The sequence below is a fragment of the Nocardia sp. NBC_00403 genome (assembly GCF_036046055.1).
Classification (GTDB): domain Bacteria; phylum Actinomycetota; class Actinomycetes; order Mycobacteriales; family Mycobacteriaceae; genus Nocardia.
Map to the genome: position 1 here is coordinate 3616046 of NZ_CP107939.1, position 57671 is coordinate 3673716.

At 67.5% G+C, this 57671-nt stretch carries 52 protein-coding genes (2 of these 52 running past the window's edge); 15 read left to right on the forward strand and 37 right to left on the reverse strand.

Annotation, left to right across the window (positions count from 1 at the left end):
* The 3 genes from cobT to OHQ90_RS15925 all read right to left on the reverse strand — a co-directional run.
* A protein-coding gene (cobT, locus tag OHQ90_RS15915; protein WP_328411289.1) for a nicotinate-nucleotide--dimethylbenzimidazole phosphoribosyltransferase crosses the window boundary here: on the reverse strand, nt 1-928 show its 5' portion. 272 nt of this gene lie to the left of the window's left edge; 928 of the gene's 1200 nt are visible here — the first part of the coding sequence; the start codon lies at nt 926-928; its stop codon lies off the left edge, out of view.
* A gap of 90 nt (nt 929-1018) precedes the next feature.
* Nucleotides 1019-1591, reverse strand: a complete 573-nt coding sequence (locus OHQ90_RS15920) for a bifunctional adenosylcobinamide kinase/adenosylcobinamide-phosphate guanylyltransferase (protein WP_328411291.1) — start codon at nt 1589-1591, stop codon at nt 1019-1021.
* A 112-nt stretch (nt 1592-1703) separates the two neighbouring features.
* Complete coding sequence (locus tag OHQ90_RS15925; protein WP_328411292.1) at nt 1704-2690, reverse strand: helix-turn-helix domain-containing protein; 987 nt, start codon at nt 2688-2690, stop codon at nt 1704-1706.
* Between the two features lie 86 nt (nt 2691-2776).
* Between OHQ90_RS15925 and OHQ90_RS15930 the strand changes: the two genes are divergently transcribed.
* Nucleotides 2777-2938, forward strand: a complete 162-nt coding sequence (locus OHQ90_RS15930; RefSeq protein ID WP_328411294.1) for a hypothetical protein — start codon at nt 2777-2779, stop codon at nt 2936-2938.
* A gap of 103 nt (nt 2939-3041) precedes the next feature.
* Here OHQ90_RS15930 and OHQ90_RS15935 read toward each other — a convergent pair whose 3' ends face one another.
* Nucleotides 3042-3713 (reverse strand): DUF3043 domain-containing protein, encoded by a 672-nt coding sequence (locus OHQ90_RS15935; RefSeq protein WP_328411296.1) that lies wholly within the window; start codon nt 3711-3713, stop codon nt 3042-3044.
* Between the two features lie 218 nt (nt 3714-3931).
* Between OHQ90_RS15935 and OHQ90_RS15940 the strand changes: the two genes are divergently transcribed.
* Complete coding sequence (locus tag OHQ90_RS15940) at nt 3932-4282, forward strand: HesB/IscA family protein (protein ID WP_328411298.1); 351 nt, start codon at nt 3932-3934, stop codon at nt 4280-4282.
* A 252-nt stretch (nt 4283-4534) separates the two neighbouring features.
* Entirely contained in the window at nt 4535-5503 is a 969-nt protein-coding gene (locus OHQ90_RS15945; protein ID WP_328411300.1) for a carbohydrate kinase family protein, read from the forward strand.
* Nucleotides 5504-5605: 102 nt separating this feature from the next.
* Here the strand turns inward: OHQ90_RS15945 and OHQ90_RS15950 are convergent, their stop codons facing one another.
* Entirely contained in the window at nt 5606-6022 is a 417-nt protein-coding gene (locus tag OHQ90_RS15950; protein ID WP_328411302.1) for a CBS domain-containing protein, read from the reverse strand.
* Nucleotides 6023-6146: 124 nt separating this feature from the next.
* Nucleotides 6147-8090, reverse strand: a complete 1944-nt coding sequence (gene asnB / locus OHQ90_RS15955) for an asparagine synthase (glutamine-hydrolyzing) (protein WP_328412866.1) — start codon at nt 8088-8090, stop codon at nt 6147-6149.
* A 470-nt stretch (nt 8091-8560) separates the two neighbouring features.
* Between asnB and ctaC the strand changes: the two genes are divergently transcribed.
* Both ctaC and OHQ90_RS15965 read left to right on the forward strand, forming a co-directional pair.
* Nucleotides 8561-9547, forward strand: a complete 987-nt coding sequence (gene ctaC / locus OHQ90_RS15960) for an aa3-type cytochrome oxidase subunit II (RefSeq protein ID WP_328412868.1) — start codon at nt 8561-8563, stop codon at nt 9545-9547.
* Between the two features lie 13 nt (nt 9548-9560).
* Entirely contained in the window at nt 9561-9977 is a 417-nt protein-coding gene (locus OHQ90_RS15965; protein ID WP_328411303.1) for a cytochrome c oxidase subunit 4, read from the forward strand.
* A 236-nt stretch (nt 9978-10213) separates the two neighbouring features.
* Here the strand turns inward: OHQ90_RS15965 and OHQ90_RS15970 are convergent, their stop codons facing one another.
* From OHQ90_RS15970 to OHQ90_RS15980, 3 genes are all read right to left on the reverse strand, one after another.
* Nucleotides 10214-10585 carry a hypothetical protein gene (locus OHQ90_RS15970; RefSeq protein ID WP_328411305.1) on the reverse strand — a complete coding sequence of 124 codons (372 nt, stop codon included), beginning with the start codon at nt 10583-10585 and terminating at the stop codon, nt 10214-10216.
* A gap of 196 nt (nt 10586-10781) precedes the next feature.
* Nucleotides 10782-12059, reverse strand: a complete 1278-nt coding sequence (locus OHQ90_RS15975) for an FAD-binding oxidoreductase (RefSeq protein ID WP_328411306.1) — start codon at nt 12057-12059, stop codon at nt 10782-10784.
* Between the two features lie 52 nt (nt 12060-12111).
* Nucleotides 12112-13686 carry an alkaline phosphatase D family protein gene (locus OHQ90_RS15980; RefSeq protein WP_328411308.1) on the reverse strand — a complete coding sequence of 525 codons (1575 nt, stop codon included), beginning with the start codon at nt 13684-13686 and terminating at the stop codon, nt 12112-12114.
* 2557 nt (nt 13687-16243) lie between these two features.
* Between OHQ90_RS15980 and OHQ90_RS15985 the strand changes: the two genes are divergently transcribed.
* The gene (locus tag OHQ90_RS15985; protein ID WP_328411310.1) at nt 16244-16747 is read left to right on the forward strand and encodes a DUF4189 domain-containing protein; all 504 of its coding nucleotides are present in this window, start codon (nt 16244-16246) and stop codon (nt 16745-16747) included.
* Nucleotides 16748-16754: 7 nt separating this feature from the next.
* Here OHQ90_RS15985 and OHQ90_RS15990 read toward each other — a convergent pair whose 3' ends face one another.
* From OHQ90_RS15990 to OHQ90_RS16040, 11 genes are all read right to left on the reverse strand, one after another.
* Nucleotides 16755-17423, reverse strand: a complete 669-nt coding sequence (locus OHQ90_RS15990) for a phosphoribosylanthranilate isomerase (RefSeq protein WP_328411312.1) — start codon at nt 17421-17423, stop codon at nt 16755-16757.
* Between the two features lie 58 nt (nt 17424-17481).
* Nucleotides 17482-18204, reverse strand: a complete 723-nt coding sequence (locus OHQ90_RS15995) for a lysophospholipid acyltransferase family protein (protein ID WP_328411314.1) — start codon at nt 18202-18204, stop codon at nt 17482-17484.
* Between the two features lie 134 nt (nt 18205-18338).
* Nucleotides 18339-19352: an ROK family glucokinase gene (locus OHQ90_RS16000; RefSeq protein WP_328411316.1), complete on the reverse strand. Its 1014-nt coding sequence runs from the start codon at nt 19350-19352 to the stop codon at nt 18339-18341.
* A complete protein-coding gene (locus OHQ90_RS16005; RefSeq protein ID WP_328411318.1) occupies nt 19349-19909 on the reverse strand; it encodes a hypothetical protein in 561 nt (186 codons plus the stop codon). Before OHQ90_RS16005 ends, OHQ90_RS16000 begins: the two co-directional genes overlap by 4 nt.
* Entirely contained in the window at nt 19906-21156 is a 1251-nt protein-coding gene (locus OHQ90_RS16010) for an ArsA family ATPase (RefSeq protein ID WP_328411320.1), read from the reverse strand. Before OHQ90_RS16010 ends, OHQ90_RS16005 begins: the two co-directional genes overlap by 4 nt.
* A gap of 14 nt (nt 21157-21170) precedes the next feature.
* A complete protein-coding gene (locus OHQ90_RS16015; RefSeq protein ID WP_328411322.1) occupies nt 21171-21608 on the reverse strand; it encodes an SRPBCC family protein in 438 nt (145 codons plus the stop codon).
* Between the two features lie 85 nt (nt 21609-21693).
* Nucleotides 21694-22083, reverse strand: coding sequence for a polyketide cyclase / dehydrase and lipid transport (locus OHQ90_RS16020; RefSeq protein ID WP_328411324.1), 390 nt, complete (start codon nt 22081-22083; stop codon nt 21694-21696).
* Nucleotides 22084-22186: 103 nt separating this feature from the next.
* A complete protein-coding gene (locus OHQ90_RS16025; protein WP_328411326.1) occupies nt 22187-23314 on the reverse strand; it encodes a glycosyltransferase family 4 protein in 1128 nt (375 codons plus the stop codon).
* Nucleotides 23315-24121: 807 nt separating this feature from the next.
* Nucleotides 24122-25138, reverse strand: coding sequence for a hypothetical protein (locus OHQ90_RS16030; protein ID WP_328411328.1), 1017 nt, complete (start codon nt 25136-25138; stop codon nt 24122-24124).
* Between the two features lie 6 nt (nt 25139-25144).
* Nucleotides 25145-26170 carry an NlpC/P60 family protein gene (locus OHQ90_RS16035; protein WP_328411329.1) on the reverse strand — a complete coding sequence of 342 codons (1026 nt, stop codon included), beginning with the start codon at nt 26168-26170 and terminating at the stop codon, nt 25145-25147.
* Nucleotides 26171-26424: 254 nt separating this feature from the next.
* Nucleotides 26425-26997 carry a C40 family peptidase gene (locus OHQ90_RS16040; RefSeq protein WP_328411331.1) on the reverse strand — a complete coding sequence of 191 codons (573 nt, stop codon included), beginning with the start codon at nt 26995-26997 and terminating at the stop codon, nt 26425-26427.
* Nucleotides 26998-27587: 590 nt separating this feature from the next.
* Here OHQ90_RS16040 and OHQ90_RS16045 point away from each other — a divergent pair.
* Together OHQ90_RS16045 and OHQ90_RS16050 are read left to right on the forward strand one after the other, a co-directional pair.
* Nucleotides 27588-29588 (forward strand): DEDD exonuclease domain-containing protein, encoded by a 2001-nt coding sequence (locus OHQ90_RS16045; RefSeq protein ID WP_328411332.1) that lies wholly within the window; start codon nt 27588-27590, stop codon nt 29586-29588.
* A 74-nt stretch (nt 29589-29662) separates the two neighbouring features.
* A complete protein-coding gene (locus OHQ90_RS16050; protein ID WP_328411334.1) occupies nt 29663-29938 on the forward strand; it encodes an Lrp/AsnC family transcriptional regulator in 276 nt (91 codons plus the stop codon).
* A 17-nt stretch (nt 29939-29955) separates the two neighbouring features.
* Here OHQ90_RS16050 and OHQ90_RS16055 read toward each other — a convergent pair whose 3' ends face one another.
* From OHQ90_RS16055 to OHQ90_RS16065, 3 genes are all read right to left on the reverse strand, one after another.
* Nucleotides 29956-30246, reverse strand: a complete 291-nt coding sequence (locus tag OHQ90_RS16055; protein WP_328411335.1) for a hypothetical protein — start codon at nt 30244-30246, stop codon at nt 29956-29958.
* Between the two features lie 172 nt (nt 30247-30418).
* A complete protein-coding gene (gene trpD / locus OHQ90_RS16060) occupies nt 30419-31480 on the reverse strand; it encodes an anthranilate phosphoribosyltransferase (protein WP_328411336.1) in 1062 nt (353 codons plus the stop codon).
* A 152-nt stretch (nt 31481-31632) separates the two neighbouring features.
* A complete protein-coding gene (locus tag OHQ90_RS16065; RefSeq protein WP_328411338.1) occupies nt 31633-32064 on the reverse strand; it encodes a ribonuclease E inhibitor RraB in 432 nt (143 codons plus the stop codon).
* Between the two features lie 311 nt (nt 32065-32375).
* On the opposite strand from OHQ90_RS16065, the gene ctaE reads away from it, so the two are divergent.
* The 4 genes from ctaE (at nt 32376) to qcrB (ending at nt 36783) form a co-directional block, all read left to right on the forward strand.
* On the forward strand, nt 32376-32987 hold the full coding sequence (gene ctaE / locus OHQ90_RS16070) for an aa3-type cytochrome oxidase subunit III (RefSeq protein ID WP_328411340.1): 612 nt from the start codon (nt 32376-32378) through the stop codon (nt 32985-32987).
* Nucleotides 32988-33047: 60 nt separating this feature from the next.
* Nucleotides 33048-33911 carry a cytochrome bc1 complex diheme cytochrome c subunit gene (gene qcrC, locus OHQ90_RS16075; RefSeq protein WP_328411342.1) on the forward strand — a complete coding sequence of 288 codons (864 nt, stop codon included), beginning with the start codon at nt 33048-33050 and terminating at the stop codon, nt 33909-33911.
* A 122-nt stretch (nt 33912-34033) separates the two neighbouring features.
* A complete protein-coding gene (gene qcrA, locus OHQ90_RS16080; RefSeq protein WP_328412870.1) occupies nt 34034-35149 on the forward strand; it encodes a cytochrome bc1 complex Rieske iron-sulfur subunit in 1116 nt (371 codons plus the stop codon).
* Entirely contained in the window at nt 35146-36783 is a 1638-nt protein-coding gene (gene qcrB / locus OHQ90_RS16085; protein ID WP_328411344.1) for a cytochrome bc1 complex cytochrome b subunit, read from the forward strand. Before qcrA ends, qcrB begins: the two co-directional genes overlap by 4 nt.
* Nucleotides 36784-36849: 66 nt before the next feature.
* Here the strand turns inward: qcrB and OHQ90_RS16090 are convergent, their stop codons facing one another.
* Nucleotides 36850-37350, reverse strand: coding sequence for a polyadenylate-specific 3'-exoribonuclease AS (locus OHQ90_RS16090; RefSeq protein ID WP_328412872.1), 501 nt, complete (start codon nt 37348-37350; stop codon nt 36850-36852).
* A 182-nt stretch (nt 37351-37532) separates the two neighbouring features.
* On the opposite strand from OHQ90_RS16090, the gene OHQ90_RS16095 reads away from it, so the two are divergent.
* On the forward strand, nt 37533-38918 hold the full coding sequence (locus tag OHQ90_RS16095; protein WP_328411346.1) for a class II 3-deoxy-7-phosphoheptulonate synthase: 1386 nt from the start codon (nt 37533-37535) through the stop codon (nt 38916-38918).
* A gap of 59 nt (nt 38919-38977) precedes the next feature.
* On the opposite strand, the gene pknB is transcribed toward OHQ90_RS16095, so the two are convergent.
* The gene (gene pknB, locus OHQ90_RS16100) at nt 38978-40930 is read right to left on the reverse strand and encodes a Stk1 family PASTA domain-containing Ser/Thr kinase (RefSeq protein WP_328411348.1); all 1953 of its coding nucleotides are present in this window, start codon (nt 40928-40930) and stop codon (nt 38978-38980) included.
* A gap of 148 nt (nt 40931-41078) precedes the next feature.
* Between pknB and OHQ90_RS16105 the strand changes: the two genes are divergently transcribed.
* Nucleotides 41079-41447 (forward strand): Rv2175c family DNA-binding protein, encoded by a 369-nt coding sequence (locus OHQ90_RS16105; RefSeq protein ID WP_328411350.1) that lies wholly within the window; start codon nt 41079-41081, stop codon nt 41445-41447.
* 43 nt (nt 41448-41490) lie between these two features.
* Here the strand turns inward: OHQ90_RS16105 and OHQ90_RS16110 are convergent, their stop codons facing one another.
* The 4 genes from OHQ90_RS16110 to OHQ90_RS16125 all read right to left on the reverse strand — a co-directional run bounded on the left by OHQ90_RS16110 (nt 41491) and on the right by OHQ90_RS16125 (nt 47100).
* The gene (locus OHQ90_RS16110; protein WP_328411352.1) at nt 41491-42513 is read right to left on the reverse strand and encodes a phytoene/squalene synthase family protein; all 1023 of its coding nucleotides are present in this window, start codon (nt 42511-42513) and stop codon (nt 41491-41493) included.
* The gene (locus OHQ90_RS16115; RefSeq protein ID WP_328411354.1) at nt 42510-44261 is read right to left on the reverse strand and encodes an alpha-(1->6)-mannopyranosyltransferase A; all 1752 of its coding nucleotides are present in this window, start codon (nt 44259-44261) and stop codon (nt 42510-42512) included. Before OHQ90_RS16115 ends, OHQ90_RS16110 begins: the two co-directional genes overlap by 4 nt.
* A gap of 65 nt (nt 44262-44326) precedes the next feature.
* The gene (crtI, locus tag OHQ90_RS16120; RefSeq protein WP_328411355.1) at nt 44327-45910 is read right to left on the reverse strand and encodes a phytoene desaturase family protein; all 1584 of its coding nucleotides are present in this window, start codon (nt 45908-45910) and stop codon (nt 44327-44329) included.
* Nucleotides 45907-47100 carry a polyprenyl synthetase family protein gene (locus OHQ90_RS16125; RefSeq protein ID WP_442941408.1) on the reverse strand — a complete coding sequence of 398 codons (1194 nt, stop codon included), beginning with the start codon at nt 47098-47100 and terminating at the stop codon, nt 45907-45909. Before OHQ90_RS16125 ends, crtI begins: the two co-directional genes overlap by 4 nt.
* A 191-nt stretch (nt 47101-47291) precedes the next feature.
* Here OHQ90_RS16125 and OHQ90_RS16130 point away from each other — a divergent pair, with 191 nt between their 5' ends.
* Nucleotides 47292-48293 carry a methylenetetrahydrofolate reductase gene (locus OHQ90_RS16130; RefSeq protein ID WP_328411357.1) on the forward strand — a complete coding sequence of 334 codons (1002 nt, stop codon included), beginning with the start codon at nt 47292-47294 and terminating at the stop codon, nt 48291-48293.
* A gap of 202 nt (nt 48294-48495) precedes the next feature.
* On the opposite strand, the gene OHQ90_RS16135 is transcribed toward OHQ90_RS16130, so the two are convergent.
* The 8 genes from OHQ90_RS16135 to OHQ90_RS16170 all read right to left on the reverse strand — a co-directional run.
* Nucleotides 48496-49647: an LLM class flavin-dependent oxidoreductase gene (locus tag OHQ90_RS16135; protein WP_328411359.1), complete on the reverse strand. Its 1152-nt coding sequence runs from the start codon at nt 49645-49647 to the stop codon at nt 48496-48498.
* A complete protein-coding gene (locus OHQ90_RS16140; protein ID WP_328411361.1) occupies nt 49644-50450 on the reverse strand; it encodes a DUF1684 domain-containing protein in 807 nt (268 codons plus the stop codon). The genes OHQ90_RS16135 and OHQ90_RS16140 overlap by 4 nt, the downstream gene beginning before the upstream one ends.
* On the reverse strand, nt 50447-51823 hold the full coding sequence (locus OHQ90_RS16145; RefSeq protein WP_328411363.1) for an NtaA/DmoA family FMN-dependent monooxygenase: 1377 nt from the start codon (nt 51821-51823) through the stop codon (nt 50447-50449). The genes OHQ90_RS16140 and OHQ90_RS16145 overlap by 4 nt, the downstream gene beginning before the upstream one ends.
* Nucleotides 51823-53031, reverse strand: coding sequence for an LLM class flavin-dependent oxidoreductase (locus tag OHQ90_RS16150; RefSeq protein WP_328411365.1), 1209 nt, complete (start codon nt 53029-53031; stop codon nt 51823-51825). The genes OHQ90_RS16145 and OHQ90_RS16150 overlap by 1 nt, the downstream gene beginning before the upstream one ends.
* A gap of 93 nt (nt 53032-53124) precedes the next feature.
* A complete protein-coding gene (locus tag OHQ90_RS16155) occupies nt 53125-54912 on the reverse strand; it encodes an ABC transporter ATP-binding protein (protein ID WP_328411367.1) in 1788 nt (595 codons plus the stop codon).
* Complete coding sequence (locus OHQ90_RS16160) at nt 54909-55781, reverse strand: ABC transporter permease (protein ID WP_328411369.1); 873 nt, start codon at nt 55779-55781, stop codon at nt 54909-54911. Before OHQ90_RS16160 ends, OHQ90_RS16155 begins: the two co-directional genes overlap by 4 nt.
* A 227-nt stretch (nt 55782-56008) precedes the next feature.
* The gene (locus tag OHQ90_RS16165) at nt 56009-57010 is read right to left on the reverse strand and encodes an ABC transporter permease (protein WP_328411371.1); all 1002 of its coding nucleotides are present in this window, start codon (nt 57008-57010) and stop codon (nt 56009-56011) included.
* A 2-nt stretch (nt 57011-57012) separates the two neighbouring features.
* Nucleotides 57013-57671, reverse strand: partial view of an ABC transporter substrate-binding protein gene (locus OHQ90_RS16170; RefSeq protein ID WP_328411373.1) — the 3' end only. The gene runs 961 nt beyond the window's last position; only the last 659 of its 1620 coding nucleotides appear in the window; its start codon lies off the right edge, out of view; its stop codon occupies nt 57013-57015.

Here is a 57671-nt window from a genome sequence, read left to right on the forward strand (position 1 = left end):
TGTTCAGGTCGAGTAGTGGTTCGAGGCGCAATCGGGTGAGAGCCAGGGTGTGGGCGGGTTCGGTGGAGCGATGGCCTGCAAGCCACCAGGCGCTGGCGCCCGCGGCCAGGTCTTCGGCGACCAGTGCGGCGGCGGTGACGACCACGCCGTCGAGGATGACGGGAGTGCGGCGGGCGGCCGCCTGGGCCAGAAAGCCCGCCATGGCGGCGAAATCGGCGCCTGCGGCAACGCGCAGCAGCTCGACGGGATCTTTGGCTATGGGGCGGGCGCGGCGCATGGCATCACGAATCGCGGCGACCTTGCGCGCCCAGCCGTCATCGTCGACGCCGGTGCCGCGCCCGACCGCGGCAACCGGTTCGGTGTCGGTGAGGGTCGCGATGAGCACGGTCGCGGGCGTGGTATTGCCGATTCCCATGTCGCCGGCGATGAGCAGGTCTGCGCCCGCGTCGATTTCCTCGTCGGCGATCGCGATGCCTGCCGAGAGCGCCGCCTGTACTTCCTCGGTGCTGAGCGCGTCCTCGCGGTCGATGGCCCCGCCGGATCGGCGCACCTTGTGCTTGCCGATCTGCGGATCGGTGTCGGTGTCGACGGAGATATCGGCCACCCGGACGGTCGCGCCCGCCACCGCGGCCAGCGCGTTCACCGCGGCGCCGCCGCCCAGGAAATTGGCGACCATCTGCGCGGTCACCTCGCTCGGATACGCCGACACCCCGTGCCGCGCGACACCGTGATCGCCCGCGAACACCACAACGCGGGCCCGCTCGAACTGCTTCGGCGGGCACACGCCCTGACATGCCGCCACCCAGTTGCCCAGTTCCTCGAGCCGTCCCAGCGCACCACCGGGTTTGGTCAGCTGCGCCTGCCGCTGCTGCGCTGCCGCCCGAATCTGCGCGTCGGGCGCCGCAACCGGTCCGAATCCGTGTGTCACTGTCGAGCCTTTCGGGGTCAGAGCAGTTCGTTCCTACGCCGCCTCATACTGCCCGCCCCGGATACCGCCGCGCACATCGCCCGGTTCCCACTATTTGAGGTGGATGGGCAGGCCCGCGACGACCAAGAAGGCTTCGTCGCAGATGGCGGCGAGGCGCTGGTTGAGGGTCCCGATTTCGTCGCGGAACAGGCGACCGGATCGGGTGGCGGGGATGACGCCCATCCCGACCTCGGGGCTGACGATCACCAGTCGGTGCGTATAGGCCTCGACCGCTCCGACGAATGCGTCGGTGTCAGGGGCGATGGTGCCGCGTGGGGATTCCCAGGCGGCACGGGCGTCGATGCGTGCGGTGAGCCACGTGCCGACGTCGTCGATCAAGGTCGCGCCGGCCGCGGCGGCGCTCGCCGAATCGGTGAGAACCGCTGTGGGATCGGCACTTTCGACAACCGTCCAGTCGGCCGGCCTGCGGTCGCGATGCCGAGCGATGCGTTCGGCGAAGTCGAGATCGGCGGGATCGAGGACCGCGGTGGCGAGATAACGCACCGGCCCCGGGTCGGCCGCCAGCGCTTCCGCGAACGCGGATTTGCCGGACCGGGCACCGCCCAGGACCAATGTCCTGCGGGTGCGGCGCACGCGCCTGGGAGTGGGTGAGCTGTCCGACACGTGCGCAACCGTATCAACGCCGACCGCATCGGGCCTGGTCTGCCCGGCTGATCGGTCGGGCGCTGCGACCGGTGCGCCCGATAACGGACCGACGTCGAGCGTGGAAGGGCGATTACGCGCTGTCTGCTTCAGCAGTCGGATGTCCACCGAAGCGGCGGCGGTACTCGGTGGGGGCGATGCCGACGATGCGTTGGAAGTGGTGACGTAGGAGGGCGCCGGAGCCGAAGCCGGCTTGGGCGGCGATGTGTTCCAGGCCGTCGTCGGTGTCTTCCAGGAGGTGCTTGGCGTAGAGGACACGCTGGTTGGTCAGCCATTTCACCGGGGTGGTTCCGGTCTCGGCGGCGAAGCGGCGGGCGAAGGTTCTCGTCGACATCACCGAGCGACCGGCGAGATCGTCGATGGTGTGCTGGAGTTCGAGGTTCTCGCTCATCCATTGCAGCGTGGCGCTGAGGCTGTCGGAAGTGCACGCGGCAACGGGGCGCTCGATGAACTGGCGTTGCCCTCCGTCGCGTTGCGGCGGCACCACCATGCGCCGCGCGATGCCGTTGGCGGCGGCGCTGCCGATCTCTCTGCGCACCAGGTGCAGGCAAGCGTCGATGCCCGCGGCGGTGCCCGCGCTGGTGATCAGGTTGCCCTCGTCGACGAACAGGACGTCCGGGTCGACGGTGGTCTCGGGGAACATTTCGGCGAGTTGGTCCACATAGCGCCAGTGCGTGGTGCACTTGCGGCCGTCGAGGAGTCCGGCCGCACCGGCGAGGAACACGCCCGAGCAGACCGTGAGAATGATCGCCCCCGCGTCGGCGGCCGCCCGGACGCTTTCGACGATGCGCGGATCGAGTCCGGGGCCGAGCAGGGAGGCGTGGAATGCGGGAATCGCCACGAGGTCGGCTCCGCCCAGTTCCGCCAATCCGTACTCCGGGGTGACGGTGACGCCGGGCGTGGTGGAGTGCAAAGGCTTGCCCGGTTCGGCGCCGCACACGCGGAAGTCGAAGGCAGGCAGTCCGTCGGCGGTTCGGTCCAGGCCGAAAACCTCACAGACGACCCCGAATTCGAACATGGCGAGGGGGCCGGTGGTGACAACGGCGACCTTGGACAACATGGATTCAGTGTAACTGGCTGAATCTTTACGAACAATGTCAGTACAGCCACTTTCGGCTGAAAGTGGGCGAGCGCAAAATTACTGCCATGATTACTTTCCTCGTTCTCCTCGCCCTCATCGTCGGTTTCGCAGTCGTCATCGCGCAAGGTTGCGGCCACTTCGGATCGTCGAACATCGTCGACCGTGACGTTCAGCGTCAACAGGCCGAATTGTCGGCGATGTTCGGTCGGATGCCGCACCACCGATGAAACCGGGCGAAAACCCGAAGCCGGCGCCCGAGCTATCGACAGCAGAAAGCAGACCGGCCCGACGCGTACAGCGTCGGGCCGGTCTGCTGTGTGCTGTCTGGATCTACACAGCGTCGCCCGGGGTGACCCGGGGCTTCGGCGCTCGCATTTTGCGGATCTGGGACGCGCGCACGAAGGCGTACCAGCCGAGCCGGTAGCCGGTGTCGGTGCTGTCGGGGAACCGCTCGCGGACCCGGTTGTTCACGATCCGGCCGAGCAGGAAGCCCTCGGCGATCATGAATGCCATCATGACCAGCATCGCCAGGGTGACGATGGTCTGCAGCGCGGGCGCGACGAACATCGACAGAATCAGCACCAATGCCATCGGCATGAACAGGCCGACGAGGTTGCGCCTGCCGTCGACGATGTCACGGACGAACGCGCGCACCGGGCCTTGATCGCGTGGCAGGAGGTATTTGTCCTCGCCTGCGAGCATCCTGGCGCGCCGCTCCTGGGCGGCGAGACGCCGCTCGGAGGAGGCCGCTTTGCGGTCTTCCCTGCTGCCGCGAGTGGCCTTGCGCCGGGCGCGGGCCTCCTTCGCGGTGAGTGGTGCGGGAGCGACCGGACCGCGGCGCTTGCCTTGCGCGTCACGACGTTTCGGAGTGGGACGGCCCTTGCCCTCGGTGGCCGGGGCCGCCGTCCGGGTGGAGCCCGCGGCCGAGCCGCCGTTCGAGCCCGCCGTCACTGCGGCGCTCTCGTCGGTGGTGCTGGACTCGCCGCGACGGAACAATTTCACAGCGACCAGGCTATTCGATGCGGTACTCGGCAGGAAATGCGGTCGGTTCCGCGGGCGTGCGAGGGGTGACCGGCGTGCCGCCGCTCACACCCGGCAGTCGTGTGCTCCGTCCGCGGGCGATGATGGCAAGATAGGGAATAGCAGCCTGCGGAACGGTGTTGACAGCCACGAGCCGTGTGCTGTTCACGGGTTGAACACAGCTGTCCCTAGGAGAGTTCATGACTGTGCAGAACGAGACCGAAACCCACGGTGCGACGCTGACCGAAGCGGCCGCCCTGAAGGCGAAGGCGCTGCTCGACCAGGAGGGTCGCGACGACCTGGCACTGCGCATCGCGGTGCAGCCCGGTGGTTGTGCCGGCCTGCGCTACCAGCTCTTCTTCGACGACCGCTCGCTCGACGGTGACCTCGTCGCGGACTTCGGCGGCGTCACGCTGGCGGTCGACCGGATGAGCGCCCCCTACGTGCAGGGTGCCTCGATCGATTTCGTCGACACCATCGAGAAGCAGGGCTTCACGATCGATAACCCGAACGCCACCGGCTCGTGCGCCTGCGGCGATTCGTTCAACTGAGGACGGAGAGCGGCTTCTCTCGCTGACGAGGCTGGGCTCGCCCGCATTCGGGCGCACCATCGGTGCCGCCGGATTCGCGTGGTGGGCCCGCCGTCGGTTGTGGGGCAGTTGAGCCGCCGCCTCGAAGCAATCCCCCTTGACACCCGGGCGGCTGTTGATGTTCGACGCATGTTGTTGTTGATACGGTGAAGTTGTCGCCGGGTGTTCTACCTCGGCGTGTCTTCCTGTCGACAGCTAAGGACCGCGAGCCTCGTGACTATCGCAGTATCGGCATCGATTGCCACCGACCACCTGATGCGTTTCCCCGGACGGTTCGCCGACGCGCTGTTGGCCGACCAACTCGACCATGTGTCGCTGAGCTTCCTCGTCGATGATCTGCAGATCCGCCGTGGTGGGGTCGCGGGCAATATCGCCTACGCCATGGGCCTGCTGAACCGGACGCCGCTGCTGGTCGGCGCTGTCGGCGCCGATTTCGCCGAGTACCGCGCCTGGCTGGAAGCCAACGGTGTCGACTGCAGCGGTGTGAAGATCTCCGACCGGGCGCACACGGCGCGGTTCGTCTGCACGACCGACGACGATATGGCGCAGATCGCGTCTTTCTACCCGGGTGCGATGAGCGAGGCCCGCGACATCAATATCGGCGACCTCGCCGAGGAACACGAGCTGGAGCTGGTGCTCATCGGCGCCAATGATCCCGACGCCATGCTGCGGCACACCCAGCAGTGTCGCGAGCTCGGCATCCCGTTCGCCGCCGATCCGTCCCAGCAGCTGGCCCGCCTCGACGGTGATCAAGCCATCCAGCTGATCGACGGCGCCGCTTATCTTTTCACCAACAAGTACGAGTGGGCGCTACTGCTGCAGAAGACCGGGCTCAGCGAGGAAGAGGTCGCGCGCCATGTCGGCATCCGCGTCACCACGCTCGGCTCGAACGGCGTGCAGATCGTCGACCGCGACGGCACCGAGGTGCGGGTATCCGTGGTCCCGGAGACGAACAAGGTCGAGCCGACCGGCGTCGGCGACGCCTTCCGTGCCGGCTTCCTCACCGGCCACACCGGGGGCCTGAGCCTGGAGCGCAGCGCCCAGCTCGGCTCGCTGATCGCCGTCCTCGTTCTGGAGACCATGGGCACCCAGGAGTGGACACTGAACAAGGACGATGCCCTGGAGCGCCTCACCAAGGCGTACGGCCTCGAAGCCGCCGACGAAATCAAGCCCCTGCTGTAGGCCGGTCCCGGCTCACCCGGCTCACCCGGCTCACCCGGCTCACCCGGCTCACCCGGCTCACCCGGCTCACCCGGCTCACCCGGCTCACCCGGCTCACCCGGGTCACGTTCCGGCGTGGGCCCGGGTGAATTCGCCGAGTTGGGCGGCGTCCAAGTGATCGACCAGGTCGGTTTCGCCGATCGTGCCGATCAACCGCCGATCCTCGATCACCGGGAGGTGCTTGATGTGGTGACTGTTCATCTCGTCGAGCACCTTCGTGAGGTCCGCATCGGAGGTAACCCAGCGGGGGGTGCCCGAACACAGATCGCCCACTGTGGTCCTGGCCGCCGGCAGCCCCTCGGCGACACACCTGAGGACGATGTCGCGGTAGCCGATGACGCCGCACATGCGGTCGTTGTCGTCGCCGACCACCAGCGCATCGACATCGCGCCTGGCCATAATGCGCGCGGCGTTCTCCACGGTCTGCTCCTTGGAGACCCACTGAGCCCCTGACTTCATGATGTCTCTGGCAGTGGTCACGACGGCATCTCCTGACTACCCGGCCTGCCCGCTCACCCTGAGCAAATTCATTCTCTCCCTGCTCGGGCATGCTGTATAGGCTTCGAGCGAACGCCGGGCACCCCGGCCGGTCAGGTGCGAAGAGTTACAGCGAGACCGGGTAGACAGGCTCCTGGATATCGGGCGTGATGCGGTTCTCGACGAAGATGCCGTGCCAGATCATGAACACCAGCAACGTCCACAGCCTGCGACTGTGGTCGATACGGCCCGTGCGGTGGTCGTCGAGCATGCCCTTGATAGCGCCCTTGTCGAGCAGGTGATCGGTCTGCGATTCCGCGATGGTCTGCTGTGCCCAGTCGTAGAGCTCCGCGCCGCGCAGCCAATGCCGCAGCGGGACCGGGAAACCGAGCTTGGCGCGGTGCAGCACATGCGGAGGCACGATGCCCTCGAGTGCTCGGCGCAGCGCGTATTTGGTGGTCTCGTCGGTGATCTTCTGCTCGTAGGGCACCCCCTCGGCGACCTTCAGCACCTCGACGTCCAGGAACGGCACTCGCAACTCCAGCGAGTTGGCCATGGTCATCTTGTCGGCCTTGACCAGGATGTCGCCACGCAGCCACGTGAACAGGTCCAGATGCTGCATGCGTGCCACCGGGTCCCAGCCGCGCGACTGCGCGTAGATCGGGGCCGTGACGTCCTGATGGGTCCATTCGGGCCGGAAATCGCGCAGTACCGACCGCAGCTGCCTGTCGCTGAAGCTGCGCGCATTGCCGTAGTAGCGCTCTTCGAGGGTGAGCGAGCCGCGGTGCAGCAGGCTCTTGCCCCTGGTGCCCTCGGGGATTCGGTCCGACAGCTTGCCGGCGAGCTTGCGCAGCCCGCCGGGCAGCCGCTCGAAAGGCTTCAGCGACAACGGCTCCCGGTAGATGGTGTAGCCGCCGAACAGCTCGTCGGCGCCCTCGCCGGACAGCACCACCTTGACGTGCTTGCGGGCCTCTTTAGCCACGAAGTACAGCGGAACCAGCGCCGGATCGGCGACCGGATCGTCCAGGTACCAGACGATTTCGGGGATCGCTGCCGCGAACTCGGCGGGAGAGACGGTCTTGATGACATGCCGCGCGCCGATCGCCTCGGCGGTCTCCGCGGCCACATCCGCCTCGGAGTAGCCCTCGCGCTCGAAGCAGCTGGTGAAGGTGATCAGCTTCGGGTTGTGCCGCATGGCAAGGGCCGCGACCGCGGTGGAGTCGATGCCGCCGGACAGGAACGAGCCGACGGTGACATCCGCGCGCATGTGCTTGGCGACCGAGTCCTCCATGGCCTCGGCGATCTCCCGGTAGCGGGCGGCCGCTGAGCCGGGCGCGAAGGGACGCACCTGGAATTTCGGCGTGAAGTACCGGGTCACCTTCGGCGCCTCGCCCTGGCGCAGGGTGGCGTGGCTGCCGGATTCGAGCCTGCGGATGTCGGCGTGCAGCGTCTCGGGCTCCGGCACGTACTGCAGCACTGTGTAGTGCTCCAGCGCGCGCGGGTCGAGCGCGTCGGTCAGGCCGAGTGCGGGCAGCAGTTCGAGCAGGCTCTTCTTCTCGCTGCCGAATGCGGTGCCGCCGGGGCCGGTGGCAAGGAACAGCGGCTTGATGCCGAACGGGTCGCGCGCCAGGAACAGCTCCTGGGTCTCGGTGTCCCAGATCGCGAAGGCGAACATGCCGCGCAGCCGCCGCACCGCTTCGGGGCCCCAATAGTGGAACGCCGCGACGATCGCCTCGCTGTCGCCCTCGGTGTCGAAGATCTTGCCGTCGGGAAACTCGGCCGCGTGCGCCTCGGCCAGCTGCGCGCGCAGCTCCAGGTAGTTGTAGATCTCGCCGTTGAAGGTCAGCGCATAGCGCTGCCTGTTCTCCGGCGGACCCCAGCGCAGCGGCTGGTGCGAGTGCTCGATGTCGATGATCGACAGGCGGTTGAAACCGAAGATCAGGTGGTCGTCGTGCCAGGTGCCACGCTCGTCGGGGCCGCGGTGGCGGACGCAATGCAGGGCGTTGTACACCTGCTCCACGGTGTCCGGTGCTGCGACGTCAGATGTCAGAAATCCGAGCAGTCCACACACGGGGTCGGCAACCTCATTTCCTGCGGTCGGGGCGCGTGCCCTGATCCATGACGGCACCGCGCCCAGGGGAGGAGCACGCGGCGATCGAAATACAGTGTCCGAGTATGCCGCACGCGCGGAATCCGTGCGTCGTGCGCCCGTGGCCACGCCATTTGGTATCGGCGGAGTGTCGAATGCGACCCGACGACAAAGCGGACGCCGGTTTGGTCTACGCTGCGTAGTACTCAGGCCATTCTCAGGTGGTGCGTGCGAGCAAGCGACGCCCGCGTCCGAACGGCCTGAAACGTGCTTAGAACGTAGCGCCGAGGCGATCGCACCCTCGGCGGTGCAATGTCGGAATGTGTGGCGACCAGGAAGGCGTGAGCGTGGCGCACAAGGCGAGCGAAGAGATCGGGGCACGACCCGCGAGGGGTCGGCAGGGCCGGATCCTTCGGCGGGCCGGGCTGGCGGTGTCGTTGGGCATCACCGCGATGCTCGTCTCGGGCTGCTCGATCGACAATGTTTGGCTGCGGTTCGGATGGCCCTCGGGCATCACGCCGCAGGCCACTCGGATGCGTGAGCTGTGGACCTGGTCCGTCATCGCCGCATTGGTGATGGGCGTGCTGGTGTGGGGTCTGACCTTCTGGACCATCACCTTCCACCGCAAGAAGAAGGACTCCCCGGAGTTCCCGCGCCAGACCGGCTACAACGTGCCACTGGAGTTGACCTACACCGCGATCCCGTTCGTCATCATCGCGGTGCTGTTCTACTTCACGGTCGTCGTGCAGAACTACGTGCACGAGAAGGTCGACAACCCCGACGTCACCGTCGACGTGACCGCGTTCCAGTGGAACTGGAAGTTCGGTTACCGCAATGTCGACCTCAAGAACGGCTTCACGTTCGACGGCATCGACACCACGCGTGAGGCCGCCAACCAGGAGCAGCTCGAGGAGTACAAGGAGCGGACCAAGGACGGTCACCCGCAGCCGGGCCCTGTGCACGGCAAGCCGGAGAACGACATCCTGTCCTACCTGCACTACGACAAGATCGAGACCGTCGGGTCCAGCACCGAGGTTCCGATTCTGGTGCTGCCGACCGGCAAGATCATCGAATTCCAGCTGGCCGCCGCCGACGTGGTGCACGCCTTCTGGGTGCCGGAGTTCCTGTTCAAGCGTGACGTGATGCCGAACCCGAAGGAAAACCATTCGGATAACGTCTTCCAGATCACCAAGATCGAGAAGGAAGGCGCGTTCGTCGGCCGGTGCGCCGAGATGTGCGGCACCTTCCACTCGATGATGAACTTCGAGGTCCGTGCCGTGTCGCCGGAGAAGTTCGCCAAGTACATCGAGTCGCGCAAGACAGGCAAGACCAACGCCGAGGCGCTCGAGTCCATCGGTGAATCTCCGGTCGCCACCTCCACGAGGCCGTTCAACACCGACCGCACGACCAAGAGCGCGGCCGCGGCCGACAGCAAGTGAGGACTGATCTGACATGAAGATCGAAGCGCGGATTTTCGAGCTGCTCACGGTGTTCTTCGTCATCGTGGCAATCGTGTACGGCTACTTCACCGGGCAGTCGCGCACCGGCGTCGAGTGGGCGGGCACCACCGCCACCGTGCTGACAGCCGGCCTGTCGCTGATCATCGGCACCTACTTCCGCTTCGTCGCGCGTCGCCTCGACCTGCGTCCGGAGGACTACGAGGATGCCGAGATCGTGGACGGTGCAGGCGACCTGGGCTTCTTCTCGCCCGGCAGCTTCTGGCCCATCACCCTGGCCGCCGCGGGCTCCATCACCGCACTGGGCTTCGCGTTCTTCCAGCTCTGGCTGATCGCCATCGGCGTGGTGTGCATCCTCGGCGCCGCCGCTGGTCTGGTGTTCGAGTACTACCTCGGCCCAGAGAAGCACTAGCTGGTCCGCCTCTGGCGCGTATTCAGGCCGGATCTGGGTGCCGCGGCAGTGGTGTCGGCGGCCGGCGGTCACCTGCTTGGTGAGTTGGTCGGTGCCCGGTGAGCTACCAATGTGCTCGCGAGATCAGTTGCCTTGTTCAGAACGAAGCGCCCCATCGGAATGGCGGATCCGACTGGGGCGCTTTTGCGTTCGGCTGGCCATCCCTCATCGCCAGGCAGACCCTGAGGGCGGGGATCTCAGATGCCGAAGGCGTGTGTGAGGCGGTGGGTAGAACGTGGAGCGAGGCCGCGGAGGGTCCGGGCGAAGCGGGGCTCGAGGCGGGCCGGGCGGGTGCGGATGGCGGTGTCGATCCAGCGGGCCGCCGCGGTGGGCTCGCGGGCGGGATCCTCGCTGCAGTGCGCGATCGTCACGGCGTTGTCCGCGCGGTGCGCGGGATAGTGCACCGAGGTGACCTGGATGCCGCGCGGCGAGAGCTCGGCCTCCATACATTGCCCGAAAGTGGTCCACGCGGCCTGTGAGCGGGCGTAGGGCGCGAAGTTCGGTGCGGCGCCGGTATTCGGGCTCCATGGACCCACATTGATCGCCTGCCCGGAGCCGGAGTCAAGCATGGCGGGCAGGCCAACGTCAGCTGTAGCGGGCCGAAATAGTTCGCCGCCGGACGAATTCGAGCATCCGAACAGCACCTTCACAGGAGAGAGCTGAACTAGCGCATCGACACCCCGCCGACAGTGTCGAAGTCGACCGCCCGTGCCCGCCAGCAGCGACAAGCTACCGGCCGGCGACTATGTGCGGCGCAACAGGACTCTAATCTGTGGAGTCGTAGCGCAGGGCTTGTTCGGAGTGGCAGATCTCGTCGATTCCGGACACGATGTCGCGCAACAGTTCCGAGGGCAGCGCCGAGGGCCGCAAACGGCAGGTGAAGGTGATGAGGCCGTGGTCTTCCGCGGGCAGATTGTGCACCGCGGCCTCCGATTGCAGGTACTTCGAGCGCACGCCGTAGGTCATCGCGGAGATGACGGTGAAGCATCCGGTCCGCTCCCGGTGTCCGGCAAACAGATCGTGCAGCCGGTAGAACACCGAGGTGTAGCTCGACAGGGGCGCAAAAATGGCCACCCGGTAGGCGGGTCCGCGTTCGGACGAGCTGATCACCGTATCGGCGAGGTATTCCGCATCGCGCAGCGTCAGCACCTTCGGGGCGAACATCAACGCGCCCGCCGCGGCGTTGCGCACCGGGGCGCCTGCGCGCCCGCCCGCGGCAGAGGCGATGACGCCCAATGACTTTCTGGTCTTGGTGCCGACCTCACGCCGCGCCCGCAGCGATCGGGTCGGCGTGGTGGGGTAGAGGCTCGACCACTGGCCGAAGCGCACCGTACCCAACTGCACATGCCCGGTGCCGACCGGCCGCGACACTTTCAGCGGCGCGGTGTCGACCCAGCGACCCACTTGCAGTGCCGCGTTGCCGGGACGAGCGACTTCGGCATAGGCGTGTTCGACGAAGGAGTCGAAGTCCAGGAACCGGCCGGCATGGGTGGTCAGCCAGGTGTGGTCCTTGTCGATGTCGATCGCATCGAGGGTGAGCGCGGTGATGATGCCCGCTCGTCCGCCCGCACCGAGGATCCGGTGGAAGCGTTCGGTGTGATGGTTGCGTCCGCAGGTGCCGATGCGACCGTCGGTGTCGACGTACTCCAGATCGACGATCTGGTCGATGAACATGCCGTACTTGTGCGAGGCCGTGCTCACGCCGCCGACCGACGCGAAACCGCCCGCGGTGATGTCGCGGTGGTCGCCGACGATCGGCAGGCCGAGGCCGTGCGCGCCGAGTCTGCGGTCGATATCGGACAGTTTGGCACCGGCCTGTACCCGCACCGTGCGCCTGCCGAGATTGATATCGAGCACCGCGTTCATCTGCCGCAGTGACAGCACCGTGCGCTGATCGGGCAGCGAGAGCCCGTCGTCGAACGGCTCGCCGCCGCGCACCATGAGCCGATCGGCGCGGCTGCGCGAATCTCGTACAGTGCGAACGACATCCGCAGTGTCACGGGGGAGATATTCTTCGGCGGCGACAGTGTGCGGCGTGCTCATGGCACGAAAGCTAACCACAGCGCGGCCTCCCCTGCTCGCCCGAAGTCGTCACTTATCCATCCTGCGGGGAAAGTCGCTGGCTGAACAGCACGGATCCGGTCGCATCGCACAAATTGACCGTCAGTTCCCTTGACTTGCCATCGATCAGGACCTCACCGAAATGTTGGAAGGCGCCGTCGAGCGGCGCGGCGTTCTGGACCGGTGGGGCATGCACGAAGACCGCTTCCGGACCGAAGGTCGCATCCAGCGGATTCGGGCCGAATGCGCCGGCGTTCAGCGGTCCGGAGACGAATTCCCAGAACTCGTCGAAGTCGGTGAACGTGGCGCGTTCGGGGGAATAGCGGTGGGCGGCGGTGTAGTGCACGTCGGCGGTCAGCCAGACGACGCCACCCACCTTGTTCGCCTTGATCGCCGAGAGCACTCGGGCGATCTCGGTTTCGCGGCCCGACGGTGCGCCGTGATCGCCGTTGGCCGGGCCTTCGTAGGCGGTGGTGTCCTTCTGTTCGCCGTCCTTGACGATCACGCCGAGCGGCAGATCGTTGGCGATGAGCTTCCAGGTGGCCGTGGAATCGCGCAGCCCTTCGATCAGCCATGTCGTTTGTGCGGGACCGAAGATGCGTCCGCTGGGTCCGTTGTCGATGTCGTTGGTGTCCTTGTAGGTCCGCATGTCCAGCACGAAGACCTCCAGCAGCGGGCCGTAGGAGATCTTGCGGTAGAGGCGTCCGTCTACCGCATCCTTCGGCTCCAACGGCATCCACTCGTGAAAGGCCTGCCAGGAGCGGGTCGCAAGGGTGTCCATGCTGCGCTCGGCGTAGCCCTTGGATGTCGCGACCAGGCCGCCTGGGTACCAGTTGTTGACCGTTTCGTGGTCGTCCCACTGCACCACCTGGGCGACCGAGCTGTTGAAGCGACGGTAGTTCTGGTCGGTCAGGTTGTAGGCGAAGTTGCCGCGGAACTGGTCGAGGGTTTGGGCGACAGCGCTTTTCGCCTCCGTCACCAGATTGCGCCAGATCCGGCCATCGGGCAGCGTCACCGATTCCTGCAGTGGGCCGTCGGCGTAGATGGAGTCGCCGGAGTGGATGAACAGGTGCGGGTCGCGCGCGGCCATAACGGAGAAGATCTGCATGCCGCCGAGGTCGGGGTTGATGCCGTAGCCCTGGCCGACCACATCGCCCGACCACTGCAGCTTGATATCGGAAGCGCCGGTGGGGACTGTGCGGAAGACACCGGTGATCGGCTCGGAGCGCGCGCCGTCCTCGCCTTCGAGGGTCACCCGGTAGTGCACCTGCTGACCCGCGGGCAGGCCGTTGACGCGCACGCGGCCGGTGCCGTCGGAGTCCGGGGTCAGTAGCGGACCGGTGAAGCGCTTGGTGTCGGTGAAGGATTCGGTGGCCGCGGTCTCCACGATCAGCTTCGCGGGCTGATCCGAACGCGCCCAGATCAGCGCACCGTCGGCGCGCGGATCGCCGACCGCTACGCCGTGGGTGAGATTCGGGCGGTTGCGGATCAGCGTGGGACCGTCGTTCGACGAACAGGCGGCCACCGCGGGGGTCGCGATGAGACCGAGAGCAGCGGCACGCAGCAGGGTGCGTCGGGAGACGCCGAAGTCCGAACCACCGAGAATCATGGGAGCAACCTTTGCGCAATGAGCTCAACGGCGGGTGAACGGCTGTTGTCGGGTTGACCCGGCCTTGCACAATGTTCACACAGCAGGCGGCCACGAATGGGCAGGTTGCCCGATATGGTCCGTCGGCGAGCGCTGTTGCCATCCGGCCCGCGCCGACCTCGATGCCATCACCTGATGCGATCGGAACGGGTGGCCCACCGCAACCACCCGCTCTGGAGTCTTCACCGGTTCCGTCCGGTGGCGAACGGTCCGTGGAATCCACTGGGCCGCAACCGAAACCACCGACTTCCGTCAGTGCTACTGGCACGGCGCGGGTGTAGCGGCGAACGTGCTGCGACCGAAGTTCTCGGCCTCCGATCGCACTCCGAACCGCTTCGGTCTGCCCATGCGACCGCCGCATAAAGCCCAATTTGGGCGGGTTCCTCTGCCGCCGAAATGGTTGCGGCGTAACCTCTTACGCGGCGTCGGGCGGTTGCCCGAAGTCTGCGGCCGATGCGACGCCCCGAACGAGGAAGTCGGGGCGTCGCATCGGCGCTGTCGGATCTCGGCCCGGATCCCGTTGGCGCGGAGCGGGAGTCGTACCGTGCGGGCGGTAGTCTCCTGCACATTCTCGCTGCCGCGACGAGTAAACCGGAGTCCTCGCGTTGTTGCGCGCGGGGGCGCGTCCGAGCCGAACATCATTGCGCATATCTTTCCGCCATCGCCTGCAATCCGGCCCGGATACTGCTGTAGTACAGCGAGCTGCTTGCGTTTCCCCGTACTCGATCTCGGACTGCCGCTCGGATTCTCGTGGCGGGCCGGTGCGCGGTCAGGCGGGGAGCTCGTCCAGTGCGGTGAGGAAGTCTCGGACGGATAGATGCACAGCTCATCGGCATCGTGCTGGACAGAGGCGGGGAGGTCGATGCCGTCGCGACGCCACCAGTACACGTCCCGGCTGACCGGCCACGGGTGTTGGGTGTAGCCGAGCACGGCGTGTTGGCGAGCACGGTCGTGGCGCGAATTACCGCGAGGGTCGTCATCGGATACGCGTAGATGTGGCGTTGCGACGGGACCACGAACACCGTCCCCGCCGGCCCGGCCACCGGATAGTCGCCGATTGTGCACCGAGGAGTCGCCGCATATCGAGTGGTTGTCACATCCGGTGCTCGGCAAGCCGACGCCACCGAATCCTGTGACCGAGATCATCGAGCCGCCATCGGAACTGCAAGTCATGCACCACGGTTGTCGGATCCGCGCTTCACATGGCCTGTGGTGGTTTGTGACCCTCGCAGGTCGAGCGCTCGACGGATAGGGTGGGGCCGCTGGATTATTCGGACGAGAACGATTGGGGGGACGGATGTCATCCCCGCACGGGCGCAACCCTGAGCAGCCCTATCCGCCCCCATCCGGGCAGCGGTACGCGCCAGGATCCGCCTATCCACCGGCCCGCCGACCGGCTGCCGAACCGCCGCATCCCTCCGAGCCGGTCCGCGGACCGAGGCAGTCCCCGCCCGGACAGCAGGCATTGCGGCAGTCGTATCCGACGGGTCCGTCCAGGGATGAGCCGGGCCGGCCCGGACAGCCTTACCACTCCGAGCCCGTGCACCGGCCGCGTGAGCAGTCCGCGCCGAACTCACCCGAGTCCGTTCGCCCGTCGAGACCACAGCGTCCGACTGATCCTTCATCTCCGACCGGGCGGCCGTCGCCACCGGGATCCGTCCGTCCGCCGAGCGAACAACCGCACGCCGAACAGTCGCCTCGGTCCCGCCCGCCCTACCCCTCCGGTTCCGGACAACCACCCGGCGCGCAGTCGCCGTCCGGACGTCCGCACCTACCGGGGCCTGCCCATCCACCGAGGCAACAGCCTCCAGTCGAGCCTTTGCCTCCTGCCGGGCCACACCTACCAGAGGTCGAGCGGCGCGCCGGCGGGCACGCTTCGGATGAGTTGTACTCGAATGAGCCCGGGCGTCCTGCCCGGCGGCAGCCTTCGTCGGGGTACTTGCCTTCCGGGCGGCCCCGACCAGCGGGGACAGCGCGTCCGTCCAGCGAGCACTCGTCGAATGACTCGTACTCCCGGGTGAATGAGTTCGAGGATGAGTGGGTGCATCCATCCAGGCGGCAGCCTCCAATGGGGTACTCGCCGCCCCGTGGGCAGCACCCGATGGGGATCGAGCATCCGGGTGGCGAGCACTCGCTGGATGAGTCGTTCCCGAATTCTCCGCCGCGTCGACCCGGGGAGCAGGCTCTTGCGGGGCCCTCGGCTCTTCGGCAGCCGCACCCGCCCGGGTCCGTGCGGTCGCCTCGACCGCAGCCGTCGAGTGATCCTTCGTCTCCGGACGCAGGGCCGTACCGGCAGGGAGCGCTGCGCCCGCCTACGGAGCAGTCGCCGGCCGCACCATATCCGAATGGACCAGTGCGCGCGCCGAGGCGGCCGCCTCCTGATGGGCAGCGGGCGTCTCGGCAGCCGTATCCGGACGAGTCCGAGCAGGTTCCGGTTCGGCGGTCCGCGCGGGCGGAGCAACTGGACGAACCGGATGAGCTGCTCGGCGAAAACGATGGCGCCACAGGGTTTGTAGTGGTGTTCGGTTCGATACTGGTCGGGGTGCTCGCGATCACCGCGATCATCGGAGTGCGCGAGTACAACGAGCAGGCCGACATCAAGGCCACGGGCACCAGCGAGAACCAGACCACCACGCAGCGCACCACACCGGCCGTCCCCACCTCGGACAAACCGGTTGCTCCCGCGACCGCGGCGGCTACCACCACGCCCGTCCCGAACGCCGATGATCGCTGGATCGCCGCCACCTACAACGCGCAGACCGACAAGGTGTCGTGGGTCCGCAGCCAGGTCAGCGGCGAGGCCGCGGCACAGGAGGCCGAGGCTGCGTGCGGCACCGGCTGCCCACCCGCCCGCTGGTCGCACAACGGCTGCATCAGCCTCGTCATCGGCCAAACCGACGGCTGGGGTTCCGAACGGGGCGACACCATTGCCGAGGCCGAAAGCAAGGCGATCAGCAACGCCGAAACTGTCTACGGCATTTCCGGGCCTTTCAGCCTCTGGACGAAATGCGCTCTCGAGTAGCCGGCTGCTATCCGGTGTGACCGGTCCGGTGTGCCGCTGTCACAAACGCCGCGCAGGCATCGGGATTCTTATCGCCCGTGGCTGTTTCGACTCCACTATTGACGTCCACCGCGAAGGGATCGACTCGCGCTATCGCCTCGGCAATATTGTGCGGTCCGAGTCCGCCCGCGAGGATCACCGGGCGGCCGAGACCGCGTAGCGCCGTCACCACGGCCGTACTCACCGACCAATCGTGGGTCCGTCCGGTGCCGCCGAGCCGGTCTTCGGTGCGCGAATCCAGCAGTACGGCATCACAATCCGATGCCGCCCGCAGCGCGGCATCGACCACATCCGGCCCGACCACATGGATCGCCTTGATGATCTTGCGCCCGCGGGCGTTCGCGCGCACCGCACGGAGGGTGTCATCCGATACCAGGCCGTGGACTTGAATCGCGTCGACGCCGACCCGCTCGGCCAGCTCCAGAATCGCGTCCGCCGCTTCCAGATGGGTCACCAGCACTCGAGTGACGAAGGGCGGTACCACACGGGAGAATTCGGCGGCCAGCTCGGCATCGAGCGCGTCTTCGCTGATATGGGTGACACCCGAGATGAAACCGACGGCGTCGGCCCCGGCCGCCAGCGCAATGCGCAGATCGACTTCGGACCTGATCCCGCAGATCTTCGCGCGCACCGTCACGGATCGACGATAACGGCCGGGAGCGCAGACTCGTGCGCTCCCGGCCGGACGAAATAGATCAGCTGGCGGCCGATTCCGGAATGCGGGCAGCTTCGCGCGGCCCGGAGGGCACGCCCTTCTTGAGGCTGGCCGCGTACACATCGACGTACTCTTGGCCGCCGAGCTGCATGAGCTCGTACATGACCTCGTCGGTGACAGCGCGTTCGACGAAGCGGTTGCCGCCCATGCCTTCGTAGCGCGAGAAGTCGATCGGGGTACCGAATTTGACGGTGACCTTGCGGCGACGCCAGCGGAACGGTCCGGGCGGGCTGACCTCGTCGGTGCCGATGACGGCAACCGGGATGACGGGGACGCCGGTCTCGAGGGCGAGCCGCGCCAGGCCGGTCTTGCCCTTGTACAGGCGGCCGTCGGGGGAGCGGGTGCCTTCGGGGTACAGGCCGACGAGGCGGCCCTGATCGAGCAGCTTGCGCGCCGCGTTGAGGGCGTCCTCGGCGGCGTCGGCACCGGTGCGGTCGATGGGGAACTGACCGGAGGTGGTGAAGAACCACTTCTGGAAGGCGCCCTTGATGCCCGGGGTATTGAAGTACTCGGCCTTGGCCAGATAGTTGATTCGCCGCGGACTCAGCAGCGGCGCGAACAGCCAGTCCGCGAAGGAGAGGTGATTACCCGCCATGATTGCCGGACCGTCCGTCGGAATGTTCTCTACACCCTCGACCGTGGGCCTGTTGTAGAGATGCATGAACGGTCCCAGCAGCACATACTTCAGCAGCCAGTAGAACATGACGTCCTTCCCCCGAAACCGGGATCGTTGCGGGCACACCTGCTTCAATTGCCGACTTTACCGCTGGTTACAGATCACATCCAAGCCGAGCGGCGTATCTCACCACATGTTCTCAGTGGCTGATTGGTCTGTTCTCAGTGGCTGGTACGAGCGACTCGCGATCGGCCGCGACCGGTGTCGGCGAGAGTGGCCCGCGCGAGTTCGGCGGCGCCGATCATGCCCGCGGCCTCACCCAGTTGTGTGGTGCGGATTCTGGCCAGCGGGCGGTGGCCTGCGCCGGTGATCGCGCGGGCGTATTCCTCGCGCGCCTCGTCGAGGAACAGCGGCGCCGAACTGCTCACTCCGCCCGCGATGACGACGAGATCCGGGTCGAAAATGTCGCTGACGAAGGCGAGACCGAGTCCGAGCCAACGTGCGAAGTCCGCCATGACCTGCACCGCGAGCGGGTCGCCGTCCTGTGCGGCTCCGGCGACCCGACGTCCGGTCAACGAGCCGGGATCGCGGAAGATATCCCTGGCCAGCACCGTCGAATGCACCGGGTCGGTGGCCAGCATCTCGATCGCGGTGTCGGCCAGCGCTGTTCCGCTGCAATACCTTTCCCAGCAACCGCGCTTCCCGCACGGGCAGGCCCGCCCGTCCGGCACCACCTGTAGATGCCCCAGCTCCGGCGCGACACCGTGGGTGCCTCGATACAGTTCGCCGTCGATGAGCAGCGCCGCACCGATGCCGGTGCCGATCGCGACGAGCACGACGTTGTGCCCGCCCGCCGCCGCACCGAATCGGTATTCGGCCCACGCCGCCGCATTGGCGTCGTGTTCCAGGATCACCGGAAGCTCGAGACGCTCGCTCAGCCGCCGCGCGACCGGGGTGTCCTTCCACGGCAGGTGCGGTGCGAACCGCACGGTCGAACGGTCGGCGGTGATGAACCCGGCCACGGCCAGCCCCACCGCGCCGATCGGGTGCCGACGGCACAGTTCGCGGACTACCCGGTCCAATGCGTCTTCCAGAGCGCGTGCCGAATGCGGTGTCGGCGCCTGCACGGTGTCGAGCATCTCGCCGTCGCCATCGACCACCGAGGCGCGAATGTTGGTGCCGCCGACGTCGATACCGACCGTCAGCGGCCGCGCGCCCGCCATCTGGCGCGTCATGCCTTGATCGTCACGGGAATGCCGACGTACCGGGAACGCGTTCGGCCGGAGCGCTGCGCGGTATGACCGTCGCGTGGGTGCGCTGCTGTGCTGTCGTCGTTCGGCATCGAGTCATCTCGTGGTGTGTGATTGTGGGACACAGAGTTATCGTCCGATGGGGCTGTCGGCGCAACGTCGTCGGGTTGCCACACCGGCTCTACGGGCACTCCGGCCAGCGCCTCGCGCAGCACCGTGACGATCGCGGTGCCGTGATCTGCGACCGCGGCGAGCACGTCATGGTGCTCACCGCGTACCAGCGCCGCGGCCGCACACACTGGGCACCAACTGCAACTCGACCATTCGGTCTGGCCCTCGACAGCGGCGTGCCGCAACATCGGTTCGACTCGCTCCAAGACGACCTCGGCCAGCAATTTCAGTTCCGCCGCGAACTCGCCGAGCCCATCGACGTCGTCGAAAATGCCCGATCCGGGACGCTGGCCGCGGCCGGAATCTGCCTGGGCGCCGCCGCCATCCATACCGTGCCGTCGTTCGTCGCCCGCGTCATCACTGCCGCTCATGTCGGCCAGGCCTCCGGGTCGGGACGAAAACGGACGACCAGATAGCCCCCGTCGAGTTCGGCTGCGTCGACCGTGCACCGCCGCAACACCGGTGCCAGGCGCACGCGTCGGCGGGTCCCGTCCGCTCCCACGATCAAATCGTCCTCCACTCGTCCCAGTCGCAGCGTCGCCGAATCGACGACGGGCAGGTGCATTCGCAACGCGTACACCGAATGCAGTCCGGTGCCCGATTCCCATCGAACCACCGGATCCCCGGAACTTGTGCGAACCTCTGCGGGATTGTCGCGCAGCGCCGAGTCCGCGTCCACCGCATACGACAGCGCCGCCAGCGAAGCGAGCCCGACCGGTTCGGGGCCGCTGTGCTGGGCGATCACTACCGGGATGCCCGGGAGATCGCGCTGTAACCGTGCGATGACGTCCAGTTGTTCGCTGCGCCGGTTCAGATACCAGTGCACCGCGGGATGCGCCGCCTCGGCCGGCTCCGTGGGCGCGGGCGGCAGTACTTTGTTCACCACGACAGCGTCCAGTCGCAGGCCGAGCAGGGCGGCGGCCGAGCGAACCCGCTCGGATTCGGCAACCGCCACCTGTTCGGCGACAGTGATCAGCCTGGCCCCGGTGCGGCCGTGGTCGGCGAGCAGATCACGCACCTCGGTGACCGCGGCGACGATCTTCTCGACGGTCGCCGCCAGCACCGCGCGGCGCAGATCGGTACCGATCGTGCTCATCGCGCGTGCGTGTGGCGGCCAGATCCGTTCCACGTAGCCGAGCAGCGTATCGGGCGCGGTCATGATGCGCAGCATGTCCGCCGAGGGCGGGCAGTCCACCACGATCACATCCCAGTCGTCCTCGTTCGCGAACTGGGTGATCTCCACCAGCATCAACAATTCCTGCACGCCGGGTAGCCCCGTCAGCTCGGCGGGATCGAGCGCCGCGACATCGATACCGTGCTCGTGCCCGGAGTCCGACGCCAGTATCCGCACTACCTCGTGGAACCGATCCTCCAGCAGCGCAAGGGAATCCACCTCGATCACGTCGAGGCCGGGCATAACGTTCGCGATCCCGGTCACCGTGCCGGCATCGTGCGGGAATCGGAATCCGAGCGCGTCGCCCAGCGAATGCGCCTGGTCGAGGGAGGCCACCAGCACCTGGGAACCAGCCCGCGCGTACGACATCGCGGTCGCGCACGCCAATGTCGTCTTACCGACTCCGCCTTTGCCGATGAACAGCTCGACCCGGGTGCGGCGCACGGTACTGTGCGCGATCAGCCTTCGACCCGTTTCTTCAGTTCCTTCAGCGCGGTATCGGTGATCACCTTCTCGGCCTTGCGCTTGAACATGCCGATCATCGGGATGTTCAGGTCGACGGTCAGCTCGTAGGTCACCTGCGTGGTGCCATCGGGCTGGTCGATGAGTTCGTAAGTGCCGTCCTGTGCCTTCTGCAGGTCACCGCTGACGAGGGTCCAGCTGACGGCCTTGTCATCGGGACGCCAGGTATAGGACAGCACGTAGGTGTCCTTGACGACGCCGGCATCGAGCACGAACCGCGCGGTCCGCACCCGGCCGTCGGCACTCTTGTCCAACACTTCGACGGACTTGGCTGCCGAAACCCACTCCGGGTAGGACTCCAGATCGGCGATGACGGACATCACCCGCTGCGATGGTGCCTCGATGATGATCGACCTCTGGGTCCTGTCGGCCATGGCGGACAACGGTTCCTTTCCAGCTACGGGTGCTGTGCCTTCTATTGTGCTGTGGCCTAGATGATGTGGTGAGCGGGTGTGCGCGTCAGTCTGCGTTCGCGGGCGCGATGCCGGCCGGGCGGCCTGCCTCCAGTCGCGCCTTCACCTCGAAAGACATGTTCTTGCCCGCCACCCGGCGTGCCCGATTGGCGGCGAGCAGCTGACGTGGCGACATCCGGTTCGCCGACCAGGGCTCGGCATGCAGGAAGTAGTGCAGGATCACCCCGTCGAGCGAGGGCTCCAGCCATACCTCCATGGTTCCGGTCAGCCCGCCGGTCACCGACCAGCGGATTCCCTTGTCGCCCCGGTCCTCTCGGACCTCCAGGGTGAGGTCGGGCCACCAGCGGCGCCAATTGTTCGGTGCCGCCACGACGTCGGCGACCGCGGACCCGTCGGCGGCGACGAAGGTCATATCTGCGACCTGGATGCTGCTCACCTCGCTGAGCGTAATGGATGGCCTGCCAGGACGACGCTCCGCTCCGCTCGGCTCTCGTCGTGGCAGGCAGCCACCGGCGGTACACCGTCCCGTTGGGCGGTGTTCACCGCAACAAGTGGCGCAATCGAGCGCCGAGACTGTCCCATCGCCACTGCTGCTCCACCCAGGCCCGGCCCTCGGCGCCCATCTTGGCGGCGGCGTCGCGATCGGACAGGATGCCGACAATGGCCTCGACGATCTCCGAGGTCTTGCGGCCGTCCACCACCCGGCCGGTCTTACCCTCCAACACCGTCTCCGGCGCGCCACCCGAGCGACCCGCCACCACCGGAACACCCGCGGCCGACGCCTCCAAATACACGATGCCGAGCCCCTCGACATCGAGGCCGGCACCGCGCGTGCGACACGGCATCGCAAAGACATCCGCGAGCGTGTGATGTGCGGCCAGCTCCGACGACGGCACTCGCCCGGTGAACACCACGTCGTCGCCGACACCGAGCGCCGCCGCGAGCCCGTGCAGCTTCTCCTCGTACGGCCCGCCGCCCGCGATCACCAACACTGCGCCGGGGATGCGCTCGCGGATCTCGCGCATGGCGACGATCAGCGCATCCTGGCCCTTACGGGGCACCAGCCGAGACAGACACAGAATGGTCGGCCGATCATCGAGCCCATAACGATCGCGCAGCTCCGCCCGCGCCGCCGGATCCGGCCGGAACACCTCGGTGTCGACCCCCGGCGGCAGATACTCCAACGCCGCATTCGCGCCGAATGCGGACGCGAACCGGCCACGCGTATACCGACTGACATACGTGATGACATCGGTGTGCTCGCCGATCTGCCGCAACGCCTGCCTGGCGCCGGGCAACATCGACCAGCCGACCTCATGTCCATGCGTACTCGCCAGAATGCGCTCGGCCCCCGCCCGCCGCAGCATCGGCGACATCAACGCCAACGGCGCCGCCGCACCGAACCAGACGGTGTCACACTTCTCACTACGCAATAACCGTGCCGCCCGCCGCATCACCAGCGGCGTCGGCAACATCAACGTGGTCGGATGACGAACCACCTGAAACTTCTGCTTGGCATCGAATTTCAGATGACTGTCCCCACGCCACCTCGGCGCATAGACAACCAGATCATCCGGCGGCAGCTCACCGGCCAACGCTTGCAGGTACGACTGGATACCGCCTGGCCGAGGCGGGAAATCATTGGTAACCAGCAGAGTTCGGGCCATGCGCACCAACCTACTGTGTTGTCTTTGCAGCGCCTTCGGCGCTGCGTGTTCGCGGCCCCCTTGGTCTCGCTTCCGAGCGGCCGAGACTCGCGCCTGCGGCGCATGCGCTTCGGCCGCTCGGAAGCGAGACGGGCCGCGAACTCTAGTGCTCGATCTCGCTGCGCTCGAAAGACATCATCGTGCCGAGTAGGGGCGTCGGTAGCTGAGCTTGCGACTTCGGTGGATGCGCTGCGGCTGTAGCGAGGGTGGGATCGGGCGCGAACGCTGGTGTTCGATGTGGCTGTGCTCGGGAGGTGTCATCGTGTCGAGTGGGGGCGTCGATCGCGATCTTGCGAGTTTGGTGGGTGCGCTTCGGCTGTTGTGGGGGTGAGGTGGGCCGCGAACGCTGGTGTTCGGTGTGGCTGTGCTCGGGAGGTGTCATCGTGTCGAGTGGGGGCGTCGATCGCGATCTTGCGAGTTTGGTGGGTGCGCTTCGGCTGTTGTGGGGGTGAGGTGGGCCGCGAACGCTGGTGTTCGGTCTCGCTGCGCTCGGGAGGTGAGGTGCGTCGGTGTCGCTGGTCGCGACCAGGTTCGATGCGGCTCGGCGGCTCGGCGGCTCGGCGGCTCGGCGGCTCGGCAACAAGCTTGCTGCGGACGGTTGGTTGTAAGGCTCGCCGTGCGGCTGTTTCGGTGCTTACGGCGTTACTGGGGTGCGCTTCGGTTGTGGGGAGCTGATTGCGAAATCGCTGGCAGGGCTTGTTCTGTCTGGAGGTGTGTCGGTGGCGTTGCAGTTCAGTCGGGTGCGCTATCAGTGCGGGTTCGCAAACCTCAGGCGGCGCGAGGGTTGAGCCAGGTGCGCCAATCGGCGACGAAGTCTGCTCGGGTGGTGTGTAGGACTTCCTGCAGGATTCGGTCCTCGGAGGCGGGGTCCTGTTTGCTCGCGGCGATGCGGCGGTAGAGGTCTACCAGGTGGGTTTCGTCGTATTTGTCGGCGACGAAGGCACAGATCGTCCAGGCTTGCTCGTAGGCGAGGACGGCCGGTTTGCCGGTGAATACGGCTGCCGCGGGGAGGTCGGTGGGGAGTTCGCCGGCGCGGGCTCGTGTGGTGACTGTGGGGGCGATATCGCCGAAGCGGTGGTCTTGGCCGCGGTGGGCGACGTATTCGGCGAAGCCCTCCAGCATCCAGGAGGGAGCGCCGTCGACGGTCTCGGCGCGGGTGGCGACGTGGGTGAGTTCGTGGCGCAGCAGCGTGCGCAGCCCGTCGGGGGAGAGGCGGCGGCCTGCGTCGGGGCTGAAAACCACGCGTTGGGCTGTCGGTCGGGTGCCTGGGGCGAACGGATCGGCGATGGAGGCGGCGGCGACGTCCTCGGGCAGGTCGGTGGTGGCGCGCAGCAGCGTGGCGAACTCGGCGGGCGCGGACGCGACGACCACCAGCGCCGACTGCGCCCAGTCAGGTCCCCACAGGTCGGTCACAGCGGTGGTCGCCGCGCCGAGTTCGCGTGCGAGGACGTCGATTTCGATCCGCTGGGCCGGATGGCCGACGACGAGCGACTCCTGCCCGGCTCCGGTGGGCACCACGCGCGTGACGAGTTGGCCGAAGGGTTCCACGGTGCGACGCACCTGTGCCAGCCGCGGATCGTCATCGGCGGCCGCGACCTGCCCGAAGCTCTCGGCCCTGGCCTGCTGGGCGGCCCGCAGTTTCGGCAGCACCGGGTTCGGCACCATGAGCAACCCGACACACGTGGCGGTCAGCAGCATCACCATCGCGACGGTGAGCACGAACTGGAATCGCCGCCGGGCCGATAGCCACGCGCGGACCTGCCCGACACTGCTGCGCTCGCTCATAGCGACTCAGTATCGCCGAGCGGAGTGGTACGGCGTCGAGCCCATGGGTGCCACGGCCACCGGGACACCGAAAGTGGAAGCGTGCAACATGAGTCCGTTGCCCGCGTAGATGCCGACATGAGAGATGTCGGAATAGAAGAACACGACGTCGCCGGGTTGCAGATCGTCCTTGTCCACCGGGGTGCCGTAGCCGGCTTGCTGCGAACTGGTTCGCGGCACGTTCTTGCCGACCTGTTTGAACGCCCACTGCACCAGCCCGGAGCAGTCGAACTGGCTCGGACCGGTCGCACCCCAGACATACGGGTCGCCGATGCGGGTGAGTCCCGCGGCCAGAGCGCTGGTTCCGCTACCTGGCACGAGGCCGCTCAGCAGCGAGTCGCGGTCGAAGCCGGGCGGGAAGGGCGAGCCCGCCAGCGCGGTCTTGTCCCTGGCCGACAGCGTGCCCCACGCCGAGACCACCTGCGCGATCGCACCGGACAGGTCGGCGCGCTTGCGTTCCAGCTCGGCACGCACCTGATCCGCTTTGGTCGCGGCGGCGCGAGCATCGTCGTCGGCGGTGCGGGCGGCGGTTTCCGCCGCCGTGGCGGCGGCGGTTGCCGACTTGTAGAGGTTCAGTTGATCAGAGGTCTTGGCCGACAACACATCCAGTGTGGACATCTGATCGAGCAGTTGCTGTGGTGAGTTGCTTGCCAGCACGGCGAACAGGCGGTTGGTCCGCGCGCCCTGATATGCGGCGATCACCGTGCGGTCGACCATCGGCTGGAACTTGCGCACCTCGTTGCGCGCATTGTCGGCGACCTCGGTGCTCGCGGACAGTTTGGCGTCGGCGTCGCGCTGGACGGCCAGTTTGGCGTCGAGGTCGGCCTGCACGTTCAGCGCTTGCTGATTGAGCTGCTCGGACTGCCTCGACAGATCGATCATCCGCTGTACGGCCTCGCCGGCCGTGGTCGGCAGGGTGGCCGGATCGGCTCCGGCTGGACTGCCACCGTAGAGCGATGCGGCCAGGACTCCGGCCGCGAGCGCCCCTCCCACCAGACGTTTCGTGCTTTGTCTCCGGTGCTGTGCCACAGCCTGCCGTGCCCCGTTCTCTCGTCAAGTGCTCGGACGCATTCCCTCGATGAGCCGCATCGGCTTCGTGAGCTGCGCGAACGGTCGGTCTGTTCCGCGCGGCTCCGGAAGGTCTCATTTAGGTTACGGAATGGCGTACGTCTGTGTCCAGTAGGGCACGAAATGATCACGTAAGCCATCCCGTGGACCCACCGTGTCGTAGGGGGCGGGGGAGCGGGTCAGAAGCGGCGAGCGCCTGCGATCGGCATCGACGAGATCGGGGCGAGCATCACCGGGGTGCCGGAGGTCGACGCATGGATCACGTTGCCGTCGCCCGCGTACAGACCGGAGTGTCCGCCGCCGTAGAACGACACCAGGTCGCCCGGCTGCAGATCGTCGGTCGAGATCGCGGCGCCCGCGGCGAGCTGGGCGCCGCTGGTGCGGGGCAGCTCCAGGCCGGCCTGCTGGTAGGACCACTTGACAAGGCCGGAGCAGTCGAAGGCGTTCGGGCCCGCGGCACCGTAGACGTACGGCGCGCCGAGCTTGCTCATCGCGGCGTCGAGCGCGACCTCGCCGAGGGTCTTGATGGGCGCCATGAAGGGCAGCGCGGGAGGGTTGCCCAGCTGGATGCCGGGGATGTCGGCCGGGATCGGGATCTCGTTGGGAACCTCGAAGGTTCCGATGCCGGGGATGGTCACCGGCTGAGCCGCGGCCGGGGCGGCCGGAAGAAGGAACGCGCCGATGGTGGCAGCGCCGACGGCTCCGGCGGCAACGGCACGCTGCGCCTGTCGCTTGACGGTGTTGATCGCCATGATGCGGTACTCCGAATCTGCCCCACGACGCCGTACCCGGTGGTGCGGCGGACTTCGTTTCACCGGCCCTGCAGCGCGGTGGAACTCCGTGAGGTCTCAAAAAGGTTACGAACCCATCACGGTGGTTTGTAAAGCCGAGCGCATCCGAAATGCCGATGCTCAACAAAAGCGCGAAGCATGAAATGCGAGATAAGTCACAACAATCACGAAACGATAACGACCGGCCGTTATCGAGTGGCGGCCGAGTCGCTACCCGGCGCGTCGGAAGCGCCGTCTGGGTCAGTCGATGGGTCCGATCCTGTGGCATTTCCCGAGGTCGCCGCGGTCATAGTGGGAGTGATGGCGATTCGGTACTGGATGGGTGGGTCGCCCCGGTGCGACACGCTCTAGCGTGCCGATGGCATCTATGTGGAACCCTGGGGTCCACTCGGCCGATTGATGCATTTCTGATAACAATGTGATCTGGGTCACTTTTGCGAATTGAAGATCATTTAGCGGGTACCAGAACGAAATCCTCGCGGATAAATACGGACATTTCGCGTGCCATCTCGCGCGCGTTCCTGTCGGACCCACCCCATACGCTCCAGGCCGTGCCCGACCCCGTGCCGCGCCCGGCCGCCGCGAAGCAGCTGGCCTTCGATGAGCTCGATACGCCGCTCCATGACACCACCTTCGTGGTCGTCGACCTGGAGACCACCGGCACCAGTCCGGAGGGCGACGCGATCACCGAGATCGGCGCGGTCAAGGTGCGCGGCGGAGAGGTACTCGGCGAGTTCGCCACCCTGGTCAACCCCGGGCAGGACATCCCGCCCGCGATCGTGCAGATCACCGGGATCACCACCGCCATGGTCTACGAAGCGCCGCGGATCGAGGCTGTGCTGCCGGGTTTCCTGGAGTTCGCGGCGGGCGCTGTTCTCGTGGCACACAATGCGCGGTTCGATATGGCTTTCCTGCGCGCCGCGGCGGCCCGCAGCGAAACCGCGTGGCCCTCGGCGCCGGTGCTGTGCACGGTGAAGCTGGCCAGGCGGGTGCTCACTCGCGACGAAGCACCGTCGGTCCGGCTCGGCCTGCTCGCTCCACTACTCGGTGCGACCACGCAGCCGACGCACCGTGCCCTCGACGACGCGCGGGCCACCGTGGACGTCTTGCACGCGCTGATCGCCCGCGTCGGCAATCAAGGGGTGCACAGCCTCACCGAACTGCTCGACTATCTGCCAGGAGTGACATCCCGGCAGCGCGCCAAGCGCGTGTTCGCCACCGACCTGCCCGCCAGTCCTGGCGTCTATCTCTTCCGCGGCCCTTCCGACGAGGTGCTCTACATCGGCACCGCGGTGAACCTGCGCCGCCGAGTTCGCAACTACTTCACCGGTTCCGAAACAAGGGGGCGGATGAAGGAAATGGTATCGCTGGCCACCCGCGTCGATCACGTGGTGTGCGCGCACGCGCTGGAAGCGGGGGTGCGTGAGCTGCGACTGCTCGTCGCGCACGCTCCGCCCTACAACCGGCGCTCGAAATTTCCCAAGCGCGCCTGGTGGATCACGCTGACCGACGAACCCTTCCCGCGCTTCGCGATCGTCCGAACACCGAACCGGGATGCGCTGGGCCCCTTCAACTCTCGGATGGATGCCACCGAGGTGGCGGTCACCGTCGCCGAGTACACCGGGCTGCGCACCTGCACCACTCGGTTATCGGTCGCGGGCCTGCACGATTGCCCGCGTGCGATGGTCGGCGGCTGCCCGGCCGCGACTGTCACCGGTCTCCCTATTAATAGGGAGGAATACGCGCCGGCGTCTGCGGCTGTCCGCGCACTGTTCGCGGGTACCTCCGACGCGCCACTGCGCGCCATGCTCGACCGCATCGAAACCCATTCGCGTGCCGAACATTTCGAAGCGGCCGCCCGGCTGCGCGATCGCGTGGTCGCGGTCGTGCGCGCGCTGCGCCGCACCCAACGCCTGGCCGCCGTCGCCAGGATCGCCGAGCTGATCGTCGCGCACCCGAATGGCACAGGCGGATGGGAATTCTCGGTGATCCGCTACGGCCGCCTCGCGGGCGCGGGCAACGCGGCGCGGGGTGTGTCGCCGATGCCGGTCGTCGAACACATCGTTGCGGCATCGGAAACCGTCATCCCCACCGGTGGCGACCCGGGCTCCGGTGCGCTCCGGTCTACCGATGCCGATGCCGATGCCGATGCCGATGCCGATGTTGTCGGCGGAGGCGATGTTGTCGGGGGAAGCGACATGGCCGACGCGGTGGTCGATGCGAGCTCTGGAGGTTTGCGGTCGCGCCGTGTTGCGGCGCTACGTCGGAATGCCGCGTCGACTATGCCTCCGCTGCGCGGAGCGTCGCCGGAAGAAGTAGCACTCGTCGCGCGCTGGCTGGCACATCCGGGGGCCCGGATCGTGCGCACCACCGACGGCTATCACGAGCCCGCCTACGGGGCAGGTCGCTGGATGGGATGGATGGAATTAGCGGATGTCGCGGCACGTGCCCAACTCCCCGAAGCGGAATATGTCGAGCGCTCAGGCGGCTGCCTCGCCTGCGCTCGGCCCGGCGCAGATTACGGACAGACTGCGTCCGGCTGTGCACATTAGGCGGCTGCCTCGCCTGCGCTCGGCCCGGCGCAGATTACGGACTGGGTCCGACTGTGGACACTAGGCTGACACCCATGATTACCGCGATCGTCATGATCAACGCCGAGAATGCCCGCATCCCGGAAACCGCTCAGGCGCTCGCCGACACCGAGGGCGTCGCCGAGGTCTACTCCTGTGCCGGCGATGTCGATCTGATCGCGATCGTGCGGGTGCGCGATCACCAGCAGATCGCCGAGGTGGTAACCGACCGTATCGACAAGACCCCCGGTGTCGCGCGCACCATCACCCACATCGCGTTCAAGTCGTATTCGAGCGCGGACGTGGAGGCCGGTTTCTCGCTGGGGGAGTGAGCCGCAGGTGGAGCGGGTCAGCCGATCTGGAGTGAGGACCCGTTGGACGCACGGGATTCACCCGGCGTGAGGGTTGCCGTCACATCGCCACGGCAGCCGGAACCGCTGAAGATCGTCACTCTGTTGTCGGTGTGGTTCTCGAGTGCCAGCGGCGCAACCCCGGTGTTGATCTGCATGCAGCCCGACGGCTGGCGATACACGGTGTTGTTGACGACCAGGGTGCCCTGTGCCGCGAAGGCGGCCGGTGCGGCCGCGATCGTCGCGGCCACCGCCAGTACGCCGGGTACCGCGTAAACGCCCCGCTTCATGTGTGTGCTCCTTGCAAGTCGAGCCGGGCGGCGCACGCCCGAGGCCGAACGTGGGGCGAGGCGCCGATTTGCGCCGTCACTGTAACTGCCGATGACACAACGAGACTGACGACATGCGGCGCGAAACATAGTTGTCACTATGATGCGAATCCGGACAAACGGCGCGGCTCATTCAGCTGTCTCCGAGAGTGTTGGTCAGTTTCGACCACCGGTCGAGCAGCGCGCGGGACTTGCCCGTGTCGATCGCGGCTGCGGCCCGTTCGAGACCGGCGGCAAGCGCGTCGTGCACATCGGCATCGGGATTACCGACGCCCTGGGACAGGTCGTAGGCGACGATCGCGGCGGCGGAGTTCACCAGAACAGCGTCGCGGACCGCGCCGGGGGAGCCCGCGAACACATCGCGGGCAATGCCCGCGTTGACCTCGGCATCCCCACCGCGCAGCGCGTCGAGGTCCACTCGGGCGATACCGAGACGGGCCGGGTCGATCGTCGTCTCCCGCAGTCGTCCACCCGAGACGATCCAGGCGGCGGTGGTGTCAGAGGTGGTGATCTCGTCCAAACCGTCGTTTCCGCGCACTACCAGCGCGCTCGCGCCGCGCTCGGCGAACACGCCCGCGATGACCGGCAGCAGATCCGTGAAGGCACAGCCGACCAATCCGGCACGCGGTTGCGCCGGGTTGGTGAGCGGGCCGAGCACGTTGAAAACGGTGGGGATGCCTATTTCTTTCCGCGCGGGTCCCGCGAAGCGCAGTGCGGGGTGGAACAGTGGTGCGAAACAGAAACCGATGCCGACCTCCCGCACGCACCGGGCGACCGCCGCCGGTCCGAGGGCCAGCTTCACGCCCAGCGCTTCCAACACATCGGCCCCGCCGCTCTTGGAAGACGCCGCCCGATTGCCGTGCTTGACCACCGGCACACCGGCCGAGGCCACCACGACCGCGGACATCGTGGAGATGTTCACCGAGCCGGACCGATCACCGCCGGTGCCGACGATGTCGACGGCATCGCCGTCCACCTGGACCAGGCGTGCGTGCGCGAGCATCCCGGAGGCCATGCCCGACAGTTCGGCGGGTGTCGGTCCCTTGATCTTCATGGCCACACCGAAGGCGGCGATCTGCGCCTGCGTCGCATTGTCGGTGAAGATCTCGTTGATCACCCACGCCGTGTCGTCTGCGGCCAGGTCGCCACCGTCGGCGAGGGTCCCGAGCACCTGGGGCCAGCTGCGTACCGTCATGCCTCCGCCTCGCCGAGGCTCGACTGCGGCATGACCGTGCGATGCACGGCCGCGCCGATCGTTCGCTCGCTGCGCGCCCTCATGTCCACTTCTCCCGTCACACTGGTTCGCACACCAGTTTGTTGCGATGCAGCTTAGTGGGCCAGACCCTATTACTGCTGCTCGGTTGTGTGACCTGGTTGCAGCGCGTCCCATCCGTCGGCCGTGCCGTCGTGCCGCTGCGCGAGCCCCGCCATGCGCGAGCGTTCCTGCGAGCAATGCAGCGCATCGAGCACTTGCACCCGTTGCAGGATCACCGGTGCCAGGTCATCCGAACCTGCGGCCTCGGACTGCTCAGCAGGCGCGTACCCGTCCTGGGCTGCGATGGCGCACACTCGCTCGACCTGCTCGGCGGGGACACGTAGGTGGTGGCGCAACACCGCCGGCGCGTCGGGCTGCCACGCCGTGGCCCGCGCCAGCACGGCCGAACAGGCCTCGGCGTCGTCGAAACTCGTCGCGACAACCACCAGATCGGCAGCATCCGGGTTCAGGGCCGCAGACCCGACCTGGCCGCGCAGTCGTCGCCACCACCACCGTGGGGTCACATCCGCCTCCTCGTCTCAGCTTCTACTTACCGTCGCCTGCCAGACTGGCAGCACCCAACACGCCCGGCCACCTCGGTGTGATCCGACCAGCGCCGTCCGCGGCCGCCCGCACGTCCCAGCGGCCGCAGCGGATGCGGCGAAGCTCGAGTTTCGGCTGTTCGGACGCTGGGCCGTGGGCGCTGCCGACACGCCGCGTCGAGGCACGTCGAATCGAACACGAGAGCCTGTCTGTCCGTGCGTTTTCCGACACGGACGGACAAGTTTCGTACCCGGGTACTTGTGTCGTACTACGACGAGTCATACTTACCCCCGTGACGACCGCAGTAGGGACCCCAGGATCGGCCATTACTCAGCGTGTGCATTCGCTGAACCGGCCAAACATGGTGAGCGTCGGTACCATCATCTGGCTGTCTAGCGAGCTGATGTTCTTCGCCGGGCTCTTCGCGATGTATTTCGTCGCGCGCGCCCAGGCCCACGGTGTCTGGCCGCCGGAGCCGACCGAGCTGAATCTGAAGCTCGCAGTGCCGGTCACGACCGTGCTGGTCGCCTCCTCGTTCACCTGCCAGATGGGTGTGTTCGCGGCGGAAAAGGGCGACGTGTTCGGCCTGCGCCGCTGGTATGTGATCACCCTGATCATGGGCGCCCTCTTCGTGCTCGGCCAGGGCTACGAGTACACGAACCTCGTCAAGGAGGGCACCTCGATCTCGAGCAGTGCCTACGGCTCGGTGTTCTACATCACCACCGGCTTCCACGGCCTGCACGTCATCGGCGGTCTGATCGCGTTCGTGTTCCTGCTGATCCGCACCAAGGTCAGTAAGTTCACCCCGGCGCAGGCCACCGCCGCGATCGTCGTTTCGTACTACTGGCACTTCGTCGACATCGTCTGGATCGGGCTGTTCGCCACGATCTACTTCGTCCGCTGAGCCGGGCACGCAACCCGCAATCTTGTACAAGTCGGTTCCGTCTACTCCAAAGGGACACAGATGAGTTCATCTCCCCCGTCAGCGCCAGAGCCCGTGGGCCCCGATAGCGGCCAGGCCAGCAAGACGCGTAAGCAGCGCCGCGCCCGCCGCCGTATCGCGGGTGGGCTCGCGCTGCTGGTGGGTCTGGTCGGAGCTGGCTTCCTCGCCTCGGTTTTCACGCCGGATCCGCAGGTGGCGACCGCGCACGAGGACCAGTCCGCGCTGATCCGCGACGGCAAGCAGTTGTATGAAACCTCGTGCATAACCTGCCATGGTGCGAACCTGCAGGGTGTGGTCGACCGCGGCCCGAGCCTCATCGGCGTCGGCGAAGCCGCTGTCTACTTCCAGGTGTCCTCCGGCCGGATGCCGATGGCGCGCAACGAGGCCCAGGCGCAGCGCAAGCCACCGAAGTTCGACGAGCACCAGACCGATGCGTTGATGGCGTACGTGGCGGCCAATGGCGGCGGACCGAGCGTGGTGCGCGAAGCGAACGGTGAGATCGCCCAGGAATCGCTGCGCGGCCCGGACATCGCCCGCGGTAGCGAGCTGTTCCGGATGAACTGCGCGTCCTGCCACAACTTCACCGGCAGGGGCGGCGCATTGTCCTCCGGTAAGTTCGCGCCGCCGCTGGAGCCTGCCAGTGAGCAGCAGATCTACGACGCGATGCTCACCGGCCCGCAGAACATGCCGAAGTTCTCCGACCGGCAGCTGAGCCCGGAAGAGAAGCGCGACATCGTCGCCTACGTCAAGAACGCCACCGAAGAGCGCGACCCGGGCGGGTACGGTCTCGGCGGCTTCGGTCCCGCGACCGAGGCTCTGGCCATCTGGGTGGTCGGCATCGTGCTCGTCGTCGGCGCCGCGATGTGGATCGGATCAAGGTCATGACGGATAAGGAGCCAAACGACATGGGTCGGCCGGATGAGGGCGACGACAGCATCGAGCTGTTGAAAGATGAGGCGACCCCCGCTGTGACCAAGCAAGCCGGGGCAACGTCCGATCACAGCACTATGAACCTGGACCCCACCGAGGAAGAGCTCGACACGATGTCGCGCGACGAGCTGGTCAAGCTCGGCACCGCGCGTGACGGCGTCGACGTCGCCTACCGGCGCGAGCGGTTCCCGATTCCGGGTACCCGCGCCGAGAAGCGGGCTGAGCGGCAGGTGTCGTTCTGGTTCGCGGTGTCCGGCCTGGCCGCCGCGGTGCTCGTCGGTGTGTTCCTGTTCTGGCCTTGGGAGTACAAGGGCAAGGACGAGGAAGGCAACGCCGCCTTTTCGCTGTTCACGCCGCTGGTCGGCCTGAGCTTCGGTATCTCGGTGCTGGTCATCGGTGTCGCGGTGGTGCTGATCCGCAAGAAGTTCATCCCCGCCGAGCTGTCCATCCAGGACCGTCACGACGGCAGGTCGCCCGAGGTCGAGCGCCGCACCCTGGTCGCCGAGCTCAGTGATGCACTGGATACCTCGACGCTGGGTCGCCGCAAGATGATCACCCGCACGGCGGGTGCAGGCGTCGGTGTGCTCGGTATCGGCGCGCTGCTCGTCTTCGTCGGCGGCATGATCAAGAACCCGTGGGCCAAGGGCGACAAGTCGCCGCTGTGGGTCTCGGGCTGGACTCCGGATTTCCCCGGCGAGACCATCTACATCCGCCGCGACACCGGTCGCCCGGAGGACATCGTGCTCGTGCGTCCGGAGGACATGGACGCGGGCGCCATGGAGACGGTCTTCCCGTGGAAGGAAAAGTGGCGCGGCGACGAGCACGCGACGCTGCAGTCGCTGCGCGGAATCCGTAACGCCGTCATGATGATTCGGCTGCGCACCGAAGACGCGCAGAAGGCCATCAAGCGCAAGGGCCAGGAGAGCTTCAACTTCGGCGATTACTTCGCCTATTCGAAGATCTGCACCCACCTCGGCTGCCCCACCTCGCTGTTCGAGTCGCAGACCAACAAGATCCTGTGCCCCTGCCATCAGTCGCAGTTCTTGGCGACCGAATGGGGTAAGCCGGTCTTCGGTCCCGCCGCTCGCGCACTGCCGCAGCTGCCGATCACCGTCAATTCCGAGGGCTACTTGGTCGCCAATGGCGACTTCATCGAGCCGCTCGGCCCGGCTTACTGGGAGCGTCGTTCATGACCTCAGCACTCGGTCGTAAGGCCGCAGCCCAAGCGAACGCCGCAGACGAGCGGTATCAGGCCGCAGCGTTCATGAAGCGGTCGATCAACAAGGTCTTTCCGACGCACTGGTCGTTCCTGCTCGGTGAGATCGCCCTCTACAGCTTCATCATCCTGCTGCTGTCGGGCGTCTACCTGACCCTGTTCTTCGACCCATCGATGACCGAGGTCGTCTACAACGGCGCCTACCAGCCGCTACGCGGCGTGACCATGTCGCGGGCCTACGAGACCGCGTTGAACATCTCCTTCGAGGTGCGCGGCGGCCTGTTCGTCCGCCAGGTCCACCACTGGGCCGCGTTGCTGTTCGCGGCGTCGATCATCGTGCATCTTTTCCGCATCTTCTTCACCGGTGCGTTCCGCAAGCCGCGCGAGGCGAACTGGGTTATCGGATGCCTGCTGCTGATCCTGGCGATGTTCGAGGGCTTCTTCGGTTATTCGCTGCCCGACGACTTGCTGTCGGGCACCGGCCTGCGGGCCGCGTTCGGCGGTATCACGATGAGCATCCCGATCATCGGCACCTGGATGCACTGGCTGATCTTCGGTGGCGACTTCCCGGGCGACATCATCATCCCGCGTCTGTACATCGCGCACGTGCTGCTGTTCCCCGGCATCATCCTCGCGCTGATCGCCGCGCACGTCGCCCTGGTCTGGTACCAGAAGCACACCCAGTTCCCCGGCCCCGGCCGCACCGAGAACAACGTGGTCGGGGCGCGCATCGTGCCGGTGTTCGCCGCGGACCAGGGTGCGTTCTTCGCCTTCACCCTCGGCATCGTCGGAATCATGGGCGGTCTGCTGCAGATCAACCCGATCTGGAACCTGGGGCCCTACAACCCGTCGCAGGTCTCCGCGGGTTCGCAGCCGGACTTCTACATGATGTGGACCGACGGCCTCGCCCGTCTCATGCCGCCGTGGGAGCTCTACCTGGGTCGCTACACGATCCCGGCCGTGTTCTGGGTCGCGCTGATCATGGGTCTGGTGTTCACGGTGCTGATCGTCTACCCGTGGATCGAGAAGCGCCTCACCGGCGACACCGTCGGCCACAACCTGCTGCAGCGGCCGCGGGACGTGCCCGTCCGCACCGCCATCGGTGCGATGTCGATCGCGTTCTATGTCGTGCTGACGCTGTCGTGCGTCAACGACATCCTGGCGCTGAAGTTCGACATCTCGCTGAATGCGACCACCTGGATGGGCCGCATCGGCCTGCTGGTCGCGCCGCCGGTCGCGTACTTCGTCGCCTACCGGTTCTGCCTCGGCCTGCAGCGCAGCGACCGGGCGGTGCTGGAGCACGGCATCGAGACCGGCGTGATCAAGCGGCTGCCGCACGGTGAGTACATCGAGGTGCACCAGCCGCTCGGCCCGGTCGACGACCACGGCCACCCGCTCCCGCTGGAGTACCAGGGCGCCCACGTGCCCAAGAAGATGAACAAGCTGGGTTCGGCGGGCAAGCCGGGCACCGGCAGCTTCCTGCGGCCCGACCCGTGGCAGGAAAGTGAGCAGGCCTTCGAGATCGAGCACGCGGAGGAGCACAAGCAGCTGGCCGTGCTGCAGAAGGCACAGCAGAAGGACAACGGTCACGGCGGCAACAACAGCCACTGATCGCTGACGTCAGCGAAGGCCCCGAGTCGAATCCGACTCGGGGCCTTCGTGTTTCGTATAACGGGATTACGAGCGAGCGGCGGCGCGGCGGGCGACTTCGATCGCCTCGAACTTCGCGAGATTGTGGCGGGCGTCGGCCAGCGCGTCGTGGGCGTCCGCCGGCACGGGGGGCAGTTCGGGGCGGCCGTGCGCGTCCCAGTGCTGGCGTAGTTCATTGGTGTAACGGGGCAGTGTGCTCGGCAGGTCGACCATCGAGCCCCACAGTTGGCACAGCGCCACGTGATCGTAGGCGCCGACCCAGGCCCACAGTTCGGGCTGCACCGTGGAGCGGGGAACCAGGAACTTGTAGAGGTCGTCGCGGATCTGCTCGCGGCTGCGCCAGCGCGGCGAGGACGGTGCGGGCAACTGTGGCAGCACATATTTGCGCACCCAGGGGCCGGCCCGGTCAGGATCGAACTCGGTGGAGACCGCGTAATATTCGCGGCCGTCCTCGCAGACGACGCCGATGGAAACGAGGTCGATCGTGGAGCCGTCCTCGATGAATTCGCAATCGTAAAAATATCGCAGAGAGATCGGTCTTCTCCTCGGTAGTCGAAGCGGTTGTAGAGGTGCCGGACCCCGCAACCCTATGCCGGTAGCCCGCCGATCGCTCCAGGGGTTCTCGGGTGGAGATTCTCGACACCTTCGGTATGTCAGCTTCCCCCCACCTCCGGGTATCTGTCCGACCATGCGGTCCGTATTCTGAACTGGTGAACTGGACCGTCGACGTACCCATCGATCGCCTGCCGGAACTGCCGCCGCTGCCCGCAGAGCTGCGGCGACGGCTGGACGACGCGCTCGCCAGACCTGCGCTGCAGCAGCCGTCGTGGGATCCGGAGCAGGCCGCCAACATGCGGACGGTACTGGAGAGTGTGCCGCCGATCTGCGTGCCCGCCGAGGTGGAGGAGCTGCGTGTGCAGCTCGCCGAGGTCGCGCGTGGTGAGGCGTTCCTCATGCAGGGCGGTGACTGCGCGGAGACCTTCGCCGACAACACCGAGCCGCACATCCGCGGCAACATCCGCACCCTGCTGCAGATGGCGGTCGTGCTCACCTACGGTGCGAGTCTGCCGGTGGTCAAGGTCGCGCGCATCGCGGGCCAGTACGCGAAACCGCGCTCCTCCGATACGGATTCGCTCGGCCTCAAGTCCTACCGCGGCGACATGGTGAACTCGCTGGCCCCCGACGCGGCCGTGCGCGCGCACGACCCGTCGCGACTGGTCCGCGCCTACGCCAACGCGAGCGCGGCGATGAACCTGGTGCGCGCGCTGACCGGCGCGGGCATGGCAGACCTACACAAGGTGCACGATTGGAACCGCGACTTCGTGGCCCAGTCGCCCGCGGGCGCGCGCTACGAGGCGCTGGCCGAGGAGATCGACCGCGGTCTCGCGTTCATGACCGCATGCCGGGTGAAGGACCCGAGCCTGCAGTCCGCCCGCATCTACGCCAGCCACGAGGCCCTCGTGCTCGATTACGAGCGCGCTATGCTGCGCCTCGGCGAGAATCCGGCGGGCGAACCGGTGCTCTACGACCTGTCGGCGCATTTCCTGTGGATCGGCGAGCGCACCCGTCAGCTCGACGGCGCGCACATCGCCCTCGCGGAACTGATCGCCAATCCGATCGGCCTGAAGATCGGTCCGACCACCACCCCCGACCAGGCCGTGGAGTACGTCGAGCGGCTCGACCCGAATAACGAGCCCGGCCGGCTCACTATCGTCTCGCGCATGGGCAACGGCAAGGTTCGCGATGTGCTGCCGCCGATCATCGAGAAGGTGCAGGCCACCGGCCATCAGGTCATCTGGCAGTGCGATCCCATGCACGGCAACACCCATGAGGCGTCCACCGGCTACAAGACCCGCCACTTCGACCGGATCATCGACGAGGTGCAGGGCTTCTTCGAGGTGCATCACGCGCTGGGCACCCACCCGGGCGGCCTGCACATCGAACTCACCGGTGAGGACGTCACCGAATGCCTCGGGGGCGCCCAGGACATCTCCGATCTGGATCTGTCCGGACGCTACGAAACCGCGTGCGATCCGCGCCTGAACACCCAGCAGTCGCTGGAGTTGGCGTTCCTGGTCGCGGAAATGCTGCGCTGATCTTCTCGGCACGACCGAACGTCACATCGGGCGCACGACCGATGTGACGTTCGGTGTGTTCAGGGGAGTGCGACCAGCGTGACCGTGGTGCCCGGTTCGACCTTCGATAGCCCGCCGGGGTTCTGCGAGATCACCAGCGACGAGTCCGAGGGCGTGAGCTGGCGCACCGTCACCTGCAGGCCCAGGCCTTGGAGCTTGGCGCGCGCGTCGGCGACGTTTTGCCCGACCACCGTCGGTATTTTCACGGCATTCGAGACGAGCAGTGCGACACTGTCGCCGGACTGGACCGTGGTGCCCGCGGCCGGGTCCGTGCCGATCACCTTGTCGCCCTCGACGTTCTTGTCGTACTGCATGCGGGTCTCCCGCACCGTGATCCCGGCATCGGTGAGCATCTTGGTGGCGTCCGCGGTGGCGCGGCCGCGTACGTCGGGCACTTTGACCGGCTGCGACCCGTTGCTGCGATACACCTTCACCTGGGCGTTCATCGGAAGCACGGTGCCAGGCGCCGGATCGATCTTCGCCAACGAGCCCTTCGGTGCGGAACTTCCGGTTTCGCCGGAGTCCACCGGTTGCAGCCCGGCGTCGCGGATGAGCTGATTGACCTTCGAGACGACATCGCCGGGCTTCACATCCGGCACTCGGGGTTTCCCGCTGGACACCAGCACCGCCACAGTCGTGCTCTTGGTGATCTTGGACCCGGCGGGCGGATCGCTGCCGACCACGCCGCCGACCGGGATGGTGTCCGAGGCCTTCTGTCGTATCTCGGTGGAGAAGCCCGCGCTCTGCAGCGTGGCGATTGCGCGTTCTTGATCGAGCCCGGCGATCGGCGGCACCGCGGAGAAACGCCCGACGCCGAGCCACCAGCCGCCGACACCGACGATCAGCGTCAGGATGGCGACCACGGCCACCCACAACAGCGTCGTGCGGCGCGAGCGGGAGCGTTCGGAGTCGAATTCCTGATACGGCGAGGGCTGCGGCAAGTGCGAGGGCTGCGGCTCGTAGTCGTCCGGGGGGCCGTAATCGGCGTACCTGGGCCGTGGCGCGGTGACGACCTTGGTGTGCTGCGGCGGATGCGGTTCCTGGCGGCCGGCAGCGGCTTGGCCTGCCTGCTGATCCGGTGCGGCGATGCGGTAGGTGGAGCTGAGATGCTCGGCCGATTCCTGCGGGGCGGGCACTCGATACGAGGGCAGGTTCAGCGCGACCGCAATCTGATGCAGAGCGGCGACCATTTCGTTCGCGTCGGCGAAGCGGTGCCCGGGTTCACGGGCGGTCGCGCGCGCGATCAGGTCGTCGAACTCCGGGGGCACCCCCGCGATGAACTGGCTCGGGCTCGGCACGTCGTTCTCGATCCGCTGATACGCCACCGACAGCGAGGTGTCACCGGTGAACGGGACCCGGCCGGTCAGCAATTCGAAGATCAGCACGCCGAAGGAGTAGACGTCGCTGCGGGAATCGGCGGTGCCGCTGGTGACCTGTTCTGGCGACAGGTAGGCCGCCGTGCCGAGGATCACGCTCGCCGAAGTGGTGTTGGCCGCGGCCACCGCGCGGACCAGACCGAAATCGGCGATTTTCACCTCGCCGGCATCCGAGATCAGCACGTTCTCCGGCTTGATATCGCGATGCACCAGACCCGCCGCATGCGCGACGCCGATCGCGGCGAGCACCGGCTCGGCGACCGCACGCGCCGCATGCGGCGGCATCGGGCCGCGTTCGCGCAGCAGCTCGCGCAGCGTGCCGCCCTCCACCAATTCCATGATGAGGAACGGATATTCGCCGTCGACGCCCTGGTCGTACACCGCGACAAGCGATGGATGCTTGAGCTTGGCGACCGCGCGCGCCTCGAATTCGAACCGCGAAAGGAACTGGGGATCGGCGGCGAACTTCGGGTCCATCACCTTGATGGCGACCGGGCGGTCCAGGCGAGTATCCACACCCCGGAAGACCATCGACATCCCGCCGCGAGCAATCGGCGCGTCGATACGGTAGCGCCCTTCCAGTATTTGCCCGATCAAGTGATGTCCTCCGGCTTTCACAAAGTTCTCACCCCTCGCTGTTAGCGCGACAAGCGAATGCCGCCCGGTGCGGCCTCCACGATGGTATCGGCGAATGCGCCCCGGGTGTCTCACGACGTGCGGCGGCGGACCGTCTACCGTTATCCGGGTGAGTGCATTTCCCTGCAGCGATGATGTCCTTCCCGAGTCCGTGGCCGTGCTGCCGCTGCCCGAGGTGGCCGACAAGCTCGGGCTCGTGGTGACCCGGGTGCATCAGATGCTGCGCGACCATCAACTTCTCGCGGTGCGCCGCGGCGGCGTCGCGGGCGTCCCCGAACGGTTCTTCGACGATACGGGTGCGGTGGTCAAACCGCTGCCCGGCCTGATCACCGTGATGAAGGACGCCAAGTACACCGACGAAGAGATCCTGGAGTGGATCTTCACCGAGGACGAGACCCTGCCGGGTAGACCGATCGATGCCCTGCACGGCCCATTGGCCCGAGAAGTCATCCGCCGCGCCGCTGCCGATCCTTTCTGACCCGACCCGACCCGTCCCGACCCGCGTCGCAGGCCGATGCGGGTCAGGGACGTGGGTTCGGCCGGTGCGGGCCGCGAAGCGCGGCGGCGCCGAACTCCAGCGCGGCGACGCGCAGGCGATGTCGCCGTGGCACGACCGCGCGTTTGCGGAAGATGGCGTAGTCGCCATTTTCGATCTGGTCGAGAATTCCCGCATACAGCGTGCTCGCGGTGCGAATGGCCGGTCGGACGCGCGGTTCCAGCAGGTCGATGCCTCGGTCGGCGACACGATAGATGTCGCGGTTGATCGCGATCAGGTGGGCGAGCGCCGTGCGCACCCGCTGATCGGTACGCCCGGTGCGGTGACAGTGGACCAGCAGGTCGTAGTCGACCCCGAACGCCGCGAGTTCGTCGGCGGGCAGGTACACACGCCTGCGATCGAGATCCTCGGCGACGTCGCGCAGGAAATTGGTCAGCTGGAACGCCTCGCCCAGTGCGGCGGCCGCGGGTTCGGCCTCGGACACCGGCACGACGGTGCCGAGTACTGGCAGCAACTGCAGTCCGATCACCGCCGCCGACCCACGCATGTATTCGCGCAACTCGGCCATCGTCGCGTAGCGGTCGCGGTACTGCGGCGTGCCGACGATGTCCATCCGCATCGCGTCCATGAACGTCCAGAAGTGCTGGTGGGCAATGTCGTAGCGTTCGATGGTGTCGGCGAGGGCGAGGAGGACCCGGTCCCGCTGTTCGCCGATCTGCTCCGACAGCGGGTTGCCTTCCAGGCGAAGGCGCAGCTGCTTCTCGATCCGATCGAGCAGTCCGGCGCAGTCCTCGCCGCGATAGGCGATCGCCGCAGGGTCGAGAGTTCCTTCGATGGCGTCCGTGTGGTCGACGATGTCATCGACTGTCCTCGCGAACGCGTAGAGCGCGTGCACTGCGGGTCTTCGCTCGGCCGACAACAGGCGGGTCGCCAGGAAGTAGGTGCGGCCGTGCGCCGCGGCGATCTGCCGGCATTCGCGGTATGCGCCGGGGAGTTCGGCGGCGAGATCTATCACGGAACCCGTTACGGCCGCGGCGGAACCGGTCACGGCCGGGACGGTGCCGGCGAATCCGCCGACGTGGTGGCCCGCAAGCGCAACGGGTCCACCTTCCGCAGCGACAGTGCCGCCACCACGGCGACGAAGGTCGCGGCGGCCACGTGCCGGAAGTCGTACAGCCCGATCGAACCGTCGGGCTGGAACACCAGCATGAGCCAGGTGCAGAGCCCGACCAGCACCATCAGGGTGGTGGTCGACAGCGCGAAGCCCGCGGCGAGCGCAAGCGGCCAGGAGTAGTACCAGGGCAGCGCGGCGGGGGAGAGGATGACGATTCCGACGAAGGCAATGAGGATGCCGAGCACGGCCTCGCGTTCGCTGTGGCGGAACCGCCACCACGTCCACACCAACACCGCGACCAATGCCACCGCACAGATTGTCCTGGTCACGCCGAGCACCGATTCCGTCCGCCACGGGGTGACCCAGGTGGTGACATGCGCCATGATCGTCGGAAGCGACAGCCAGTTGATGATCTTCTTCGAACCCGACAGCGCGGTCAGCCAGCCGATGCCGACACCGGCCGCCACCGAGGCCACCGCAAAGACCACCGCGAACACGCTGAGCCCGAGTCCGGCGATCTTGGCGAACATCTGTGCGGGGTGGGGCATTTCCGCGCTGGACTTGGCCGCATCCGGCTCGCCTTCCAGCGGCGCAGTGGCGCCGGGGGAATTCGCGGCTCGCTCCAGCGCCCGGCGTTCCTTCTCGTGCAACATCCAGATCCACACCAGGAACGGCAGCGCGATCCCGGCGGTCGCCTTGATGGCAACGCCGATCGCCACGACCACGATGCCTGCCACATGGTGGCGCTCCAGCACCAGCGCGATGCCCGCGCACATGAGGCCGACCATCAGCATCTCGTTGTGCACGCCGCCGATGAGGTGGATGAGCACCAGCGGATTGAGCACGGCCAGCCACAGCGCCACCGTCGGCTTACCGCCGAGATGTTTGGTCAGATACGGCACCGCCCACATCATCAGCGCGAGGCCGGGCAGCATGACCAGCCGCAGCGCGATCGTTCCCGCCACCACATTGTCTCCGGTGATGGCGGTGATCGCGCGGCCGAGTAGCAGGAAGACCGGACCGTAGGGCGCGGTCGTGGTGGTCCACACCGGGCTCACGTTGTCCAGCAGCACACCGGGATTGGCGACCGGGCCCACCTGGTAGGGGTCGAACCCGTCACGCAGCAGCGCACCCTGGGCCAGGTAGGAGTAGGCGTCGCGGCTGAACATCGGTGCGGCGAACAGCAGTGGGAAGATCCAGATGCCGACGATCGCGCGTAGCTCGTTGAGCGTGACGCCTGCCCCCGGCCGGTCTCCGAAGCCGATGGTGGTGCGGCCGAGCCGAACCCACGCGGTGATCATCAGCAGCACGCCGACCCAGATGACCATGGTGGACAACACCAAGCCGTGGCCGAATCGCAGCCAGGACAGGTGCATCGCCTCGAGTAGCGGATCGCGTTTGCGGACGCTGCCCGCGCCGAATCCACCGAAGGTGATCATCACCGCGCCGAAGAAACCGAGCAGCGCCGAATGCCCTTCGGGGCTGCGAAGGAAATCGGCCGAGGTCCGCACCCACCATCGGAGTCCGTGCGCGGACGTCACGATGGGCGCGGCGGTCCTGGACGCGCCGCGTCGGCTCGGCCGGGCGTCCGGTGTGCTCGAGGTGCGGTCCGCGAGGCTCGTGTTGGTGTTGATGATCGAGTCCTCGGTGTCGGCTGCGGCGCTGGCTTCGGGGGGTGGCATACGGTGTCGGTTCCCCCGGAGTGGTCGGCGGTCGCAACCGCGAGCGAATTAGGTCGGCGTTGAGTTTAGTGGTTCGCCGGGAACACTATCCCGGTGGTGCGTGGGGTTTCATCCCGAGCGGGGCTCGGAGCGCCGGTTATGCGGTTTGCTGCCAGTTTTCCAGATAGCAGAGTAGTGGGCACTCCCACACCTGGGGTGGTGCCGCAACCAGCGATAACTACATTGTCGCTGGTGCGTGGAAAATTGCGTGGACGAAATGGTCCGGTCTGCCGGAACAGGTGTGCCGCGGAGAACGGGGTACCGGCCAGCATGCCTTGTGCGCGCCAGCCGCTCGGGGTGTCGAGATGATCGACGGTGAAGTGTTCGGCGATGCCGCGGTAGCCGCGTGATTCCAGGATGTTCAGTAGCTCGCGCAGATAGAACGGGCCTAGCCGGTCCCAATCCAGCGGCGCCGATTCGAGATTCGGGCACGGCGCGAGCAGCGAGAACGGCTCGTGGCGGCCGTCGGTCCTGTCGATGTAGAGGGTGCGGTCGGTGAGCGCGGGCCGCGTCAGCAGCAGCGACGGATCGCTCATCACCCTGCCCTTCCCGCGTCCCGCCGCGATCTCGGTGAACGTCCGATCCCACGCCGCGCCGAAATCGATGGTGTGGTGCGCCTGCACCGGCCAGGTGGCGGCGACCTGCGCGGGGACGGTGCCGTGCGCGACGACGGCCGACGGCGCGGCGCGCAGCGGTCGGCGGCGGCGCACCCCGAATCGTTCGATGGCGCCGAGATCGGCGGTGAGCACCAGGGCGTCGCAGTCGAAGGTCCGGCCGTCGGCGGTGCGGACCCGCCGTGCACGCCTGCCTGCGTAGTCGATCGCGGTGACCTCGGTGCTCAGTGCCAGGCAGCCGCCCGCGGCGGTGAAGGCGTCCGCCATGGCGGCGGCGATGGCGCGCATCCCGCCCTCGGGGAAGTAGACGCCCAATGACGTGTCCATATGGGGGATCGCGCCGTACACGGCAAGCGCTTCGGCGGGCGGCATGCCCGCATAGAGCGCCTGGAAGGTGAACAGGCGGGCCAGCCGCTGATCACGCAGGAACCGGCCGACACGCGGCCCGAGCCTGCCGAACCCGCCGAGCCGCACCAGCGCGGCGAGCGCACGCCGCTTCTCGGGCTTGCGGACCATGTCCAGCGGCGAATCGAAGTTCGTATCCATGAACTCGCCGAACTCGGCCTCATAGATCTTCGCCAGCCAGGCGCGCAGTCGCCGATAGCCGCGCGCCTCCTCCGGCCCGCAGACCCGGGTCACTTCCTCGGCCATCGCCTCCGGGTCGGCGAACACTCGGATGGTGGCGCCGTCGGCGAATCGGGCGTGATAGCTCGGCGCGAGCCGGTGGACGCGCAGTGGCGGCGTGCAGGATTCCGGGGTCCGCCCCACGGCGGCAAGGGCGTCGGTGATCAGCTCCGGCAGCGTCAGCACGGTCGCGCCCGAGTCGATCTCGTAATCCGGTCCGCGGTACAGCCCGACGCGGCCGCCCGGGTGGTCGGCGCGCTCCAGTAGCGTCACGGTCCGGCCTGCGCCGGTCAGATACAACGCCGCGGCGAGCCCGGAAAGACCTGCGCCCACGACGACGACCCGATCGGTCGGTCCTGCAACGACTTTCACGCCGCACGCCTCGTCGCCGCCAGTGCCATCGCGCGCAGCTGCTGCTTGGCCGCCTGGGTGGCGGAGCTGGATTCGATGGCGGCCAGGCCCTGTTCGGTGAGGTCGGTGATGCGGCGTTCCACCTCGTCGACCGCGCCGAGCCCGGTGAGTACGGCACGCAGGTGTTCCACCTCGTCGGCGGTGAGATCGGTGCCGATGTTCGCGCGCAGCAGGGCGGCGGCGTCCGGGTCGGTGCGGTCGGCGCGCTGTAGCGCCTCGGCGATCAGCACCGTGCGTTTGCCCTCGCGCAGGTCGTCGCCGGAGGGCTTGCCGGTGACGGCGGGGTCGCCGAAAACGCCGAGCAGGTCGTCGCGCAGCTGGAAGGCGACGCCGATGTCGGTGCCGAAGGTGCGGTAGTCCTCGACCAGCCGCGGCTCGGCGTCGGCGATGGCCGCGCCGAGGTGCAGCGGACGTTCGACGGTGTAGGCGGCCGTCTTGTATCGGTTGATTCGGATTGCGGCGGCCACCGATTCGTCGCCGCCTGCCTCGCCGTTGATATCGAGCAGTTGCCCGCCGAGCACCTCGGTGCGCATCAGCGCCCAGACCGGCGCGAACCTGGCGATGGCGGCGGGCTCCAGCCCGGAGGCGTGCACCATATCGTCGGCCCAGGCCAGCGCCAGGTCACCGATCAGAATGGCGACGCTGGCGCCGAAGTGCTCGGAATCACCTGCCCAGCCGCGGTCGCGGTGGCGCTGCTCGAAGTCGACGTGCACGGTGGGGAAGCGGCGGCGGATGCGCGAGGAATCGATGATGTCGTCGTGGATCAGCGCGCACGCCTGCACCAATTCCAGTGCGGCACAGGCTTTCAGCACGGCCGCCGCGTCGGGTTCGGTGGGGTCGCCGCCCGCGCCGAGCCAACCTGTCCATGCGAATGCCGGTCTGGTCCGTTTGCCGCCGCGCAGAACGAACAGCACGAGTGCCTCGGCGGCCTGCACGAATACCGGTCCCAGTGGTTCGACCGCGGCTCGGCGGGTGCGGAAGAAGTCGGTGAGCGCCGCTTCGACGGCCTGGACGAAGGCGGGGGTACCGGCCTTCAGCGCTGCGTAGTCGATTGATGCGATGTCGCTGGACGCCGTCGACGTGCCTGCATCGGTCGACGGCGTGCCCCGAGGCGTATGGGTACCGGTTCCGGCGGACAGGGGAGCCTCCAAGGTCGTGCGGGTCGTGGACGGCGTCGGGTGCGTGCTGTCCCGGACGCAGCAAGTTTTCGGTGCCGGGCTGTCGCGCGTGTTGCTCGGCGGTGGCGACGGCCATGCCGCCTGGTCGCAGAATACGCGGCCGCAGGAAACAGCGGCCCTGGCGACCCGGCGAGGCTGCGACTGCCCACCACTACACTGGACCGGTGACTTTCGACAACGTACGGGGACCCTCGACCCCTGGCCGACCGTCCCCGACGCCACCGAACGTCTCTGGAACACCCTCGGTTGTGCAGAGCCTGCGGACCCATTCGAGCACTGCGGTGCCGTTCTCCGTGGAATTCAACCCGCCGCGCGACGCCACGGCCGAGGCCAGGCTGTGGCGTGCGGTGCGACAGTTCGAGCGGATGCATCCGGCCTTCGTCTCGATGACCTACGGCGCGGGCGGGTCCACCCGCGACCGCACCGTGCGAGTGACCGGCGCCCTGGCGCAGGAGACCACGTTGCTGCCGGTGGCGCACCTGACCGCCGTCGAGCACAGCCTCGCCGAACTGCGCTCGCTGGTCGGCGCGTACGCCGATTCCGGTATCCGCAACATCCTGGTGCTGCGTGGTGACCCGCCGGGCGATCCGCTCGGCGAATGGACCAAGCACCCCGAGGGTGTCGCCTATGCCGAGGAACTGGTGCGCATCGTGCGTGACCTCGGCGACTTCCACGTGGGCGTCGCGTCGTTCCCACAGGGCCATCACCGTTCGCCTGATCTGGATACCGATACCAGGTACCTGGCCGCGAAACTGCGTGCGGGCGCGGAGTATTCGATCACCCAGATGTTCTTCGACGTCGAGCACTACCTGCGCCTGCGCGATCGGATGGCCGCGTGCGACCCGATCGAGGCTGCCAAGCCGATCATCCCCGAGCTGATGCCGATCACCTCCCTGCGCACCGTCGCGCGCGCCGAGGAACTGTGCGGCCGCCCGCTGCCCAGTGCGGTTATGGAGCGGCTGCACCGGGCCGCGGGCGACAACCCGGAAGCCAACCAGGCCGCGGTCCGCGAGGTCGGCATCGAGATCGCCACCGAAATGGGCCGGCGCCTCATCAACGAAGGCGCCCCCTGCCTGCACTTCATCACCCTCAACTTCGCGAAGGCGACCAGCGAGGTCCTCACCAACCTCGGCTACGGGGTGACGGCCGCGCCGATCAGCGCCTGATCGGTCGAGCCTGGATCAGTCGGTCGGGTCCACCAGCGCCCGCGCCCGCCGCATCGGGGTGGCTGCCGAGGTGACGCAATACCGGCGCAACAGCTCCCGGTGATAGCCGATCGACGGTCACCGGGAGATTCGAGCCCGAAGTAGGACAGACAGGTGATCCGGCGGCCTCCTCGGTGGAGCCCGCCGGATCGGGTGCTGCGGTTCAGGCAGCGCGGGCTGCGCGCAGCCGCCATGCCTCGGCGAGCAGGCGATGGGATTCGAGGCGGTCCTCGTGGTCGTAGGCGATGCTGGTGACGAGGAGTTCGTCGGCGCCGGTGACGCGTTGCAGTGCGGCGAGCCGTTCGGTGACGGTGGCGGGTGCGCCGACGAACTGGGTGGCCAGGCGGTCGTCGACCAGGCGCTGCTGCTCCGGCGTCAGCGCAGTGGCCTGGTCCGGATCGAGATAGTCGGCGGCGCCCGCTCCGCTACGGATGCTGTGCACCCAGTGACCGTAGGTGGAGGCCCTGCGTCGTGCGGTGGCATCGTCCGGCGCGACGACCACATCCGCCGAAATCACCACATAGGGCTCGGCCAGCTGGGCCGACGGCCGGAAGGCCCCCCGATAGGCATCGACCGCGTCCAGCGCGGTACCCGGTGCGACGTGGTAAGCCGCGGCGAACGGCAGACCGAGTTGCCCGGCGAGTTCGGCACTTTCGCCTGCCGAGCTGCCGAACAGCCACAACTGCACCTGCGCGCCCTCGCCGGGAACCGCGTGCAACGCAACACCATCGGCGCTCGTGTAGGTGCCGTCGAGCAGTGCGCGGACCTCGTCGACCTGGTCGGCGAAGTCCAGCGGCTGTGCGCCCTCCTGCTGCAGCGCGGCGATCGAAGCGATGAACTTCGACCGGTCGGCGATCCGGCCGGGATCGAACGGCGGCGGGACCACCACGCCGTCCCTGATCTCGGTGCGCCCGGTCACCGTGTCGAGCACCGGATGACTCTTCTTCGGATGCTCTGGTTGTGCACCGAACTGGGCGCGGCGGTGCCCGGACCGGCCCAGGCCGAGATCGAGGCGACCCGGGTGCAGGGCATCGATGGTGCCGAACGCCTCGACGATCGCCGCGGATGTGTGGTGCCCCACCTGCACCGCACCCGAGCCGACCCGGATGCGCGAGGTGGCCGCGGCGACTAGACCGATCAGCGTGATCGACGAGGAACTGGCCACCGAAACGAAATGGTGCTCGGCCAGCCAATACCGGTGATAGCCCCAGTCTTCGGCGTGTTGCGCGAGATCGATGGTGTTGCGGATGGCCTGCTGCGCGGTCGACCCGGCGCTGATCGGCGCGAGGTCGAGGATGGACAGTGGGACACTCATGCCGACCTGCCGAACCGCGGATTCTGCTCTCCCGCTTCGATGGCCACGCGCAGCCGGTTCTCCGCGGGCGCCAGCGGGCACGTCGCGAATTCGGTGAAGGCGCAGGGCAGGTTCGCCGCTCGGTTGAAGTCGAGCCGGACGGTGCCGTCGGAGTCGGGTGCGTCCACGGCCAGCGAGCGGGCCGCGGGGTAGGTGGTGACACCGCTGGTGGCGTCGGTGAACAGCACCCGCAGGTTCGCGGGCTCACCGAAGGCGATGACCCGTTCGGTCACCTCGCCGATGCGGAATTCGATAGTGCCCGCGGCAGTGTGGTGATGTTCGAGACCGTCGACAACGGCGCCGGTGGTCACCGTCTGCGGTGCGTCGAACGGAACGAATCGGCCCTCGACCACCCAGTGTGGATCGGGTGCGTAGGCCGGGATGCCGTCGAACCTCAGCAGTGTCGGCGCGGCCGGATCGTGTACTCGTACCGCGTACTGTCCGGTGCGGCGAATTACTTCCAGCACTCGATCCTCGTGCAGCACAGTGAGTCCGGGTGCACCTTCGGCGGGGGTGAGGATCTGCACGCCCGCGATGCCGGTGCCGTCGAACTCCAGCCGATCGGCGGGCTGTGCGGTGATGAATACCTTGTCGTCGGTCACCCACCAGGTTCCTGGCACCCCGGGCAGGCGCTCGGGTCGGTCGGTGAGCCAATGCAATCCGGTCAGACTCAGGAAGCCGAGCGGGTCGCGCAGCTGATCCTCCCTGGCGTGCTGCCAGGAAGCCCACTCGGTCTCGAAAAGTGTTGTGGTGCTGGTGGTCATGACGCTCGGGCTCCTTCGTGTGCGGTGCTGCGGTGGTTCTGGTGCGGGTGGGGCAGGCCGAGATGGTCGCGCAGGGTGGCGCCGGTGTACTCGGTGCGGAAACTGCCGCGTTCCTGCAGCTCCGGTACCACGCGCTCGACGAATTCATCGAGCCCCGCGGGGGTGAGATGCGGGACGAGGATGAAGCCGTCCGCGGCGTCTGCCTGTACATAGGTGTCGATCTGTTCGGCGACCGCGGCCGGCGTGCCGACGAACTGCTGGCGCGCGGTGACCTCGATGATCAGCTCACGGATGCTGAGCTGCTCCGCCTCGGCCTTCGCGCGCCATCCCTCGGCCACGGCGCGCGGGTCCTTGGCGTGGCGTACCCGGCCGCGGGTGATGGTGGCGTCGCCGGATGGTTCGACATCGGGCAGCGGCCCGTCCGGGTCGTAGCCGGAAAGATCACGGCCCCACACCTGTTCGAGGAAGGCGATGGCGGTCTGCGGGCCGACCTGCTGGAGTCGGATGTGCCTGGCCCGCTCCTGCGCGTCATCGGCGGTGTCGCCGAGCACGAAGGTCGCGGCGGGCAGAATCTTCAGCTCGTCGGGGGTGCGGCCGTATTTCGCCAAGCGGCCTTTTACATCCGCATAGAACTGCTGCCCGGCTGCCAGCGAGCCGTGCCCGGTGAAGATGGCGTCTGCGCTGGCCGCACCGAACTCCCGGCCCTCGTCGGAATCGCCTGCCTGCAGCAACACAGGGTGTCCCTGCGGACTCGGTGGCAGCACGAACCGGCCCGAGATATCGAATTGTGTATTGCGATAGCTGATTTCGGGAACATCGCGGGCGAAAACGCCCGCCTCGCGATCTACCACCAGCGAATCGCCCGGCCAGCTGTCCCACAGCGCGCGGCTGACTTCGATAACCTCGGCGGCCCGCCGGTAGCGCTGACTGTGCTCGAGATAGCCGCCGCGCCGGAAATTTTCGCCGGTGAAGGCATCCGACGAGGTGACGACATTCCATGCCGCCCGACCACCCGAGAGATGATCCAACGTCGCGAACTGCTTGGCCAACTCGAAGGGCTCGTTGTAGGTGCTGTTGATTGTGCCCGCCAGCCCGAGCTTGTCGGTGACCGCGGCCAGTGCATTCAGCACGGTGAACGTATCCGGTCTGCCCACGACATCGAGATCGTGGATCCGTCCGAGATGTTCGCGCAGCCGCAGCCCCTCGGCAAGAAAGAAGAAGTCGAACAACCCGCGCTCGGCGGTCTGGGCCAGATGTACGAACGACTCGAAATCGATCTGACTCTTCGATGTCGGATCACTCCACACGGTGGTGTTGTTCACCCCCGGAAAGTGCGCGGCAAGATGAACCGCCTTGCGAGGTTTCCCACTCATCACAGCGTCCCTTCCGAAGTAGCGGTGGAGGTTTGCGCGTAGCGGCTGGCGGGCCGCGCCAACCCGAGGCGTGACCGCAGCATTCCTGGGCTGCTGCTGTCCGCACGTGTTGTCGGGATTCGCACGCCTGCTGGGTGCCCTGAACGGGTGGGGACCCCGTGCAGGGGTGCTGTGGCGAGGAGGCGGAGGGCGGCAGGTGCGGCGAGGGGGCGCAGGATGACGCCGTCGGTGGCGCAAGCGCGGAGGGTGGTGATGAGCTCGCGCAGTGTGTCCGGAGTGCCGAGGTGGCGCAGCGTGTTCGGTGCGTTGGTGTCCGCCGTGGCGATCGGGTCGGCCCAGCGGTCCAGCTGAGCCACCTCGTCGTGCGCCGCAGCCACCGTGTCGGCCAGGTGGATGTCGATATCCAGCAGTACTCGGACCTTGTCCGGATCGCGGCCCGCGGCCGCGAGCGCGGCACGCAGCGCCGCGCGTCGTGCGGCCGCCGCGTCGAGATCGGCGGCGGCGACGCGGATCAGGTCGGCGTGGCGGACCGCTACCGCCGTGCTCGGTGCGTCGGCGGCGCGGATCGTGATGATCGGCAGACCCTGCGGAGCACGCGGGGTGATCGACGGGCCCTTGACCGAAAAGTTCTCGCCGACAAAGTCGATGTAGTGCAGCTTGTCCCTGTCGATGAAGCGGCCGGTCGACTGGTCGCGGATCTCCGCGTCGTCCTCCCAGCTGTCCCACAGCCGCGTGACCACGTCGATCGCCTCGTCCGCCTCGTGCCACAGCGCCGCGCCCGCCTGGGCGTCCTTGCGGCCGAATACCCGTGCCTGCTCGGCGCCTTCGGAGACGGTGACCTCCCAGCCCGCGCGGCCGAGCGAGGCGAAATCGAGGCTCGCGATCGCCTTGGACAGATGGAACGGTTCGGTGTGTGTTACCGCAGCCTGTGCGATCAGTCCGATGCCGTGGGTGCGCGCGGCGACCCTGGCGGCGATCGCGATCGCATCGAGCACGCCCCTGGCGACCCCGGCCCCGCCCTGCTGCACGCCGAACGAGTCGGGCACGAAAACCGCGTCCACCCCGGCGCTTTCGGCGGCCGCGACCGTATCCACCCAGTAGCCGCCGGTGAACAGATCCTCGGCTCGTGAATCGTCGCGCCGCCACGACGCCGGATGCACACCGGTTCCGGTGAGCTCCACACCGAGGAAGAAATCCGAATCAGGCATCAGCGCGATCCTTTCCAGTCGATTCGAGGGGCGGGTAGTGCGCTGCGGTGGCGATCTGTGCGCCGTGGCGGCCGGGTCCGGCGAGGATGTGCATCAGAACTGCCCTTTCGTGACGGCGGCGTGGGCGGGGATGGCCGACAACAGTTCCCGGGTGTACTCGTGCTGGGGGTTGTCGAAAATGTCGGCGGTGTGGCCGGTTTCGACGATGCGTCCGTTGCGCATCACCGCGACCCGGTCGCTGATCCGGCGCACCACTGCCAGGTCGTGCGAGATGAACAGGTAGCTCAATCGCAGTTCGGCCTGGAGGCGCTCGAGCAGTTCCAGGATCTGGGCCTGCACCGAAGCGTCGAGCGCGGAGACCGGTTCGTCGAGTACGAGCAGGTCGGGGTGCAGCGCGAGCGCTCGCGCGATGGCGACCCGCTGCCGCTGCCCGCCGGACAGTTCGGCGGGTCGCCGCCGGCTGAACTGCTCCGGCAGCGCAACCTGTCCGAGTAGTTCCCGCACCCGCGTCTGCCGGGCCTTGCGGTCGCCGACTCCATACGCGCGCAACGGTTCCTCGATGATCGACCCGACGCGCCAGCGTGGGTCGAGGGAGGCGTAGGGGTTCTGGTACACCACCTGGAAGCGCCGGCGCAGCGCCCGCAGCTCGGGTCCCCGGACCGTTGTCAGCTCGCGTCCATCGAAGGTGACCGCACCGCTGTCGGGTTCGCAGAGCCGTAGGGCGATGCGTGCGGTGGTGGACTTGCCGGAGCCGGATTCGCCGACGAGCGACAGCGTTTCGCCCCGTCCGAGGTCGAAGCCGACGCCGGCGACCGCGGTCACCGATCCGCCGGAGTGCGCACGGAAGCGCTTGTGCACCTCGCGGACCGAGAGCAGCGGCTTTTCTTCGGGGTGGCGGCGCGGCCGGAACCCGCCGAACGGAGCCAGGCTCGGCGATGCCGCGAGCAGGCGCCTCGTGTAGGGGTGCCGCGGTTCGGCGAGCACGGCTGCGGTGGGACCGGTTTCGACGATCTCGCCGCCGTTCAGCACCACCAGGCGATCGGCCCGCTCGGCGGCCACCGCGAGATCGTGGGTGATCAGCAGGACGGCCGTGCCGCGGGCAGCGATCTGCGCGGCAAGCCCATCGAGCACCCGGCGCGCCACCGTCGCATCCAGCGCACTGGTCGGCTCGTCGGCGATCACCAGCTCCGGCCCGCAGATCAGCGCGGCCGCGATCAGCACCCGCTGTCGCTGTCCGCCGGACAACTCGTGCGGATACTGCGTGGCCCGCAGTTCCGGCCGATCGAGCCCGGCCTCGGTGAGCAACTCCACGGCCCGCCGCTCGGCATCGCGCCGGTCGGCCAGACCATGCACGATCAACGCCTCGGCGACCTGATCGCCCACCCGCTGTACCGGATTCAACGACAGCCCGGGATCCTGCGGGACGAATCCGATCCGAGCCCCGCGCAGTCGCCGCACCGCCCGTTCGGACCCGGTGTCCACGATCTCCCCGTCGAAAGTGACCGTCCCGCCGTTGATCTCGGCATTCGGCCCGAGCAACCCGATCACTGCCTGCGCGAGCGTCGACTTACCGGAACCGGATTCACCGACCAAGGCGACAACCTCACCACGTGCCACGGTGAGCGAGGCACCGGCCAACGCGGTGACGGGACCGGAGTCGGACCGGTAGCGAACATGGAGACCGTCGATGCGAAGGAGCGCGGCATCGGGTGCCGATGATTCGACCCCGATCGCGCCGGGGGCGACCGGGTCGGCGCTGGTACCTACCGGCGCTTCGGCGACCGTCACCAGCGGCCGGCCGCCGGCCGGCCCGTCACCTTCGCTCGTTTGTACCGCGTGGTGATCGGCCGGATGGACGCTGCGGAAATCGTTGTCGCTCATGCGTGCTCACTCCCGCTGACGGTGCGGCCGAGGCGCTGGGCGGCCAGGACGACCGCGATGATCACCAGGCCGGGCAGTGTGGTCATCCACCAGGCGGTGGCGAGGTAGTTGCGGCCCTCGGAGATCAGTGAGCCCCATTCGGGAGTAGGCGGTTTCGCGCCGTAGCCGAGGAAGCTCAACGCCGAGACCGAGAGCACCGCCATGCCGAACTCGACGGCGGCAAGAGCGAGCACCGGCTGGTAGGCGTTGGGCAGCACGTGCCGGGCGAGCACGCTGTACCAGCGGACGCCGGAGGCGTGCGCCGCCTCCACGAACGGTGCTTGGCGTACCCGCAGCACTTCCGAGCGCATCACCCTGGCGAAGTTGGCGACCAGCGAAACACCCACGGCGATAGCCACATTGCGGGTGCCGAACCCGAGCGCGGTGACCAGAGCCAGCGAAAGCAGCAGCGCGGGAATCGACAGCAGCACGTCGACGAATCGCATGATGAGGGTGTCGACGACGCCGCCGATCGACCCGGACAGCAAGCCGAGCACCGACCCGGCGACCAGCGCGATCGCCACCGCCGAAAGCGTTGCGGTCAGCGAAAGTCCCGCACCGTGCACCATCCGTGTGTAGAGATCGCGGCCGAGATTGTCGGTGCCGAACCAGTGCTGAGCGCTCGGCCCGCGGAACTTCTCGGCGGGCACGCCGGTCAGCGGATCGCCACTGGCGAACACCGACGGCGACAACGCCCACCCCAGCGCGATCAGCACGACCAGGACGGCGATGATCTGCGCCGCATTGCCGCGCAAGGTCTTCCCTCGCAATACTGGCCGCCGCAACCACGGCGCTGCCACGCTGCGCCGCTCGTCGAGTACGTCAACCATGGACGTTCACCTCCGCAATGTTGTCGATGCGCAGCCACGGCGCGAAGGCGAAGCCGAGGGAAGGCCATTCCGGCAGCAGAGCCAGTACGGTGTTGTCGTGCACGACGGGTGCATCGCGCCACTGCGCTGATCTGCGGTCGGCCGGAAAGGTGTGTGGAGCCGGCGTCGATGGGGTAGTGCGGCGCCACGAGAGCCCCAGTCTTTTCGGCAGCGATGCCGCGGGTAGATCAGGCACGGGCACCCACCTCCGCGCCGGTGGTGCTGTCGGCGGTGGTCCGGTTCGGCGCACGACGGGTGCGCCCCGCGATGCGCGGATCCAGCAGCGGATAGAGCAGGTCCACCGCGAGATTGACCGTGACGAAGACAGCCGAGGTCAGCAGCACGATGCCTTGCACGACCGGAATGTCCTGAGCGAGCACGGACGTCTGGGTGAGACGTCCGACGCCGGTGCGGGCGAACACGGTCTCCACCACCACCGATCCGGCCAGCATGTTGCCGACCAGTACACCCGCGATGGTGAAGGTGGGCAGCGCCGCCGAGCGCAGCACATGCTTGCGCTGCACCCACCAGCGCGAACCGCCCTTGGCCACGGCCACATCGACGAACGGCTGCCGCCACGTCGATTCCAGTCCGGTCGCGAGCACCTGGGCGATCACCGCGCCGATCGGGATGGCGAGGGTAATGGCGGGCAGAATGGTTCCTGCGAAGCCGTGGCCACCGAATGCCGGCACAAGCCGGAACTGGAACGAGAACAGTTGCAGCAGAAGCAGTCCGGTCCAGAAGGTCGGCACCGAAACGCCGAGCGAAGGCAGCGACCGCAGCGTGTTGCGCAGCCAGGGGCGCCGCGAGTACGTCGCGGCGAAGGCCACCGACACACCACCGACGGTCGCGAAAAGCAATGCCGGCGATGCCAATCCGAGCGTCGAGGGCAGCGCGTCACCGATCGCGTCGGTGACCGGTTGGCCGGTCGAGATGGAATGACCGAGGTCGCCGCGCACCGCCTGCGTCAGCGCCGTCCAGTACTGCTCCCACAGTGGACGATCCAGCCCATACCTGGCCTGCAGTTCCGCGACCGCGGCCTTGTCCACCGCCGTGCCCGAACCGCCCGCGTCGGCGGCGATGGACACCGGGTCGGCGGGCAGGAGGTAGAGCACCACGAACGAGATGCTGAAGGCCGCCCACAGCACTCCCACCGCCTGCAGTGCTCGCAGCGTCACGTAGCGTGCCATCGCTACCGCCCACTCAGCCAGGTGTCGAAGAACTGCAGTCGCGCCGAGGCCTCGAACTTCAGATCCTGCACGTTGCCGCCGGCACCGATGGCCTGCGACAGTTCGACCGTCGGAATCCACAGACCCGAATCCAGTACTGCCTGCTGCGCGGTGCGGATGAGGGCGTTGCGTGCGGCGGCGTCGCCGGTGCTCAACTGTCCGTCGAGTGCGTCGTCCAGCGTCGGGATACGCTCGCGCACATTGAGATTGCGACTATCCACGCTGAATGCGCTGCGCAGGATGTCGCCGTCGGCGCGGGTGCTGTTGTAGTAGACACTGTCGTAGTCCTTGGCGTTCTGCCGCGCGGTGTACTCCGCGGCCGCGACCAGATCCAACCGCAGTTCGACGCCGATCTGGCGCAGCTGCTGCTGCACCAGTTCGAGGATCGCCTGATTGCCCGCGAACACCTGGCTGAACAGGACCGAGAAGGTCAGCCGCTCACCGTTCTTCACGCGAATGCCGTCGCCGCCCGGTGTCCAGCCCGCCTGCTCGAGGATGCTGCGTGCCTTGGCTTGGTCGAAGGGCAGTGTGGCCGACAGATCCTGATAGCCCGGCGTGGTGCTGGCCAGCGAGCTCGTCGCGGTCTTGAATTGCGGGCCGAGCACGGTGTCGATGAGCTGCT

Excerpts from the sequence above, each read along its gene's own strand:
- OHQ90_RS15925 (WP_328411292.1), bottom strand. The coding sequence starts at position 2,690 with ATGTTGTCCAAGGTCGCCGTTGTCACCACCGGCCCCCTCGCCATGTTC.
- OHQ90_RS15930 (WP_328411294.1), top strand. The coding sequence starts at position 2,777 with ATGATTACTTTCCTCGTTCTCCTCGCCCTCATCGTCGGTTTCGCAGTC.
- OHQ90_RS15940 (WP_328411298.1), top strand. The coding sequence starts at position 3,932 with ATGACTGTGCAGAACGAGACCGAAACCCACGGTGCGACGCTGACCGAA.
- ctaC (WP_328412868.1), top strand. The coding sequence starts at position 8,561 with ATGCTCGTCTCGGGCTGCTCGATCGACAATGTTTGGCTGCGGTTCGGA.
- OHQ90_RS15965 (WP_328411303.1), top strand. The coding sequence starts at position 9,561 with ATGAAGATCGAAGCGCGGATTTTCGAGCTGCTCACGGTGTTCTTCGTC.
- OHQ90_RS15970 (WP_328411305.1), bottom strand. The coding sequence starts at position 10,585 with ATGCTTGACTCCGGCTCCGGGCAGGCGATCAATGTGGGTCCATGGAGC.
- OHQ90_RS15975 (WP_328411306.1), bottom strand. The coding sequence starts at position 12,059 with ATGAGCACGCCGCACACTGTCGCCGCCGAAGAATATCTCCCCCGTGAC.
- OHQ90_RS15980 (WP_328411308.1), bottom strand. The coding sequence starts at position 13,686 with ATGATTCTCGGTGGTTCGGACTTCGGCGTCTCCCGACGCACCCTGCTG.
- OHQ90_RS15995 (WP_328411314.1), bottom strand. The coding sequence starts at position 18,204 with ATGTTCTACTGGCTGCTGAAGTATGTGCTGCTGGGACCGTTCATGCAT.
- OHQ90_RS16000 (WP_328411316.1), bottom strand. The coding sequence starts at position 19,352 with ATGACGCGCCAGATGGCGGGCGCGCGGCCGCTGACGGTCGGTATCGAC.
- OHQ90_RS16005 (WP_328411318.1), bottom strand. The coding sequence starts at position 19,909 with ATGAGCGGCAGTGATGACGCGGGCGACGAACGACGGCACGGTATGGAT.
- OHQ90_RS16015 (WP_328411322.1), bottom strand. The coding sequence starts at position 21,608 with ATGGCCGACAGGACCCAGAGGTCGATCATCATCGAGGCACCATCGCAG.
- OHQ90_RS16025 (WP_328411326.1), bottom strand. The coding sequence starts at position 23,314 with ATGGCCCGAACTCTGCTGGTTACCAATGATTTCCCGCCTCGGCCAGGC.
- OHQ90_RS16030 (WP_328411328.1), bottom strand. The coding sequence starts at position 25,138 with ATGAGCGAGCGCAGCAGTGTCGGGCAGGTCCGCGCGTGGCTATCGGCC.
- OHQ90_RS16040 (WP_328411331.1), bottom strand. The coding sequence starts at position 26,997 with ATGGCGATCAACACCGTCAAGCGACAGGCGCAGCGTGCCGTTGCCGCC.
- OHQ90_RS16050 (WP_328411334.1), top strand. The coding sequence starts at position 29,663 with ATGATTACCGCGATCGTCATGATCAACGCCGAGAATGCCCGCATCCCG.
- OHQ90_RS16055 (WP_328411335.1), bottom strand. The coding sequence starts at position 30,246 with ATGAAGCGGGGCGTTTACGCGGTACCCGGCGTACTGGCGGTGGCCGCG.
- trpD (WP_328411336.1), bottom strand. The coding sequence starts at position 31,480 with ATGACGGTACGCAGCTGGCCCCAGGTGCTCGGGACCCTCGCCGACGGT.
- qcrC (WP_328411342.1), top strand. The coding sequence starts at position 33,048 with ATGAGTTCATCTCCCCCGTCAGCGCCAGAGCCCGTGGGCCCCGATAGC.
- qcrA (WP_328412870.1), top strand. The coding sequence starts at position 34,034 with ATGAACCTGGACCCCACCGAGGAAGAGCTCGACACGATGTCGCGCGAC.
- qcrB (WP_328411344.1), top strand. The coding sequence starts at position 35,146 with ATGACCTCAGCACTCGGTCGTAAGGCCGCAGCCCAAGCGAACGCCGCA.
- OHQ90_RS16115 (WP_328411354.1), bottom strand. The coding sequence starts at position 44,261 with ATGCCACCCCCCGAAGCCAGCGCCGCAGCCGACACCGAGGACTCGATC.
- OHQ90_RS16135 (WP_328411359.1), bottom strand. The coding sequence starts at position 49,647 with ATGAGTGTCCCACTGTCCATCCTCGACCTCGCGCCGATCAGCGCCGGG.
- OHQ90_RS16140 (WP_328411361.1), bottom strand. The coding sequence starts at position 50,450 with ATGACCACCAGCACCACAACACTTTTCGAGACCGAGTGGGCTTCCTGG.
- OHQ90_RS16145 (WP_328411363.1), bottom strand. The coding sequence starts at position 51,823 with ATGAGTGGGAAACCTCGCAAGGCGGTTCATCTTGCCGCGCACTTTCCG.
- OHQ90_RS16150 (WP_328411365.1), bottom strand. The coding sequence starts at position 53,031 with ATGCCTGATTCGGATTTCTTCCTCGGTGTGGAGCTCACCGGAACCGGT.
- OHQ90_RS16155 (WP_328411367.1), bottom strand. The coding sequence starts at position 54,912 with ATGAGCGACAACGATTTCCGCAGCGTCCATCCGGCCGATCACCACGCG.
- OHQ90_RS16160 (WP_328411369.1), bottom strand. The coding sequence starts at position 55,781 with ATGGTTGACGTACTCGACGAGCGGCGCAGCGTGGCAGCGCCGTGGTTG.
- OHQ90_RS16165 (WP_328411371.1), bottom strand. The coding sequence starts at position 57,010 with ATGGCACGCTACGTGACGCTGCGAGCACTGCAGGCGGTGGGAGTGCTG.